A 57671-nucleotide genomic window follows, 5' to 3' on the forward strand; every position below is an offset into this window, starting at 1 on the left:
ACATCGCAATTTCTTCTGTATAGTTTTGAATGTGCAAAACATTCAAAAGAATATCTGGTGACGATAGCTGAGTGGTTCCACCTGTTCCCATACCGAACACAGTAGTTAAGCACTCATACGCCGAAAGTACTTGTCTGGAGACGGACTGGGAGGATAGGGCGTTGCCAGTTAAGCGAAAGCACCCTGTGGGGTGCTTTTTTCTTTTTTATTACTATTTTTTGAACAATGTACAGTAGTATGTTATAATAAAATTTGTTAATTATGAATAATTATTGAGGTTCCGTTTGTATGGATAATGTATATTCTCTGGTTAAACATTTTTATGAGGAAAATGACTACGCAGCGCAGATTCTGCCACGTGATGCCGTGGAGGCATATTTGCGGCGCAATGCCTGGCATGGGGCAGAAGATGAAGATTTAAAGAGAATATGGAGTATCATTTCTGTGATGATTTCAGCAGTGAATGATTTTGAATTGTACTCATTCGCCACGCTGACAGCTTATGATTATCAGGAGATATTTTACCGGTATGCCGAAGTGCGGCCGGATTTTATGTTGGCAGAACAGGATATAAATGATTTTTTGTCAACGCTGACAGATTTTTATGCTTATCTTATACGTACCCGTCATACAGAGGATTTTCAGATTGGGCTGGAGGCAGCCAGGGAGGCTCTGTACGAAGGGGGATATTTTTTTCTGCCTGACAGGCGCGATGGTGATGAGTTTTATCGTTCTTTGGAACACATGGAAGAGGTGTCGTATGACACCATGCAAAAACTCAATAACTTATTGGATTCCTTGCTGCGTCAGATAAGCATTTATTATCAAAAGCCCCACTTCAAGCGGGATATGGACCGGGCAATTCTGATGTATGCCGGGCCGGAGTACGATGGGCAAAGCAGCCTTAATGCAGAGGAGCGGCATAGTTTTTGGCTCGGGTTTTGGGATTTTTTCCTGTTTGATTATCATTTAATTGACTCTGACGCCCTGCCTCTGCGCTATTATTATGAATACGAGCGGAGCAATTTAAGCACAACGGAGCAGGATATTCTGCGTGATTTGCTGCGGTCACGGTTTACGGTCTTTACCATCGATGATGTGGGGGCGGATTTCCTGACCTGCCGCAATTTCTTCACTGACGAGGTTTTTGAACTGCCGGTGCCGGAACTCGCCATGGGTAATTACAGTACCTGTGTGATGTTTGGTCATATTCATTCACATGGGGTTATGCTGCTTAATTATATAACGTCAATTACCGCCAGTAAAAGACTGCAGACGCGTATGCGTGATGTGGTGCTGCGGCAGTATGAACTCTTTAAGCTGCAAAATTCGCAGGCGGAATTAAAGGATTTCTTTGCCCGGAATGCCGGTGTCGTGCGTCACACTTTGCAGATTATGTCCAGCTATGCGCAGCTGAATGTGATTCCTATTCGTACGGTATCGCCGGCGATTGAGGTTCCAGAGAGTGTAAGCGTGGAGTTTGCTGAAGACGAAGATATGTTAAGGCGTGTGGCTAAGCATGTGGGGTTCAGCAAGTTTGAAATAACGCTATTGGTCAAGCTGTTCGAGGATTATGTGCTGGTGGCCGGCCTGAAGACTGGCGACGATATTTTGATTACGGCTATTTTACTGAAATTTGCCCAGCTTAACGGGATTGACATATCAGGCGGTTCTGAGATATATGAACTGCTGGGGATTGACAGCGCCAGTGTCAAGGACTGTATGGAAAAGGTTCATGGCAAGCTGGGCTGTGTACCCTATGACCCCCGTTATTTGACAGAAGAGGCATTTATAAAGAGTTTATTCTTTTAAGTGAGGTGCAGGTGCATGGAACAGGATGAAGGCAAAGTAAGAGTTATGTCCCGTAGTGAACGTGATGATTATGCGGGGGCTACTATAGAAGAAGGTTCCGGTGCCGAGGAACGGGGACGGCAGGAACAACGTTATGGCTATAATAATTATGGCCGGGTGTTTACCGTAAGACGCCTGGGCTGGCGCGATTTGCTCTTTGGTCAGGGCAACTGGCTCAACCGCGCTCTCGTTGCTGTCGGCGTAATTGCCGTGTTGGGCTTTCTGCTCTTTGTGGCGCTGCCCGTGGTGCTGGTTCTGGTGGGCGTAGCTGTGGCCGTTTGGCTGGTTATGCATCTTATTATGGGGAACTAAGATAGGGGGGAAGACTGTGGAATTTTTGGGAATTGCGGATGAGGAATTCATCCGGCAGGACGTACCCATGACGAAACAGGAGATTCGTATTCTCAGTCTGGTAAAAGCACGTATCAAGCCCGATGCTGTTGTTTACGATATTGGCGCCGGTACAGGTTCACTGTCAGTAGAGGCGGCCAGATTAGCTCCTCAGGGGGAAGTTTACGCTATTGAACGTACCCCGGCAGGGATAAATCTCATTCGGGCCAATGCGGCTAATTTTGGTGTGACCAATCTTAAAGCTATACAGGCAGAGGCGCCAGAGGGACTGGCAAAGCTGCCGGCTGCAGACGCCGTGCTGATTGGTGGTACTGGCAGCAAACTGGTGGAAATTATGGATACGATTACGCCGAAACTAAAACCGGAAGGACGTATCGTATTTAACTGTATTACGATTCAGACACTGATGCAGTGTATTGACTATATGCGCAGTCATTCTGACGAGTATATATACGAGGCTATTCAGGTACAGGTTACAAGGTTGCAGCAGGTAGGGACCTACGATATGGCCAAGGCTAACAATCCTATTTATATAGTGACCTGCTGGAAAAAGTGAGGGTGAGGAATTATGGTACATATTGTGGGCGCAGGCCCGGGGGACCCGGATTTAATTACGGTTAAGGGCGCGAAATACTTAAAAGAGGCAGATGTGGTTATTTACGCGGGCTCATTGGTGAATCCGGCACTACTATCTATCTGCCGCGAGGATGCACAGATTCATAATTCGGCCTCGATGACACTTGATGATGTGGTAGAAGTGATTGTCCAGGCGGAAAAAGAGGGCAAAATGACAGTGCGCCTGCACACAGGCGACCCCTCTGTTTATGGTGCTATACAGGAACAGATGGACGCTTTTAATAAGAAGGGCATTGAGTATGACATTACGCCGGGCGTTAGTTCCTGTTTTGCCACGGCGGCAGCTCTGAAACAGGAGTATACCCTGCCGGGAATTTCGCAGACGGTTATTATCACGCGTAATGAAGGGCGGACGCCGGTGCCGGAGGCGGAAAAACTGCGCAGTCTGGCCCAGCATCAGTCTACGATGTGTATTTATCTGTCCATAGCAATGCTGGATAAGGTAGTGGCGGAATTGATGGCCGGCGGCTATCCGGCCGAAACACCGATTGCCATCGTACAGCGGGCCTCATGGCCGGATGAAAAAATTGTCCGGGGGACGCTGGCAACCATTGTCAGTGATATAGCAGACAAGGATATAGACCGTACAGCCATGATAGTCGTCAGTCATTGTCTTGGTGCGGATTATGAGTTATCCAGGCTTTATGCACCTGAATTTTCCCATATGTTCCGAAAGGCTGTGAAAGAATGAGATTAGCGTGCTTGGCTGTAACGAGAAAGGGCTTACAGATGGCGCAGACGCTACGTGAGTGTCTGGACGAGCCGATTGATGTATATATTAACAACAAAGTAGTACCCGGTGAGGCGGCTAAAAAGATATTGCACGTCAATACCTTTGACAAATTGGAAGACGCGGTAAAAGAAACTTTTTATGTCTATGACGGTCTTATCTTTGTCATGGCTACGGGAATTGTGGTACGGACGATTGCGCCGTTTTTGGAAAATAAGCTCACGGACCCAGCGGTGGTCGTCTTTGATGAGCAGGGCAGGCATGGTATCAGCCTCTTGTCCGGTCATGTGGGGGGCGCTAATGAGCTGACACGCACCTTGTGCCGGGCTTTGGGCGCTAATCCTGTAATTACCACGGCAACTGATGTAAATGAAAAACTGGCGCCGGATGTTATTTCCGAACGTCTGGGACTGCGTCCGTGGCCGAAAGTACGCATTAAAACTATCAATGCCGGCCTGCTGGAGGAACGCATTGTTCACTGGCGCATTGACCGCACGCTGCCGCATAGCAGTTTTTACCAGCAGCGGCTCGAAAAATACGGTCAGTTTGTTGATTTATGTGCACCGGGGCAGCTGTTTGAAATTGAACAGGATAAAAAGGAACAGCTGGAAATCGTGGTCACAACGGAAGCGCGGCTGCCGAACCTGGCAGACCTGCCAGCCAATATTCTGTGCATGACGCCGCGCCGTCTGATTGCCGGTGTCGGCTGCCGCAAGGGGACGCCGGCCGCTATGGTCATGATGGCTTTGGACGAGGCCTGCAAAATGATAGGCCTTGACCGGTCATTCATAGATGTGCTGGCCAGTACGATGGTGAAACGTCATGAGGCCGGAATACTTTACGCCGGTGATAGCCTGGTACGGCCGGTTAAGTTCTTCGATAACGATATTATGGCGCAGATGATTGCCAAGCATCATCTGGAAGAATCGGAGTTTGTTTTAAATCGTATCGGTATCGGTAATGTCTGCGAGGCGGCAGCTTACTGTGAGGCCGGCGAACGGGGCGGCAAGCTGGCCCTGCGCAAAACGAGTTTTGAAAGGGTAACGGTGGCGTTATTATGGGAAAAATAACCGTAGTGGGCATTGGCCCGGGGAACCTTTTGGATATGACACCCAGAGCACGGCAGGCCATTGAAGAGGCGGCGGTGATTGCCGGGTATAATACCTATATCAAGCTGATTGAGCCGCTGTTAGGCGAGCGCAAAGTTATTGGCACGGCCATGATGCAGGAAATTGACCGCTGCCGCATGGCGGTTAGTGAGGCCGCTGAGGGACGTGATACCGTAGTAGTGTCGAGTGGTGATGCCGGCGTTTACGGTATGGCCGGACTGGTGCTGGAGCTCGTACTGCAGCTGCCAGCGGAGAAACGCCCCGCATTTGGCGGTGTAATTGCCGGTGTGTCAGCAGTCAATGCGGCGGCCTCGGTACTCGGAGCACCCTTAATGCATGACTTTGCCGTCATCAGCCTGTCAGACCTGCTGACACCGTGGGAAACCATCGAAAAACGCATTGAGATGGCAGCCCAGGGGGATTTTGTAACGGCACTTTATAACCCGAAAAGCAAAAAACGGGTGGAGAATATTGAGCAGGTGCGGAAAATCATGCTCAAATACCGCAAGGCTGAAACGCCTGTCGGTATTGTGACAGCAGCCAGCCGTGACGGTGAGGGCAAAATTATTTCCACACTGGCGGATTTCACCAAGCAGGAAATCAATATGTTCTCGCTCGTCATCATCGGCAACTCCATGACGTATGTGAAAGATGGTTATATGATTACCCCGCGTGGTTACGGCAATAAGGAGCCGGGCTTATGATTTTCGTCGTGGCCGGCACACAGGACGGCCGGGAACTTGTCAAAATCCTGCTTGAAAAAGGATATGACGTGGCGGCGTCGGTGGTCAGCCGTTATGGCGGTGAACTCCTGGCGCATGCCTGCGGGCAAAAATGCCTGATAAATGACCGGCCTTTGGACCAGCAGGAACTACAGGCATATATGCAGGAGCATGCTATAAATATGCTGGTAGATGCCAGTCATCCCTATGCGGCCAATGTCAGCGCTAATGCCATCGCTGCCTGTCAGAAACTGTCTGTGCCGTATATCCGTTATGAGCGTGACCTGACCAAGCTGGACTACGCTAAGATTACCGTGGTGCACAGCTACGAGGAGGCGGCTAAAGCCGCAGCGGCGCTGGGGAAAAATATTTTTCTCACCACGGGCAGCCGCAATCTGGATAAATTCGTGCACAGTCCGTACTTACAGACGGCAGAACTGACGGCCAGAGTGCTGCCCACGGCTGACGTAATTGCAGCCTGCGAACAGCTCGGCCTTGATGCCGGACATATTGTAGCCTTGCAGGGGCCGTTTTCCAAGGATTTAAACAAGGAACTCTTTTGTAAATACGGCGCGCAGGTTATCATCACGAAAAACAGCGGTACTATCGGCGGCACAGATACAAAACTGGCTGCGGCCAAGGAGTTAGGACTGCCCATTGTGCTGATTGACCGTCCGCAGCTTGATTATCCCTGCCTTGGCCATAATTACGATGAAATACTGGCTTTTGTGCAATCAGTCAACGATAAATAATCTCTGCAATTAGCAGGGATTATTTTTTTGGCCAAAAAACTGCCGCGCAGACTTGTCTGCACGGCAGTAGAATGCCTGCCAGTAACCAATCATCAGCATACCACGGACTGTAAGTTCAGGCCATCGCCTTGCGGTGTGCTGTCCTGTGCTGTGAAGTTTTCTCTGCAGGGTGCGTAGGCAGGATAAATATGATAATATATAATATGTATGATTATGAAAATGAGGTGATTGATTATGGACTTTATCAAGCAGCCCATGGAAATAGAAAATCGCAGTATGGAAATAATTGCCCCCCATCTGGCCGGTCTTAATCTTAGTCCCGAGCAGGTGAAGGTGTATTCCCGTCTTATACATGCCGCTGGTGATGTGGAGTATGCGCCCATCATTAAAATGTCACCTGACGCTATCGAAAAAGCTATGGACGCTTTAGAAAGTGGCTGTGACATTTACACCGATGTGGAAATGGTCCGCACGGGAATCAACAAGCGCAAGCTGGCCTCCTTTGGCGGACAGGTGCATTGTCTGATTGCCGATGAGGAAGTGGCTAAAACGGCCAAAGAGCAGGGGATTACTCGTTCTATGTCTGCTATACGCAAATTTGGTGCACAGATGAACGGCGCTATCATTGCCATCGGCAACGCCCCGACGGCGCTCTTTGAAGTGCTGCGGCAGGTGGAGGAAGAAAATCTGCGGCCGGCCTGCATTGTCGGGATTCCTGTCGGCTTTGTGGGCGCGGCTGATTCCAAAGAGGAACTGGCTAAGCAAAATACGGTGCCCTTTATCACGGTGACTGGTACCAAGGGCGGCAGCCCCATTGCTGCGGCCGCGGTTAATGCGCTGATGTATCTTATCAACAACGACAGGGGCTAACGGTCATGGCAGGAAAGATAATCTTAGTGACCGGCGGTGCTCGTTCGGGGAAGTCCAGTTTTGCCGAAAAATTGGCGGCGGATATGGGCTGCTCTGTCGGCTATATTGCCACGGCGCAGATTTACGATGAGGAGATGCGCTATCGGGTAAAACTGCATCGGGAACGGCGGCCGTCAGCCTGGCAGACCTGGGAGGCACCCTTTGAGGCCGACAAGATTATTGCCGAGGCGGCCAAAGAACACAAGGTATTGCTGTTTGACTGCATTACGCTGTATTTGAGCAATCACCTGTGCAGAATCCTCTATGATGAACTGACCGATGAACGGGCCTATCAGATTGTGGAGGAGCAGATAGGCGCATTGGTGAAAGCGGCGCAGGCAGCCGCTGCGCAGGGCACGACAACGATTTTTGTTACCAATGAAGTCGGGGCTGGCATAGTGCCGGAAAATAAACTGTCCCGGCTGTATCGTGACGCCAGCGGCCTGAGCAATCAGCGCCTGGCCGCTGCGGCTGATGATGTGTACGCCGTTATGGCCGGGATTCCCGTAAATATCAAAAAACTCTATGCGGCACAGGAAAAGGACGGATACTAAATGGCAAATTCCATTATGCTGATGGGCACGAGTTCCCATGTGGGCAAAAGCATCATCACAACGGCGTTATGTCGGATTTTTCATCAGGAAGGGCGCAAGGTCGTGCCCTTTAAGGCGCAGAATATGGCGCTTAATTCCTACGTGACCAAAGACGGCCGGGAAATGGGCCGGGCGCAGGTCGCGCAGGCGGAGGCCGCCGGCCTGGAACCCATGGTGGATATGAATCCGGTGCTCTTAAAGCCGACGGGCAATTCCTGCTCGCAGGTCGTGATAAACGGCAAGGCTGTGGGCAATATGAGTGCTAGGGAATATCACAAGGGCTATTCGTTAAAAGCCTTTGGAGCGGTGACAGAGGCTCTGGCCCGCCTGCAGAAAGATTTTGACACGCTGGTTATTGAAGGCGCAGGCAGTCCGGCAGAGGTCAATCTCAAAGCCAATGATATTGTCAATATGCGTGTGGCCAAACATTTAAATGCGCCGGTGCTCTTAATTGCCGATATCGATCGGGGCGGAGCTTTGGCGTCACTGGTGGGCACATTAGAACTTTTAGACGAGGACGAGCGCGCTCTGGTCAAGGGGCTTATCATCAATAAGTTCCGCGGTGATGTGACGCTGCTTACGCCGGCTGTAGACTTTTTGGAAGAAAAGACCGGCAAGCCGGTGCTCGGCATTGTGCCTCATATTGAAAATATGGGCATTGATGATGAGGATTCCGTGTCCCTTGATGATAAGGATAATGACGCGGCAGAGCAGGCGCAGGCGGATTTGCATATCGCCGTTCTGCAGACGCCGAAGATTTCCAACTTCACGGATTTTGACAGCCTGGCGGCGGAGCCTGATGTGTCGTTGTACTACGTGCGCAAGGTGGAAGATTTAGGCAATCCCGATATGATTATCCTGCCCGGCTCGAAGAATACGACCGAGGACTTGCTGCATTTGCGTGAGTGTGGCCTGGAAGATGCTATTCGCGAACAGGTGGCTAAGGGCACGCCGTTATGGGGAATTTGCGGCGGCTATCAGATGCTGGGACAGAAAATTGCTGACCCTTTGCATACGGAATCGGCCAACGATGAAGTGACTGGTCTGGGCTATCTGCCCATGGCCACGACCTTTGCGGCGGAAAAATTGACAAGTCAGGTACAGGCTGAATGTGGTAATTTTGCTTTCCTGGGTCGGCAGATAACAGCCGAAGGCTTGTACGGGTACGAAATCCATACCGGGGAAACGCAGTTTACGGGGGAAATGACGCACCCCTTTAAGCTGACTGACAGGTCAAATCAGGCGGTGGCGATTCCCGAAGGTTTGACATGTCAGCTTGACGGTCAGGGACAAGTGACGGGTACCTATATTCATGGTATCTTTGACCATGACACGTTCCGCCGTCAGGTATTAAATGCCCTGCGCAGCCGTAAGGGACTGGCTGATTTGCCTGTCCAGCGCAGTGTGCGGCAGGAAAAGGAACGGGCGTATAATCGTCTGGCCAGTGTGGTACGGGCCAGTCTCGATATGGAAAAGCTGGCACAGATTATGGGGGAAACTTCATGCTGACAGGAATACTGGCTTTTTTAGTGGACTGCATTATCGGGGACCCCAAGAGCAAGTGGCACCCCGTGGTGCTGATGGGAAACCTGATTTCCCTGCTGGAGCGCCTGTTTTATCACCCGACGGATACGGACAGCCGGAAATTTGCCTGGGGCGCGGTGCTGGTGCTATTGGTACTGTGGCTGACCTATGCCATAGCAGACGGCATAATGCTCTTGTCCTACAGGATTCCCTGGAGCTGGGGCTCCGTTGCCGTGGGCGCAGTTATGCTGTCCTTTGCTATCTCACCTAAGAGCCTGGCTAAGGCCGGCAAGGAACTTTACGGCCTGCTGCTGGCCGGGGACATGAGCGAGGCCCGGCGCAAGGTGGGCTGGATTGTCGGCCGGGATACGGATAAACTTGACGAACCGGAAATAGCCCGGGCCACGGTGGAAACCATTGCCGAAAATACCGTCGATGGCATTATTGCGCCCCTGTTCTTTTTCGTACTGGGCGGCGTACCGCTGGCGATGGCCTATCGGGCAGCCAATACCATGGATTCCATGCTTGGTTACAAAAACGATAAATACCTTTACTTTGGCCGGGCGGCGGCGCGGCTTGATGATGTGCTGAACTATATTCCGGCCCGTATCACAGCCGTACTCTTTATCTTTGCGGCGTGGATACTGGGCTATGATTATAAATTTGCTTACCGCATGATGCTACGCGATGCGAAGAAACATCCGAGTCCTAACGGTGGCTATGCTGAGGCCACGGTGGCCGGAGCGTTGCATATTCGCCTGGGAGGTTATAACTCCTACTTTGGGCAGCCGCATTTTCGCGCCTATATGGGGGAGCCGTTAGAGGTTTTGAGCATTAAGCATATCATGGGTTCAATCCGGCTGATGTATACGGCCACGGTTATGTTTATCATTGTCTGCTACGCCATGTTTGGCTTGTGATAAGGGAAGGAAATGGAATGAAATGAAATCATTTATTACCGCCCTGCAGTTTTTAACGCGGATTCATATCTGTACGCAACAGGATTTGACGGCTGAGGATTTTGGCCGCAGTACAAAGTTTTTCCCGTTGGTCGGGGTTATTCTGGGGACTATATATATGCTGGCAGCCTGGGGGCTGATTGCCGTATTCGGCTGGGCCAATCTGGTGACTACCTTGCTGATAATCCTGCCGGTAATGCTGACTGGCGGGCTGATGCTCGACGGTTTTATGGATACTGTGGACGGTGTCTTTTCCGGCCGGGACCGGGAGCGTGTGCTGGAAATCATGAAGGACAGCCGCGTGGGCTCCTTTGGCGTAATCGCTTTGGCCTGTCTGCTGCTCATCAACTGGACGGCGCTCCGTGATGTCAAGCTCATGCTGATTATGACGGCGCTCTTTGTTATGCCCATTATCGGCCGCATGGCCATGGTCATGGCCATTGCCTGCTTTCCCTACGCGCGTAAGGAAGGCATGGGCAAAATATTTGCCGATATGGCCGATAAGAAAACCCTGCTGCTGGCAATAGCTGTGACACTGGCCTTTGTGGTTCCCTGGGGGCAGGCAGCTGTCGCCGCTTTGGTGGTGGGGCTTTGCTTTGCCTGGCTCGTGGGCCGCTGGCTGACAAGTCAACTGGGCGGCTTGACCGGTGACACTTACGGCGCCATTGAAACGCTGACGGAAACGGTGGTACTGCTGGTGTTCTGGGTGACGTCCTGGATACCGGGCGGCCTGCATATATTGTGGAAATAACAGACTCATGTCATGGAGGTGCTGGATGTGAGTAATAAAAATTGGCAGTTTTACGATATGGTCATCAACGGCCTGCCACAGCGTGTAAAATACAACGAGGATACGGTAAACTCGCTGTTTATACCTTTGCTGCAAAAATTGACGGATATACAGCAACGTGAACAGCGCCGGATAATGGCATTCCTGGCCGCACCGCCGGCCACGGGCAAATCAACATTGCTGCAGTTTCTGGAACAGCTGTCACATGAGCAGGCAGGTACGCAGGCAGTGCAGGCTTTGGGTATGGACGGTTTTCATTATCCCAATGCATATCTGGAGTCACATACGATAGAGCGTGACGGGAAAACCATAACGCTCAGGTCAATTAAAGGCGCGCCGGAAACTTTTGATGTGACAGGTTTAAGGGCAAAGATAAAAGAGGCCAAGCAGGGAAAATCCCTCTGGCCTGTTTATGACCGCAAACTGCACAATCCGATTCCTGACGCGCTTGTAGTAAACAGAAATATTTTGCTGGTGGAGGGCAACTGGCTGCTGCTCAATGAACCGCAGTGGCATGACTTGCATGAACTGGCTGATTACACACTCAGTATAAAAGTGGCACCGGAACTCCTAAAAGACCGCCTTATTCAGCGCAAAATACAGGGCGGCCTGTCCGAAAAAGACGCTGTAAATTTCTACGAAACCAGCGACCGCCTGAATGTAGAACGTATATTAAACAATCAAGTCCCAGCCGATGAACAATGGCAAATGTTCGCGGACGGGGACTTCATAAAATGCTGATAATTTGAAACCGCACACGGCAGCAGGCTGTGTGCGGTTTTTGTCGAATTATACTGATGGGAAATTTTTTACCCACTGCTCATGCTATAATGAAATCAAAGATAGGGAAAGGCTTAGCAAAAACAAGTGAGGGGTGTAAATGGAAGTGTACGCCGGGGATAACAAAAAGATGCTTAACATGTTAATATTGGAGATTCTGAAAAATTACACCGATGCCGATCACAGGCTGACTCAACAGGAAATCATCGACCTGCTTAAGCTAAACTATGGCACAGAGTGCGACAGACGTTCTATTCGCAACAATATCCGCTCCCTCAAGGACATGGGTTACGAAATAGCCACTGAGCGGGGCTGCTATCTGGCAGAGCGAGAATTTGATGATGCGGAACTTCGGATGCTTATTGATAGCGTCCTATTCTCCAAAACTTTGTCGGGAGAGCAAGCTAAACGACTCATAAAGAAACTTAAAGGCTTTGGTAACCGTTACTTTCACGCTAAAGTCGCTCACGTTTGCAATTTGCCGGAACTATTTCACTCGGATAACAAACAGGTCATGCTAGTATTAGATGCTTTGAATGATGCCATTGAAGAAAAGAAGAAGGTCAGTTTCATTTACAACCGCTACGGCACAGACTTCAAACTACACCCAAGGAGGGACGAACTGTATATCGTTAATCCTTACCAATTGGTAGCTAACAACGGGCGCTATTATCTTATCGGCAATTGTGACAAATACGATGACTTGTCCCATTACCGTATTGACCGTATCACCTCCATTAAAATTTTGTCTGAGCCAGTTAAGCCTAAAAAAGGTGTTCGGGAATTTCCCCGGGGGTGGAGTCTTCCCAAACACATGGCGGAGCATATTTATATGTATAGTGGGGACAGCGTGACGGTGAAATTTATCGCCGACACGGATTTGATGGATGAACTTATTGATTGGTTCGGCAGGGATTTTCGGATTAAAGAAGAAACTGACAACAAAATGCTTGTGACGCTCAAGTGTAATGAGCGAGCTATGAAATATTGGGCGCTACAATACGGTGAGCATATTGAAATCAAGGCACCGCAAAGTTTGCGTGAGGCCGTTAAGGCGGCTGTTTTAGATATGGCGAAGAAATACGCCGAATGATTTGGAAGGGAGCGAAAATCATGTACGGAGCGATTTTAGGTGACATTATCGGCTCGCCTTACGAATTTGACAGGGGGGCGAAAATAAAGGAGTTTCCCTTGTTCGTTGCAAAAAATCGGTTCACTGATGATACGGTGATGACGATTGCTGTGGCAGATGCCTTGCTCTATGCAGGAAAAGACGCTATGGAGGACAAAATTTGCGCTGCAGTGGTTTCCTCTATGCAGCACTGGGGCGAGAAATATCCTAAAGCAGGATATGGCGGAAGATTCCGTGAATGGCTCAAGGAAAAAGAACCTAAACCCTACGGCAGTTTCGGCAACGGCTCGGCCATGCGAGTATCTTCTGTGGGATGGCTTTACGACTCTATAGAGCGCACGAGAGATATTGCCAGGTGGACTGCGGAGGTTACACACAATCACGCCGAGGGCATCAAGGGAGCAGAATCGGTGGCAAGTGCTATCTATCTTGCACGGACGGGCGAATCCAAAGCGACTATCAAAAAGTACATCGAGGACGAGTTTGGCTATAACCTTGCCCGCACCTTGAAGGAAATTCGTCCTGCTTACCACATGGATGTGACTTGTCAAGGCTCGGTGCCAGAGGCCATTATTGCTTTCTTGGAAAGTACAGATTTTGAAGATGCTGTGCGAAACGCTGTGTCCATTGGTGGCGATACAGATACCATCGCTTGCATAGCCGGAAGTATTGCCGAGGCGTATTACGGGCTTACTCCGATGCTGGAAGAAGAGTGCTTAAAACGCATACCGAATAAAATGAAAGATGTCATAATACGTTTTGACCGTGCGAGAGGAAAGGCAGTACAAGGCGAACCAATCATCGAATCCGCTCTTCTTCGCTATCATCGGGATAGTTCCCCGGAAAATGAAACAGCGGTGCTTAATGCGATTTATATGCGTATGAAAGACAACGGTTATTTCCTTCTTCCGCCAAGCGAAGTACGCATATTTGACGAATGTGCCGCCAAGGGCGATTATGACGGCGAAATAAGCATCGAGGCCTATACTTCAGACAGGGAATTTTTCATGGGACTGGATGAGGAGGACGAAAGTGCTGTTTATACTACGGAGGTGAAAATTTACGATTTGCTCTCCTTCATTGCCAAGGCAACTGACGCAGAGTCAGGCATTGACATCAACTATGACAAAAAGATTTATCTGAGCCGCGATATGGCTCGATCGATTTTGGCGAGGGGTGGAGATATGGCTGACCGGCAAAAAAGGTATCTGCCCATGCCGGATAAAATCAATATTTTACCCAAAGACTTAACCCAAAAATTCATCTCCGGCGTCAGATTTTGTTTCATGTGCGCTTACGATGCCTATACCAACTACTGCGAACTGTATCATCGTAACGGCAAAATTTACCGTTATGATATTTTTGGCGATAACAAGCAGGTGGAAAAAATCTGCCGAGTATTCCCTGCATTCAAAAAGTATAATGAGAACGATGAACAAAACGCTAAACTAGGCGAATGGGAGTGGAACTATTGCGAAATGGGCGCTTGTGTCTTTGCTCATGCCGAGGTGATAGATGCGTATAAAATGCGTACGGGACACATGGATTATTTGACTTGGAGCCCTGATGATGCTTATATGACGATAAGGGATTTATTGGAGGAAGAAGATACGATGTTTGAGCCTATGAAGATTGATAAAGATGTTCTACATGAAATAAGTGACTATCAACACGACCGTGAGGGGATTCCTGCTGGTTGGGTTTATTTGGGCAACGATAAGGAACGGTATGTGCTTGGGTGGCCAGGAGAACGGAATATTCTCGTATTGGGCGTAAACCCCAGCACGGCAAAACCCGGAGAAGATGATCCCACCATTAAGAATGTACGCAGGATTGCAAAGAATAAGGGATTTGACGGTTGGATTATGATGAATCTTCATCCGCAGAGGGCTACTAATCCAGAAGAGATGGAAGAAAACGATGTATGGAGCGAAAATAACCCGAGAGTGTTTGAGGCCGTGATGAGATATTTTCAGGTACACGCTGTATGGTGCGCATGGGGAAACATGATAGATATGACCGGCAAGAGATTTCTGTACGGTGCGTTGGCTAATATTTATGATGTCCTTGGCGAAAACGTCAAATGGTATAGCTACGGCAAATTAACCAAGTATGGCAATCCACGTCACCCCCTTTATATGTCACTTACTCATGAATTTCAAGAGTTCGATGTGCGTGGGTATTTATTGCGGAAAGGTAAGTAATGTGTGGAAGAGAGAAATATTATGGCAGAGCAACTTATTCTTAAAGAATCTATGCTCCACGAAGAATCAGTAAAAAACATTCGTGTTAGGGAAAATTTTTTCTCCGATGGTCGCAGTTATGTATCAGAACTTTGGGCGTTGGAAGGAACAACCAATATGACTTACTATTTTGCCGCCGATGGCATGGAGGAGAATGAATCTGCTTTGGAGGAGTATTTGGTGTCCGTTGACAAATTAGTTGCGAAGGAAGAGCACCACATGGGGATAATGACTCTCTATGTTGAGGGTGTGAAGGTATACTCTGTGACGGTGACTGTTGGGCAGGAGGATACTTTGTACTGCGAGGCGAGGATGTAGAATTTAAAGGATGATGTCAGACATATCAAAGATATTTATATGTTGAAGACACAAGCAACGCAGGAAAAGTATAAAAGAAGGTGAATATAATATATAAATTGATATAAATCATTCAAGGAGGCAGCGATATGAAATTTTGTATCTTTGGTGCCGGGGGCACTGGCGGGACGCTGGCGGCTTATCTGGCTATGGCCGGTAATGATGTGACCATTGTGGCGCGTGGGGCGCATTTGGCGGCGATTCAGGCGCAGGGGCTGACGCTGCAGACCAATCACCGCGGCACAGTGCAGGTAGCCGGGATTAAAGCCTGCACGGCGGAAAATTACGATGATGTGCCTGATGTGTTATTTGTCTGCGTGAAGTATTACAATATTGAAGATGCTATCGCCTTTGCCAAGGCGAAAATGACGCCGCAAACGCTTATAGTGCCGGTGCTGAATGTCTTTGGGACGGGCGGCGTTATGCAGGCGCAGCTGCCAGAACTTACCTGCCTTGACGGCTGCATTTACGTTATGAGTGAAATCAAAGAGCCGGGAGTAATCTATCAGTCGGATAAGATGCTCCGCGTGATATACGGCTATCGTCCCCAGCAGGAGCAAAAGCTGTTGGAAACAGCTCAAAAGCTGGAGAAGGTGCTCAATGAGGCAGATATCAAGGGGCATTTTAGTGATAATATAATTCGTGACGCTCTGCAAAAATTTGCCTTTGTTTCCCCAGCCGCCGCTGCCGGCGCTTATTTGGCGGTTACCAGTGAAAAGTTTCAGCAGCCCGGGGAGGCCAGGGATTTGTTTAGCGGCCTGATAAAAGAGGTGGAATCCTTGGGCGGTGCCATGGGGGTTACCTTTAAACAGGACCTGACAGAGGTCGGCTTAAAAATCATGGACGCACTAAAGGCTGGTTCTACCATGTCCATGCAGCGCGATATTCAGAAGGGCAGGCAGTCGGAGTTTGCCGGGCTGGTGGACAGAGTGGTCAGCCTGGGGCACGAGTATGGCGTAGCTGTACCGCTGTATGAAAAAATCAGTCAGTGGGGCAAGGAGCAGCACCTTGGCTGACATTTGCGCCCCGGGGGAGCATGGATTTTGACGGTCAATTATGGTATCATATCTACAAACGTTAAAATTTGTGCGTAACTCTGGAGTCTATAAATGAAAATTGTGGTGCGTGTACCTGGTTCCTGTGGGGAACTGGTGCAGGGCTGGTCAGAGGGAAGTCCCTTTTTGGGCACCTGCCCGATAAATAAATATACGACGGTGGAGGTCAGCAGCGATTTTTCCGGCCGGTATGGCTTGGGGGAAAAATCCCTGCTGGCCTTGTCGTTGACTTTGTCGCGCCTGGGAAAAACAGATTTTCCTTATGGTATCAGGCTGACTTCAGAACTGCCCCGTGGCAAGGGCATGGCCTCTTCGAGTGCGGACATTGCCGCGGTGGTTGTGGCGGTCATGGAGATTTTAGGGCAGCCCTGGACGGAGCAGTTTATCATGGACATTGCCACGGCCATCGAACCAACTGATGGCGTGTTCTGCCCGGGGATTGTGCTGATGAATCATATAACCGGGCAGGTGCTGGCAGGGTATAGGCAGGTACCTGCCATGCAGGCGGCTGTTTTTGACCTGGGCGGAACAGTCAATACCTGTGAGCTGCACGCGCAGGTCATTGTTGACAAGTCAAAAATTGACAGTCAGGCTATGGCTGCCATGCTGGCTGTGTTTCGTGAGGCGATGACCGCGCAGGACGGGGCGGCGTTGGCGCGTGCGGCTACGCAAAGTGCTTTCTTAAATCAGGATAATCTGTATAAGCAGGAATTGACCGCGTTGTGGCAGCTCGGCAAAGCCGCCGGGGCTCTCGGCGTAAATGTGGCGCATAGCGGTACGGTAATTGGCCTGTGGTGGCCGGCGCAGGCCGGGCAGGAAGAAATCTCCCGGCAGGCGGAGGACATTGCCCGGCAGCTGGCGGTTAGTTTTCGGGGAATCGTGCAGTTACGGCCCGGCGGAGTGGAGGTTAGACGCGCATGAAAAATATACCAAGGATAGTAGTGGCGGCCACGCAATCAGGTGCCGGGAAAACGACGATTGTTACAGGCTTGCTGGCGGCCTTGCGGCAGCAGGGCCTGCAGGTGCAGTCCTTTAAGGCTGGCCCGGACTATATTGACCCCGGTTATCATGCTTTGGCCAGCGGCCGGCCGGCCCACAATCTGGACAGCTGGCTGACCGCACCGGAGATTCTGCCGGAAATTCTGGCCACAGAGGCGGCAGGGGCAGATATTGCGATTATTGAGGGCGTGATGGGGCTTTATGATGGCGGCCGTCAGGGAATCAGCTCTACGGCGGAGATTGCCAAAATCCTTAAAGCCCCGGTGCTGCTGGTTATAGACGCCAAGTCTATGGGGGCGTCAGCGGCCGCTATTGCCTTAGGCTTTCGTGAGTATGATAAGGACGTGAATCTGGCCGGGGTTATTATCAATCGTCTGGGCTCGGATACACATGAGGCCATGGTACGCGAGGCTATGGCGAAAATAAATATGCCTGTCTACGGGGCTTTGCACCGCGACGATGGTCTTAGCATGCCCGAGCGTCATTTGGGACTGGTGCCGGTGGAGGAAAATCAGGAAAGGGCCGTTGTTGCACACATGGGCGAAGTCGTGGCTAAAAGTGCAGACCTTGATAAAATAATTGCACTGGCCAGAAGTGCTGCCCCCTTGCCACAGGCAGATACCCTGCCGCTTACGGCAGGGCAGTATAATTGCCGGATTGGCGTGGCCAAGGACGAGGCGTTTTCTTTTTATTATCCGGCCAGTCTAAAGGTTCTGGAACGGCTGGGGGCAGAAATCGTCACCTTCAGTCCGCTGCATGACCATGAGGTGCCGCCGGTGGACGGACTGCTGATTGGTGGGGGCTTTCCCGAAATGTTTGCCGCGCAGCTGGCGGCCAACACCGCCATGCGGCAGGCTCTTTACGCCCTGGCACAGGACGGTATGCCGATATTGGCAGAGTGCGGCGGCTATATGTATATGAAGGAAAGTTTGCAGGATTTTGCGGGCAGCAGCCATGCTATGGTCGGCGCTTTGCCCGGGCGGACGGAAATGACTGCCAAGCTGCAAATGGTTGGTTATGTGGAGGCTGAACTGACGGCAGATTCCGTGCTTGGACGCCAAGGCGAAAAGATACGGGGGCATGAGTTCCATTTTTCCCAGGAACAGGCGCCGGCAGAAGAGACGGCCGCTTTTATCTTTAGAAAACTCCGCAATAATACAAAGTATCCGGCCGGCAGACGGTTTAAAAATGTGCTGGGCAGTTATCTGCATTTGCATTTTGCCGGCTGTCCGCAGGCGGCGGTAGCTTTTGTCAGTCAGTGTGCCGCCTACAGGCAGAAACGAGGACAGGACAATGGAAAAATTTGAGCATGGCGGCAATATATATCGTAAGGCTCCGCATGGGGGGACGTGGCTTGATTTTTCCGCTAATATAAATCCCCTGGGGCTGGCCCCTGAGGTAAGTGCGGCCATTGCCCAAAATATTGCCGGGATTGTTCATTATCCGGACCCGGAGGCACGGCAGGTAAAGCAGGCAATTGGTGAACATTATGGTATCGCTTGTGAACAGCTTATTTTGGGCAACGGCGCGGCGGAGCTCTTTTACTTATTCCTGCAGGTTATCCGGCCACAGAAAGTAGGGCTGCCGGTGCCGTCGTTCAGTGATTACCAACGGGCAGCAGAGGCCGTCGGCGCAGAAATTTTGTTTTCGCCTTTGCCGGCAGAAGCTGACTTTGCGGTGGACTTTGCCCGGCTTGAGCAGGAACTCGGCGCAGTGGACTGCATTTTTCTGGGCAATCCCAACAATCCCACCGGCCAGCTGCTAAAAAGAGAACAGCTGGCAAGATTTTTGGCGTTTACGGAAAGCCGGCAGATATGGACGGTAGTTGACGAGTCATTTTTGGATTTTCTGCCTGCTGACAATATGTATAGTGTCAGGGATTTGACTTGTCAGTATAAGCACCTGTTTGTAGTCCGCTCTTTGACGAAGTTTTACGCTATGCCGGGGCTGCGGCTGGGCTTTGCCAGTGGTCATGCGGCGCTTATTGAGCGGCTGGAACAGGCTAAGGACGTCTGGAATGTCAACAGTCTGGCACAGGTGGCAGGTGTTGCGGCTTTGGGCTTAAAGGAGTATCATAAAAGGAGCCGGGCATTTGTAACGACGGAAAAGGACTGGCTGTATGAGCAGCTGCTGGCCATCAAGGGCCTTAAGCCGCTCTTCCCCAGCGTGAATTTCATCATGGTGAATGTAGAACATACCGGCCTTACCAGCAGCGAGCTGGCCGCCAACATGCGGCAGCAGGGTGTTTTGGTGCGTGACTGTGCCAATTATACAGGGCTGGCAGGACGGCAGTATATCCGCGTGGCGGTGCGCAGCCGGGCCGAGAATGAACAAATGCTCAAAGCATTGGAGGCAGTAGTTTGACAAAGGTTATTTTTATTCGTCATGGACAGACGGAATGGAATGTGACGGGGCGCTATCAGGGGCAGTCAGATGTGCAGCTTACGGCAGAAGGCCGCAGGCAGGCTGAGCAGCTGGCGGCAGATTTCCCTGTGGATACTGTAGACGCGGTATATGCCAGTGATTTACAGCGTGCCATGGACACAGCAGAAACGATAGCGCAGAAATTTGGCCTGTCAGTGCAGGCAGAACCGGCCTTTCGGGAAGTGAGTTTCGGCAAATGGGAGGGCCTGACCTATCAGCAGATTGTGGCTGAGTGGGAAGAGGGCATGACTAATTTTTTTCAGCACCCGGATATTTTGGAAATTCCCGGTGGTGAGACTTTCCCGGCAGTGCAGAAACGGGCCACGGACAAATTGCAGGAGCTGGTAAAAAAGCATGACGGCCAGACCATCGTGGTGGTGGCCCATGGTGCTGTGCTGCGTACCATGCTGACCGCGGCGCTGCACATGCCGCTGCAGTATTTGTGGAGCATAAGGCAGTTTAATACAGCGGTCAATATCGTGCGATATGATGAAGGAGCCAATGCGACTGTGGAATTATTAAACAGTACGGCTCATTTAGGCAACTCAGTACAGAGGGGGATAATATAATGAAAGTATTAGTAACAGGCGGCGCAGGTTTTATCGGTTCGCATTTGGTACGTCAGCTTTTGGACGCCCAGCATGAAGTTACGGTGCTCGACAACGTGAGCACGGGTACCTGGCAGCACCTGCCCCAGGGCAAGGATACCTGCACCTGCTGGGAAATGGATATCCGTGACAAGGCAGCCCGGGAAAAGATTGAGCAGGCAAAGTTTGACATTATCGTACATCTGGCAGCCCAGACGATGGTTGATGTGTCCATCAAAGACCCGGAATTTGACGCGTCAGAAAATGTCATGGGCACGGTAAATATTTTGGAGGCGGCCCGTCATAGCGGTGTACAGCGGATTATCTTTGCCTCCACGGCGGCGTCCTACGGTGATGTAACTGAGGACAAGCTGCCTATTCGCGAGGAAGAAACGCTGGCCCCCATGTCCTTCTATGGTCTGACCAAGGTTGTAGCGGAAAAGTACTTAAAGCTCTATCATGACCTGTATGGGCTTGATTATGTTGCCCTGCGTTTTGCCAATGTCTATGGTGAACGGCAGGGAGACACCGGCGAGGGTGGTGTTATCAGCATCTTTGCCAAACGCATTGCCAAGGACCAGGGCATTACGGTATTTGGTGATGGCAAGCAGACGCGTGACTTTATTTATGCCGGGGATATTGCAGCCGGTATCATTGGTGCCATGACCACGGATAAAGCCAATACCGTTTACAATCTGAGCAATCAGACGGAAACGAGCCTGCTCGAGCTTATCGACCTCATGGCCAAAGCTGTCGGCAAGGCTGTAGAGCCGCAGTTCGCTGCTCCGCGCGAAGGGGATATCAACCGTTCCATGCTCTGCAACGAGGCCGCTGTACAGAACTTGAACTGGCAGCCGCAAATGGATTTGGCCGAAGGCCTGGCCCGGACGATAAATTATTTTAAGGGCTGCTAAAAAAATCTAAAAAAGTTCTTGACTTGCAGTTCGTTTTTGCGTAGAATGTTTTTATGTGATGTTACGGACATGGCATCCATTAGCCCCGGAAGCCAGTCGTGAGAATGTCATATACCGATTAAATTATTTGAACTTATTAGGGGGGAAATCGCATGAAGACAACGTTTATGGCAAACGCATCCAACGTTGAGCGTAAATGGTATGTTGTAGACGCTGAAGGGCAGACTGTCGGCCGTCTCGCAGCTGAAGTTGCTAAAGTTCTTCGCGGTAAAAATAAACCGACCTTTACTCCGCACGTAGATACGGGTGATTATGTCATCGTCATCAATGCAGAGAAGGTTAAATTTACGGGTAAGAAACTTACGGATAAGACTTACTTCCGTCATTCCGGTTACCAGGGTGGCACGACGTTCACGTCCGCTGGCCTGATGCTCGAAAAGTTCCCGGAACGCGTTATTGAGCACGCTGTAAAAGGCATGCTGCCGCATAACCGTCTCGGTGCTAAGATGTACCGCAAGCTCAGCGTTTACGCTGGCAGCGAACATCCGCATGCAGCTCAGAAGCCGGAAAAGCTCGAGCTGAACATTCGCTAATCTGGAGGAGGAACATATAAATGGCACAAGTAAGCTATTACGGCACTGGCCGCAGAAAGTCTTCCGTTGCCCGTGTTCGTCTGGTTCCAGGCGAAGGCAAGGTTACGATCAACGGTCGTACCATGGAAGAATATTTTGGTCTCAAGACTCTCGAACTCATCGTTCGTCAGCCTCTGAACCTTACGGAAACTGTTGACAAGTATGACGTTATCGCTAACGTAGCTGGTGGCGGCGTATCTGGTCAGGCAGGCGCAATTCGTCACGGTATCACCCGTGCACTCATGGAAATGGATGCTGAGCTCCGTCCGGCTCTGAAAAAAGCTGGTTTCGTTACGCGTGACCCGCGTGAGAAAGAGCGTCGTAAATACGGCCTCAAGAAAGCTCGTAAGGCTTCCCAGTTCTCCAAGCGTTAATTTTATTATCGCCATTACAGTCCGTCCTGCGGGACGGACTTTTTCTATGCGCTTTTTTAGCAAAAAAAAATCCCCCGGCCGGTACAGGCTGGGGGATTTTGGTGTAATTATTTCTTTAAGGTCTCTTTCAGGATAGCCGTCAAAGCCTTCTGGGTAACACGCATCATGTCACCGAGGAGAGCGTTGTACAAGTCACCGCCATCGCAGACACCACGACCATTTTCAGTAATGAAGAACTTCTTCGGATGTTCTTCGGACTGATAAGCCTCGTTAAGTTTATCCTGAACGAGTTTCTCGATTTCCTGTTCTGTCATCGAATATACACCTCTTTCCATAAATCCATGATAAACATAATTCTACAACTTAGGAGGAAAATCCTGCTGTCTGTAGAAATAAAATAATAAAAATTTATGGTTATACTATTTTCAACTTATTTTCAGTAAAAATTTATGTAAATTTAATAGCTGCTTAAAGCGAATATAAGAATAAGGGGGTATATTATAGCCATAGAGTTGGATATGGTCATTTATGCATGGAGGGATAAATTATGAAAAAGAAAATTTTAGCTGGTATGGTAGCAGGAGCAATTTTGGCCGGTACTGGCTTTGGCTTTTTAGGCCAGGCGCAGGCAGCTGCTGACCAGGGAACCAACCAACAGGGTAAAGTGGCCCAGCATAAACTGCGCGGGCCGCAGGACGGGCAGCCGCCGATGATGAATATGAACAGTGCCGATGTGGCCAAGCGCATTCATGACACCTTTGGTGTCAATGAGGCTGAAGTCAAGGCTGCACTCGATGCCAAACGCAATTTCCACGACGTAGGTCAGGCTGCAATGCTCGCCAAAATCAGCGGTAAATCCTTCAAGGACGTGCTGGCGATGAAGACCGATAGCAAGCATTGGAAGGACGTTGGCAAAGAACTCGGCATTACTGCTGACCAGGTTAAGAATCAGATGGATATCCTGTCGGCTGAACGCATGGCTAAACGCGGCGATATCACCAAGGAAAAGGCTCTGTCCCTGTTGAAGGCAGGTTACAGACCGCATGACGTGGGCATGGCTGCTAAACTGGCAAAACTCAGCAAGAAAGACGTACAGGCTGTGCTGGATATGAAAAAAATCAACAACACCTGGAGAGATGTCGCCAAGAAGTTGGGTGTAGATGAATCGAAACTGCGTCCGCAGTTCTCCGGCAAGAACATGCAGCGTCCCGATAAAGATGGCAGAGGTGAAATGCCCGGACCTGCGCATGATTTTGTCATGGGCGACGACAACAAATAAGTAAATAGTCTTTTTTAGGAAAACAGTCAGGTATATCCTGGCTGTTTTTGTATATTTTAGATACTATTGTGTTGACAATGCGGACAAAAGCCTGTAAAATTTGACTCATCGAGGACAGTTAACAATGTTACATTTAAATGTGGAGAAATTAGGGGATAGGAAATGATTCGAGCGAAAATATGTGGAATAACAGATTTATATGCAGCTAAAATTGCGGAAGAGGCTGGGGCAGATTTCCTTGGTTTTGTCTTTTATAAACCAAGTCCCCGTTATATAGACCCGGTAAAAGCTGCGGTTATCAGCAGTCAGATACAGAAGTCACGTTTGGTAGGAGTCTTTGTGGATGAAGACCTGGACGTGGTAAATGAAATTGCCCACCGGGTAAAACTTGACTATGTGCAGCTCCACGGAAGTGAGTCGGCGGAGTATGCGCGGCAGGTTGACTGTCCGGTTATAAAGGCATATCATTATGATGAGAATTTTTCCGTGGCGGAGGCGGAGGCATATCCGGCGGAAATGATTCTGCTTGATGCCGGCGATGCGCAAAATCCCGGCGGCACGGGGCAGAGTTTTGACTGGCAGAAGGCCGCACAGGATATTGCGCAGCTGCATAAGTCGGTAATAGTGGCCGGCGGCATAAACAGGGAAAATGCCCTGCAGGCCAATAAGGTCATGAAACCCTATGCCCTGGATGTGTCCAGCAGTCTGGAAGTCAATAAAGAAAAGTCCGTGGAAAAAATCAAGGCTTTTTTGCGGCGTGTTAAGTAAGTCGGTGCGGTAATGAAGGATTTTCCGCAGATAAGGGCGAATAAGTAGCATATAGTCCTTAAATGATTCGGAAAGGAAGGCCGCTATGATAGTTACTGACAACGCAACCGTAAATGCCGCGGAGGATTTAATCCGCAAACATAAAAACGAACGACCGGAAAAGCCGCGCAGGCCGCAGGAATTGTCTGCCCGTTATGAACAGGCAATTCGCCAGTATCAGGAGTTGATGAAGGCGGATGTGGACAATCGGGAGCAGCGTGTAATGCTGTATGCGGAAATAAAGGTGCTGGGCTGGTGCTTAGGCCGTGATGAGGCTAAGGTCGTCAGGGAAATAAATACCCCCAGAAAATGAACAGATAGCGGAAGGCTTTGCACCAGGCAGAGGCCTTCCGTTTTTCCTTATGCAGATGGGAGCAGTGTAAGAACTTATGGAAATAAAGAAAACAGCTTGTCCGTATGATTGCCCGGACTGCTGCGGCCTGCTGGTCACAGTAGAGAATGGGAAAGCCGTAAAGGTAGCCGGGGACCCGGAACACCCGTTTACCCGGGGAACGTTATGCCCGAAAATGGCGCATTACGAACGGACGGTACATTCCCCCAGGCGTCTGACCACACCGTTAAAACGTGTGGGGGCTAAGGGCAGCGGCGAATTTACCCCCATCAGCTGGGAGGAGGCCGTGGCGGCGATTGCTGCTAAATGGCAGGCGATAATCAAGGCGTATGGCGCTGAGGCTATACTGCCTTATTCCTATGCCGGAACGATGGGAACCTTACAGTACAGTGCCGGACATGCCCTGTTTTTTGCGTTAGGGGCAAGCAGCCTGGACAGGACGATTTGTGCACCGGCCAAGGCCCAGGGCTTTCGTGCGGTTATGGGAGCGACGCTGCCCACAGCACCGCAGGAGGCGCAGCATAGTGATTTTATTCTGCTCTGGAGTATCAGCATGCTGGCCACGGATATTCATTTCAAGCATGATGTGGACATAGCGCGTAAGCGGGGAGCCAGGATTGTCTGCATTGATACGTATGCCACGCGGACGGCCGCCTATGCCGATGAGTTTATCTGTGTGAAACCGGGGACTGATGGGGCGCTGGCCTTGGGGCTTATGCATATAATGGCGCGTGAGGGACTGGTGGACGAGGCGTTTATTGCCGCACATGTTCAGGGCTGGGAAGACCTTAAGGCAGAAATTCTGCCCCGGTATACGCCGGCAGTTGTCAGCCGGATAACCGGTGTGGACGGCAAGGTATTAGAAGAACTGGCGCAGAGTTTAGGAAGGGCCAGAGCGCCGTTTTTGCGGCTGGGCAGCGGCCAGTCACGCTATGGCAATGGCGCGATGACGTCCCGTCTGATTACCTGCCTGCTGGCTGTGACTGGTGCTTATGCCAGACCGGGCGGCGGTATGCTGACTTCGGCCGCCGGCAGCAATGCTTTTGATAAGGATATTATCCGCCGTCCCGATATGGAAAAGCCGGGCGTGCGGCATATCAATATGATTAAGCTGGGTGATGTGCTGACGGATAAGGACTTGCAGCCACAGGTTAAGAGCCTGTTTGTCTATTCTTCCAATCCGGCCTGCACAGCTCCTGACCAAAATAAGGTACTGGCAGGGCTGGCTCGGGAAGATTTATTTACCGTGGTGCATGAACGATTTATGACGGATACGGCGCTGTATGCTGATATCGTGCTGCCGGCAACCACGTCGCTCGAGCATGAGGATATTTATTATTCCTATGGGCAGTATGTGATTCAACGGGGGCAGGCGGTAATACCGCCGGTAGGCGAGAGTAAATCCAACTGGCAGGTCATGCAGCTGCTGGCTAAGGCCATGGGCTTAACAGATGAATTTTTTGCCAGACAGGAAAAAGATTTTATTGCGGCTTTTATGGACAGCACCAAAACGGCCTGGCCTTTGCCGGTAGACCGGGAAAGATTGGCTGCCGGAGAGCCGGTGGCTCTGCCGCTGCCGGCTGCTTATAAAATGCAGTTTAAGACGCCTTCCGGCAAAATCGAGATATTAAATCCCCGGCTGACGCCGCCGCTGCCGGATTATTTCCCGGCACACAGCGAGGGAGACGCAGGGGAGTTTGTACTGATAAACTCCCCTGATGCCCGGATTTTGGACAGCTCGTTTAATGAACGGGAGGAACTTACCCGCGGCAATATTATGACGCTGCTGTTAAATCCCGTGGACGCACAGCGGCTGGGCTTAAAGACCGGTGACCGGGTACGGGGAAAAAATGCCCGGGGGCAGGCGGAGTTTACTTTGCAGGTTACGGATAAAGCAGCCTGCGGTACAGCGGTCAGTGAAGGTGTCTGGTGGCAGGAATACACCAGAGGGGGGAACATCAACCGGCTGACTTCGCAGCGGACAACGGATAAAGGGGAAGGCAGTACCTTTTATGATGTGCGCATAGATATAGAACGAATTTAAAAAAGGTTTTTGGGAGTGTTTCACGAATATAAACTTCAGAGATATTTTTTCGCTGTTAGAGGGATTCTATACCGAAAAATAAATGGGGAAGTGCAAGTTATGACGTATTATTGCCTGATAGATTTTTTGGCATTGATGGTGCTCCTTATAACCAATAATGATATCGTGTTTAGGGATGTGCGCGTGGTACGTAATCGTGGACACAGACTTTACAGATTGTTTCTGTTTGCCGTCATTGCGTATTATATATCGGATTTTATCTGGGCCTGGCTGTATAAAATTGGCACATATCCTATGGCGCTGTATGTGGACACTGAGGTGTATTTCATCTTTATGGCCCTGGGAACTGTGCTGTGGTCGCGTTTTGTAATCAGATACCTGCGAATAAAGATGGCTTTTGCCCGTTTTCTGAACATAGCCACAGTACTGCTGTTTATGTTGGTGATAATTGCCACACCTTTAAACCGTATGTGGGATATCATGTTCTGGTTTGATATTGACGGGATATATCATGAAGGCCCGGTCAGAGATTTCATATTTATTTATCAGGTGGTATTGCTGCTGGTGCTTTCCCTGTATACGCTGTTTATAGCGTCTCATATCAGCAGCAAGCAGAGGAAACGAAATATTGCTGTAGGTATGTCCGGTATTGTTATGCTGGTGTTCACGGTGGTGCAGATATTTTTTCCCTTGTATCCGCTCTACGCCATCAGCAATATGATGGGCTGCTGTCTGCTGCGTACCTTTGTTGTTGAGCATGAACGTGACGAATATCGCGAAAACCTGAAAATTACCCTGGCAAGAGAACGTGAGCAGTTTGAGGAATATAAAAAGGTCTGGAGTCTGGCCTATAAAGATGCACTTACCGGGGTGAAAAATAAACTGGCTTATGCAGAAAAATGTGCACAGCTTGACAGTCAGATAAACGAGGGTACCCTGCAGGGAATGGCTGTAGCAGTTATGGACCTCAATGACCTGAAAGTCATAAATGACACGTTTGGTCATGATGTGGGCGATGAGTATATCAAAAACGCCTGTCATCTGATTTGTGAGATATTCAAGAAGAGCCCGGTATATCGGATAGGCGGCGATGAATTTGCGGTCATTCTCGAGGGAGATGACTACGAGCAACGGGAAATGCTGCTTAGCACATTTACTATGGAAATATATAGGAACCTGAAGAATAAAACGGTGGTTATTGCCATCGGTATGGCAGAATACAATCCCGAACAGGATGATTGTTATAAGCAGGTTTTTGAACGTGCGGACGTGAAGATGTATCAGCATAAGAAAGATTTGAAGAAAATCGCATGATGGGTGCGAGGAAAGCCTCAGGCTTAGGCCGGGGCTTTTTCTTATAACGAGGCAAGAAAATGTCCCCCACCTCAGCAGGTGGGGGCACGAATACCAAAACAGGCGGCGAGCATATCTCCCGCCTCGTTGCGAAGCGAAGCTAGTCCTTTAGGGAAACGCCAAGAGGAAGTTTTGCCTATGGCAAAACTGGAACAACGGCGTTATAAGATTGTGTATTATTTGTGCTTGCTTAATAAGCTGATAAACGGTAAAATTGCAAATAGTGAATATAAATGCACGCCGTCTTACAGGCGGCTTAATTGGAGGGGAAAATGGACCGAATCAATCAACATACAGCCCCGGTTTACGAGGCGATGCTGGAACTGCGCAAACGGCGGATTGTTCCTTTTGACGTACCTGGGCATAAGCGCGGCCGCGGCAATCCTGAACTGGTGGATTTCCTCGGGGAGAAATGCGTGGGCGTGGATGTTAATTCCATGAAAATGCTGGATAACCTCAGTCATCCTGTTTCCGTAATCAGGGAGGCGGAGGAACTGACTGCCGATGCTTTCGGGGCCAAACATGCTTTTTTCATGGTGCATGGCACGACGTCGGCGGTGCAGGCCATGGTGCTGGCCTCCGTACGGGCCGGTGAGGAAATTCTGCTGCCGCGCAATGTGCATAAGAGTGTAATTAACGCCCTGGTACTGTGCGGCGGTATTCCCGTCTATGTGCCGGTCAGGGTTAATCATAAAATCGGTATTGCCACGGGTATGGCGCTAGCTGATGTGCAGCGTGCTATCCTTGAACATCCCAAGGCCAAGGCTATTTTTGTCAACAATCCCACTTACTACGGCATTGCCTCGGACCTGCGGGGGATTGTAAAACTGGCCCATGCAGCTGGTATGAAGGTTCTCGTGGATGAGGCTCATGGTACGCATTTGTATTTTGGCGACAACCTGCCGATTTCGGGTATGGCAGCCGGGGCTGACCTGGCTGCGGTGTCCATGCATAAATCCGGCGGCAGTCTGACGCAGAGTTCCATTATGCTCTGCGGTCAGGGTGTGGACGTGGAATATGTGCAGCAGATTATAAATCTGACACAGACCACGAGTGCGTCGTATCTTTTGATTTCCAGTCTTGACTTGTCACGCCGTAATCTGGCCCTGCATGGCCGGGAGTCTTTTGAAAAGGTCAGCTCGATGGCAGAATATGCCCGGGCGGAAATCAATGAGATTGGCGGCTACTATGCCTATGGCCGGGAACTTATTGACGGGGACAGCGTCTTTGACTTTGACGTGACCAAGCTGTCTGTTTTTACACAGGGAATTGGCATGACGGGCATAGAAGTTTACGATATGCTGCGTGATGAGTATGATATTCAGATTGAGTTCGGTGATATCGGCAATATTCTGGCCTATATTTCCATCGGTGACCGTATACGCGATATCGAGCGGCTCGTGGGCGCGCTCGAAGATATTGCCGACCGTGCCGGCAAGGATAAGAAGGAACTTTACTGCGGTGAGTTCATTGCGCCGGAACTCGTGATGAGTCCCCGTGAGGCTTTTTATGCGCAGGGCGAGCGTATGCCGCTCAGTGAAACAGTGGGACGCATTGCCGGGGAAATGCTCATGTGTTATCCGCCGGGCATTCCCATTTTGACACCGGGGGAGCGCATTACGCAGGAGATTCTTGACTATATCGAATACGCCCGGGAAAAGGGCTGTTCGCTGCAGGGCACGCAGGACCTGGAATGCCGGGAAATACGCATTTTGACCGGTCAAAAGGGGGCTGAATAATGGAAATATGGTTTTCCCAAATGGATACGGAAAATGTCAAAACTTCTGTGCGTGTGGATAAACAGCTTTTTTCCAAGCAGAGTGAATACCAGCGCATTGATGTCTTTGAATCCCGGGAATTTGGCAGAATGATTGTGCTCGATGGCGAAATCATCTTTTCGGAGGCTGATGAATTCATCTATAACGAAATGGTGGTTCATGTGCCGATGGCTGTTCATCCGCAGGTAAAAAATGTGCTGATTATCGGCGGTGGTGATGGTGGTGTGGCCAAAGTCCTCACGCAGTACCCCGAGATTGAGTCCATTGATGTGGTAGAGCCTGATGAAATGTTCATCGAGGTTTCCCGGGAATTTTTCCCCGAAACCGCCAAGGGGTTTGATGATGAACGCGTGAAGATTACCAACATGGACGGCCTGCGTTTTTTGCGGCGCTGCCGGGATAAGTACGACCTTATCATCAATGATTCGACTGATCCGTTTGGCCATACAGAAGGCCTGTTTACGCGTGAGTTCTATGGCAATTGTTACCGCGCCCTGCATGATGACGGTATTATGGTCTACCAGCATGGCAGTCCGTTCTATGATGAGGACGAGGCGGCTTTCCGGGCCATGCACCGCAAGGCCTACCAGAGTTTCCCCGTGAGCCGTGTGTATCATGCCGGGATTCCGACTTGTCCGGCCGGTCTTTGGATGTTTGGCTTTGCGTCCAAGAAATATCATCCGTTAAAGGATTTTGACGCCCAGCGTTGGAATGAGCGGGGGCTCAAAACCTGGTATTATACGACACATTTACATAAGGGTGCTTTTATGCTGCCCAAATATGTTGAAGATATTCTGTCAGAGGAGGAAAAGAAATGAGCAAATTGATGATTATCGGCTGCGGCGGCGTGGCCAGTGTAGCAATCCATAAGGTATGCCAGAATGATGAGGTGTTTGACGAACTCATGATTGCCAGCCGCACGGTGAGCAAGTGTGAGGCTTTAAAAGAAAAATTACAGGGACAGACCAAGACGAAAATCACCACGGCGCAGATTGACGCTGATGATGTAGAGGCTTTGACCAAGCTGATTAAAGAATATCAGCCGGATGCCGTACTCAATGTTGCGCTGCCTTATCAGGATTTGACCATTATGGACGCCTGCCTGGCTGCTGGCGTAGATTATATCGATACGGCCAACTACGAGCCGGAAGATACGGAAGACCCGGAATGGCGCAAAATCTATGAAAAGCGCTGTAAGGAACTGGGTTTCTCCGCTTACTTTGATTACTCCTGGCAGTGGGCTTATGAGGATAAGTTCAAGAATGCCGGCCTGACGGCGCTGCTGGGCACGGGCTTTGACCCGGGCGTAACCTCCGTGTTTGCTGCTTATGCCAAGAAACATTACTTTGACACCATTGACACCATTGATATCCTCGACTGCAATGGCGGTGACCACGGCTATCCGTTTGCTACGAACTTCAACCCTGAAATCAACCTGCGTGAGGTTTCCGCACCCGGCTCCTATATGGAAAATGGCAAGTGGATTGAGATTCCGGCCATGAGCATTAAGCGCGAGTATGACTTCGAGGGCGTGGGCAAGAAGGATATGTATCTCCTGCATCATGAGGAAATCGAGGCTCTCGGCCGCAATATGCCGGAAGTCAAGCGTATCCGTTTCTTCATGACCTTTGGCCAGAGCTATCTCGACCACATGCGCTGTTTGGAAAATGTGGGCATGCTCTCCACGACGCCGATTAACTACAACGGTCAGGAAATCGTGCCGATTCAGTTCCTCAAAGCGCTGCTGCCGGACCCGGCCTCTTTGGGCCCGCGGACGAAGGGTAAGACGAATATCGGCTGTATCTTCACGGGCAAGAAGGACGGCAAGGAACGTTCCATCTACATTTACAATGTCTGCGACCATCAGGAGTGCTATAAGGAAGTAGGCTCGCAGGCTATTTCTTATACGACGGGCGTACCGGCCATGATTGGTGCCATGCTCGTGGCTACGGGCCAGTGGAAGAAACCCGGCGTATTTACCACGGACGAGTTCGACCCGGACCCGTACATGGAGGCCCTCAACAAATGGGGCCTGCCCTGGAAGGTCGAGGAAAATCCGGTACTGGTGGACTAAGGCATGACCAGGAAAATCGATAAAGTGCCAACGCCTGCTTATGTGGTGGACGAACAGGCCTTAGAGAATAACCTGCGGATTTTGCAGCAGGTCAAAGAGGCGGCCGGCTGTAAAATCCTGCTGGCGCAGAAATGCTTTTCGATGTTTGCCGAGTATCCTTTGATTGGCAAGTATCTTGACGGCGCTACGGCCAGCGGCCTTTATGAGGCGCGCCTGGGCCATGAGGAAATGGCGGGGGAGAACCATGTGTTTTCCCCGGCTTACCGCCCGGAGGAAATTGAAGAAATTGCCGCTATCTGCGACCATGTGATTTTTAATTCCTTTTCCCAGCTGCGCCGCTTTGGTGCCAAGGTGCGGGAAATTCAGCAGGCGCGCGGCATTGAGCATGGTATCGGCCTGCGTATCAATCCAGAATGCTCGACACAGGACCATGCTATTTATGACCCCTGTGCGCCCGGCTCGCGGCTTGGTGTTACGGCGGAGGATTTTGCCCGGGCGGTGGAAACCGCGCCACAGCTCTGGGAACTGCTGGACGGCCTGCACTTCCATACCCTTTGTGAGCAGAACAGCGACGCGCTGGCGGCAACTTTGCAGGCCGTAGGGCAGAAGTTTGGCTGCTGGCTGGCAAAGGATTCTATCCATTGGCTGAATATGGGCGGCGGCCATCATATCACAAGGGCCGATTATGACCGTCAGCTGCTGATTGACCTGATTAAGGGCGTCAAGGATAAGTATGACGTGGCCGTCTATCTGGAACCGGGCGAGGCCGTGGCTCTTAATGCAGGCTATCTCATTACCGAGGTACTGGACACGGTGACAAATCATGGTGTGGATATTCTGCTGCTTGACGCGTCAGCCGCCTGTCATATGCCTGATGTGCTGGAAATGCCCTACCGGCCGCCGCTTAAGGATTCCGGCGAGGCCGGGGAGAAAGCCCATACTTACCGGCTTTCGTCCTGTACCTGCCTGGCCGGGGATATCATTGGCGATTATTCTTTTGACAGGCCAGTTAAGCCGGGGGACAGACTCTATTTTGAGGATATGGCCATCTATTCCATGGTCAAGAATAATACCTTCAACGGCATGGCCCTGCCCTCTATCTGGAAGATGGACGCCAGCGGTGAATGCACGCTGGTCAGGAAGTTTGGCTATAAAGATTTTAAGGAACGATTGTCATGATGATTACAGGCAGCACACCTAAAGCAGATGGTTTTTATATGCCGGCGGAGTTTGCGCCGCATGCCGGGACATTTTTGATATGGCCTGTACGGCCCGGTTCCTGGACAAATAATGGTGCCGATGTGCAGCCGGTTTTTGTGGAGCTTATTCGCGAGATTGCGGCGGTGGAGGAACTTTACTTGCTCGTAGGTTCGCAGCACCGCGCTCAGGCTGAGGCTATGCTGAAAGACCTACCGCAGGAACATATCCACTATCTGGATATTCCCACGGACGACGCCTGGGCCAGAGATATGGGGCCTACCTATGTCGTGGACGGCCAGGGGCGCCGCCGGGGCATTAACTGGCGATTCAATGCCTGGGGCGGTGAGGTTGACGGGCTTTATCCCAACTACGCGCAGGACGATGCGGCGGCAGAGAAGATGTGCGCGGCCCTGCATGATGATATCTATGACGCCGGTGATTTTGTGCTCGAAGGCGGCTCAATTCATGTGGACGGCGAGGGAACCGTGGTCGTGACGGAAACGTGCCTGCTCTCGCAGGGGCGCAATCCTAATTTGTCCAAGGTGCAGATTGAAGAAAAACTGTGCTATTATCTGGGCGCCCAAAAAGTAATCTGGCTGCCCCGGGGCATTTATAACGATGAAACCAATGAGCATGTGGATAATGTCTTTGCCTTTGTCCGTCCCGGTGAAGTTCTGCTGGCGTGGACGGACGATGAGTCTGACCCGCAGTATGCGCTGAGCAGGGGGGATTTAGAGGTATTGGAACAGGCTGTGGACGCTAAAGGGCGCCCGTTTAAGATTCATAAACTGCCCATTCCGCAAAAGCCTGTCAGCATCACCGAGGAAGAAGCAAACAGCTTTACCTTCGAGGAAGGTGAGGACAGGCGTGAACCCGGGGAACGACTGGCGGCCAGCTATGTGAACTTTTATCTCTGCAATGGCAAGGTTATTGTGCCGCAGTTCGGTGATGAAATGGACGCCGAGGCGCGGCGTATCTTAGGGGAGTGTTTCCCGGAACGCCAGGTCGTGCCCCTGCCGGCCCGGGCGGTTATTGTCGGCGGCGGCAATTTCCACTGCCTGACACAGCAGATACCAAGTCTTTAGGGGCACAGAAAACGAGGTGACAAAATGCGCAATGTAACTGTAGCCGCCGTTCAAATGCAGATGTCGGCAAGTGTGCGTGAGAATATCGACAAGGCTGATAAATTGGTGCGCGAGGCGGCCGGACGTGGGGCACAGATTATCCTGCTGCCGGAACTCTTTGAACGGCCGTATTTCTGTCAGGAACGGCAGTATGATTTCTATGATTATGCCACGGCGGTGGCGGATAATCCGGCGGTTCGCCATTTCCAGCCTATCGCCAAAGAACTGGCCGTGGCTATGCCCATCAGTTTTTATGAGAAGGACGGCACGCGCCTTTTTAACAGCATTGCCATGCTGGACGCTGACGGCAGCGTTTTGGGCGTATACCGCAAGACACATATTCCCGATGACCATTACTATCAGGAAAAATTCTACTTCACACCGGGCAATACCGGTTTTAAGGTCTGGGATACACGCTATGGCAAGGTAGGCGTAGGTATTTGCTGGGACCAGTGGTTCCCCGAGGCGGCCCGGGCGATGGCCCTGCAGGGGGCAGAAATTCTGCTCTATCCCACGGCTATCGGCTCGGAGCCCATACTGGAAACGGACAGCATGCCGCATTGGCGGCGTTGTATGCAGGGGCATGCCGGCTCCAACCTGCTGCCGGTGGTGGCGGCTAACCGCATTGGTGTAGAAACGGTGGAACCGTGCGCGGAAAACGGCGGCCAGCAGTCAAGCCTGAACTTTTACGGCTCGTCCTTTATCACGGATAATACCGGCGCAATCATCACCGAGGCCGGCCGTACAGAGGAAGTGGTGCTGACGGCCAGCTTTGACCTTGATGGTTATGCCAAAGACCGTATGAGCTGGGGGCTGTTCCGTGACCGCCGCCCGGAAATGTACAACGAAATAGTAAGGTGAAAAGACAACAGGGCTGAGGTACGTTTACGGACGTGCGGCAGCCCTGTTATGTTTTGAGAAAAGAGGGCAAATATGGTATAGTAGATAGTATGTGTGCAGGGAAATGACGAATGAGGTGTAGAGGGTGCAGTTAAAACGGTTGGAGGCTTATGGCTTTAAGTCATTTGCTGACAAGATAACAATAGATTTTGACCAGGGGATAACGGCTATTGTCGGGCCTAACGGCAGCGGCAAGAGCAATATCACAGACGCCATTCGCTGGGTATTAGGTGAACAGAATGTCCGCAATTTGCGTGGGACGAAGGCCGAGGATATTATCTTCACCGGTTCGGCCTCCCGTAAAGCTCTGGGCGTGGCCGAAGTTACGCTGGTGTTTGCCAATGACGGCACCCTGCCGGTGGATTTCCGCGAGGTTATGGTGACGCGCCGGTTGTACCGCAGCGGCGAGAGTGAGTTTTATATCAATCGTTCGCGGTGCCGGCTGAAAGATATTTACAATCTCTTTGCCGACACGGGTATTGGGCATGATGGCATGAGTATTATCGGGCAGAACCGCATTGATGATATTCTGAACAGCCGCCCGGAAGAGCGCCGGGCGTTCTTTGAGGAAACGGCCGGTATCACCAAGTACCGCAACCGCAAACGCGAGTCCGTGCGGAAACTCACCGATACGGAGAACAACCTTGTCCGCGTGCAGGATATTATCCATGAAATCGAAAACCAGCTGGAACCCCTGGCGCGGCATGCGGAAAAAACCAGAATTTATAACGGGCTCCACGAGGAGTACCAGCGTTATAAGCTGACGAAACTGGCGCAGGATTACGCACGGGAGGCCGGACAAAAGCAGGCTAATGACGGGAAACTCACCCAGCTGCAGGACGAGGTCATTGCGGCTGAGGCGAAAGTCCAGTCTTTGGCTGCAGAAAAAGAACGCCTCAATAAAGAGATAATCGACCTGGAAAATGCCATGCAGGCACAGGCCGAAAAAAATGAGTTCCTGCGGCAGAAGATGGCGGTAGCCGACCAGGAGGCGGCCAAGCTGCAGGAACGTCAGGACCAGAGTGACGGTATCAGGGACCGCATTCTGGAACGCCGGCAGGAACTTAATCACGAAATCGCTGAGGCTATAGCGGAGATGACGCGGCTGGCCGAACAGGAAAAGCAGCAAAAGCAGGACCTGGCCTTGCTCGATGAATTTCTGACCAAGGAACAGGCCAAGCAGAAGGACTATAGTCAGCGTATTCGGACGCTGGAAGAACAGAGCCAGGCTGTCAATAAGGAAAAAGAGGCCCAATTTGCCGTCTGGACGGCTAAGCAGCAGGAACTGGCACTGGCTGAGCGCGACCTGGAAAATGGCGCTGATGGGCAGGAGGGCCGGGAAAGCGAATTGCAGCAGGCCAGGGAAAAACTGCAGCATTGGCAAAAACTGCAGGCCGAACTGCAGGAATCACTCGAGGCTGAGGCCGACAATGCCCGTAAGTGCCAGGAGCAGCTGCAGGCGGCCCAGCAGGCCAGAAAGGCAGCGGAAAACGAGCTGCGGTCTGCTCGCGACAAGGCCAGTGACCTTGCCAGCCGGCTGAAGAACACGGAAAACAAGCTGCAATTCTTAACCCGTATGCAACAGGCTTATGAAGGCTTTGGCAAGGCGGTAAAAGCCGTGCTGAAAAGCCAGGAAAAATGGCGCAGCGGCGTGGCCGGGGCGGTGGCAGAACTCATTGATGTGCCCCGTGATTATGTGACGGCTATCGAAATTGCCCTGGGCGGCAATATGCAGAATATCGTCACGGCCGATACGGACACGGCTAAGGCGGCCATTGCCTTCCTTAAACGGGAAAAGCAGGGGCGTGTTACCTTCCTGCCGTTGTCCACATTGGTGGTCCGCCAGCCACAGAATCTTAATTCCCGTCTGCCGGGGATTATCGGCTGGGCTAATACGCTTGTGAAAACCGAAACGCGGTATCAAAAGGCCGTAGATTTCCTGTTATCGCGTACGCTGGTGGTGGATAACCTCGACAATGCCCTGGCTCTGGCCAAGGAACAGGGCTACCGCCTGCGGATTGTCACCCTTTCCGGGGAATTACTTAATCCCGGCGGTTCCCTTTCCGGTGGCAGCCGGGGGCACCAGGAGGCCAGCTATCTCAACCGTAGCGGGGAAATCGCTGATTTGCAGGCCCAGCAGGTGACACTGCAGCAACAGCTGGCGGCCAGCGGGCAGGAATGTCAGGCCAGGCAGGCAGCGGTGCAGACAGCCGAGGAAGATTTGCTGTCGGCCCGGGAAAACTTGCAGCAGGCGGATATCCATCAGGCCGAGTTAAAGACAAGTCTGGCCCGTCTGGGTGAAAATCTGACAAGTCAGGAAAAGCTCGTAACTGATTTGGAAACGGCGATGGCTGCACTGCAGGCCTCGTTTGCCAAACTGCAGGAAAAGAAGGTTATGGCCAAACGGGCGGCGGCTGAGGCGGAAAAGAAATACGAGGAACTCAGCAAGGCGGCCGAGGAGGCACAGCTGAACCTGGAGGATTTAGAACAGGACGCCGATGATTTAGCGGCCTATATCCATGACCGGGAAGTCAAACGGGCAACGCTCGAGCAGGAGGCTTTAAACAGCCGTCAATTCCTGCTGCTGCGTACCAAAGCCAAGGAAAACAGTGAACAGAGCCTGCGGGAAAACGAGCGTGAGGAGCAGGAACTGGAAAAAAGCCTCGTGGACAGTACGCAGCGCCTGCAGGAACTGGCTGACCAGCAGAAAGGCCTGCAGGAAGTTTATGACGCCGGTCAGGAGGCTCATACGGCCATCTACAATGAGCGTATGGACAAGCTGACGGCCAATCAGCAAAACGATAAAGAGGCTCACAACGCCGCACAGGCCCTCAACCGCCTGCAGGCTGAGGTGCAAAAGCTGGCGGTGCTGGACAATAAACTGCAAATGCATATTGAGAGCCTGCAGGAGGATATCCTGTCAGAATACGGCCTGACGCCGGAACGGGCGGCAGAGGAGGCCATGGACGCCGAGCCGGGGGATATCAAGACGAATATGCAGCGTCTGGAGCACAAGCTGAAGGAATTGGGACCGGTCAATCCCAACGCGCTGGAAGAATATGAAGAACTTTCCCAGCGTCATGATTTTATGCAGAAACAGGCCGGCGACCTCAACAGTGCCAAGGAAGATTTGGAGCGGATTCTGGCGGAAATGGACGAGGCCATGACCAAGCAGTTCAAGGAGGCCTTTGCCCAGATTCAGGTGTACTTTGCCGATATCTTTGTGCGCCTCTTTGGCGGCGGCAAGGCCGAGCTGAAACTGCTTGATGAAGATGATGTGTTGAACACCGGCGTGGACATTCTCGTTACCCTGCCGCAGAAGAAACGGCAGAACCTGTCAGCCCTGTCCGGTGGTGAACGTGCGCTGACGGTTATCGCCCTGCTCTTTTCCTTCCTGCGCTACCGGCCGTCGCCGTTCTCGGTGCTCGACGAAATTGACGCGCCGCTCGACGAGGCCAATGTCGTGCGTTTTGGCTCCTTCCTGAAGGAATTTGCCGACAACACCCAGTTTATCGTGGTAACCCATCGTAAGGGCACGATGGAGGCGGTGGACACCTTGTATGGTGTCACCATTGAGGACGCCGGTGTATCAAAGATATTATCAGTGAAAATAGACGACGTAGAATAGGAGTTTAGCTATGGGATTTTTTGACAAATTAAAAAAGGGCCTGAATAAGACCAGGGAAAACCTGACCACGAAAATTGAAAAGCTGGTTATTGGTTATGCCGATATCGATGATGATTTTCTCGACGAGCTGGAAGAAACCCTGATTATGGCCGACGTGGGCGTGCAGACTACGGAAAAACTGATGACCGCTGTACGCAAGGGCATTAAGAAAAAGGAAATCAACAGCCCCGAAGATTTAAAACCGTTTTTGGAAAAGGAAATTGCCGCCATTCTTACGGCGGGGGAAGATAACACCCGGACGGCTGCCGAAGGCCCTACGGTACTGCTGGTAATCGGTGTCAATGGTGCCGGCAAGACCACGACGATTGGCAAGCTCGCCGCTTATTACAAGGAGCAGGGCAAGAGTGTCATGCTGGCAGCTGCCGATACCTTCCGTGCGGCGGCTATTGACCAGCTGGAAGTCTGGGCCGGCCGCAGCGGTGCTCAGCTCATCAAGCATGAAGAAGGTTCTGACCCGGCAGCTGTGGCCTATGACGCTGTTAAGGCGGCTGTGGCCCGTAACATCGACATGCTTATCATCGACACGGCCGGCCGCCTGCAAAATAAGTCCAACCTCATGCAGGAACTGGAAAAAATCAATCGTGTTATTGGCCGGGAAATCAAAGGCGCACCGCATGAAACCCTGCTGGTGCTGGACGCAACTACAGGCCAGAATGCCATCAGCCAGGCGGAACTCTTTACCAAGGCGGCACCGATTTCCGGGGTAGTGCTGACCAAATTGGACGGCACGGCCAAGGGCGGTGTGGTCATCGGTATCAAGAGCCAGCTCTCCATGCCGGTTAAATGGATTGGCGTAGGCGAGGGTGTGGAAGATTTGCGCCCCTTCGTGGCCGAGGACTTTGCCAAGGCCCTGTTCGCCAAGGAATAAAATACGCAAAGAAAAAATCCGCTGAGCATTGCGCTCAGCGGATTTTTGTCGCTATAAGGTGTTAGCAGGGATTAGTCTCTGCCCAAACGGTCGCGGAGAATTACGTCATGGGAGCCGCCTTCCACGATACTGGTTGCCGATACCAGTGTGAGTTTGGCCTTGTCGCGGAACTCGGGCAGGGACAGGGAGCCGCAGTTGCACATCGTGCTGCGAATCTTGGCCAGCGTCGTGCCCACATTGTCCTTCAGGGGGCCGGCGTACGGAACATAGGAGTCAACACCTTCTTCGAAGGAGAGTTTCTTGGAGCCGCCCAGGTCATAGCGCTGCCAGTTGCGGGCGCGGTTGGAACCTTCGCCCCAGTACTCTTTGTAGTAGGTGCCGTTGACTTTAACCTTGTCCGTCGGGCTTTCGTCAAAACGGGAGAAGTAGCGGCCGAGCATGAGGAAGTCAGCGCCCATAGCCAGTGCCAGTGTCATGTGGTAATCATGCACGATACCGCCATCGGAGCAGACAGGAATGTAAATGCCCGTTTCTTCATAATACTTATCGCGTTCGTGGCAAACGTCAATCAGAGCCGTAGCCTGACCGCGGCCGATACCTTTCGTTTCACGGGTGATACAAATGGAGCCGCCGCCGATACCGACTTTGATGAAGTCAGCGCCAGCATCAGCCAGGAAACGGAAACCTTCGCCGTCAACGACGTTGCCGGCACCGACCTTTACGTCCTCACCGAAGTTTTCATGAATGTATTTCAGGGTAATGCGCTGCCACTCGGAGAAACCTTCCGAGGAGTCAATGCAGAGAACATCTGCACCGGCTTTTAAGAGGGCCGGCACACGTTCTGCATAGTCACGGGTGTTGATACCGGCACCGACGATATAGCGCTTATTGTCATCAATGAGTTCGAGCTCATTGTCTTTGTTGGCATTGTAATCTTTACGGAACACCATGTAACGCAGGCGCTGATTCTTGTCGATGATCGGGAGCATGTTGAGCTTGTTTTCCCAGATGATATCGTTGGCCTGGCCAATGGTGGTAACTTCTTCAGCCTTGGCGTAAACCAGATTTTCAAAAGCCGTCATGAAATCGCTGGCCGGTGTGTCCATGGACATACGGGAAACGCGATAGTCACGGCTGGTCACGATACCTAAGAGCTTGCCGTTCGGCGTGCCATCTTCGGTAACTGCCATGGTGGAGTGGCCGGTTTCCTGCAACAGGTCGAGAATTTCGCCCAGAGTGGTGGAGGGCTTGATATTGGAGTCACTGCTGACAAAACCGGATTTGTAATGCTTTACGCGGGAAACCATAGCGGCCTCATCTTCAATGCTTTGGGAGCCGTAAATGAAGGACACACCGCCCTCTTTGGCCAGTGCGATTGCCATGTTATCATCGGAAACCGCCTGCATGATAGCAGAGGTCATGGGGATGTTCATGGTAATCTTCGGTTCCTCGCCCTTACGGAATTTCACCAGCGGTGTACGCAGGGATACATTCATCGGAATGCATTTTTCCGATGAGTAGCCGGGAACAAGCAGATACTCGCCAAAAGTGTGTGATGGTTCTTCAAAATAGAATGCCAACGTAACCCCTTCTTTCTTAAAATGTCAAATAACAATACTCTACACGGCGTTGTGTATATTGTCATATATCTTAATATAGATGGTGGGGGCCTGTCAATGACAAATTAAAATTTGTCTTACAAGTTTACAACTGTCAGCAAAAAATGCCAAAAAATAACAGCCTGACATATCACCTGTCAGGCTGTTAGCTCATTATCTCATATTCTATTTTCATAACTCACTTGGGTTCCAATCTTACGGGCCCATTGGACTCCCCTCCTTCACGAGCCATAACTGTCACCGGATAACAAACTCTCCTACGGCTAGCTATTACCTTTTCCGGATAGCCTGTATCCTAGCTTGGGATTATGATAACACAGAATAGACGCAAAGTCAATAATTTTCTAATAATTGTACAGTAAAATAAAAACGGCTGCGCAAATCGCAACCGTTTGTAATCATTATGGTGGAGACAAGGAGGATCGAACTCCTGACCTCTTGCATGCCATGCAAGCGCTCTCCCAGCTGAGCTATGCCCCCGTGATGTTTCGCCGTGGCGTCATCAACGAATATTAGTATACGGCAAAGCTCTATGTCTGTCAACACTTTTTTTAAAATTTTTTCTCTGAGGGAAATTATGGTATACTAATTCTGATAGAAAAAGATGAGAGGATACAATAATATGGATAAAAAAGATATACCTAATCTGCAATGGTTCCCAGGCCATATGAAAAAGGCGCAGCGGTTAATAGAAGAGAATCTGAAACTCGTTGATGTGGTGATAGAACTGCTTGACGCGCGGATTCCGTTCAGCAGTGCCAACCCCATGCTGGCGGAAATCATCAAGGGCAAACCGCGCATGATTGCCTTGAATAAATCTGACCTGGCAGACAGCGCCAGCACGAAAAAGTGGCTGGCTTATTTTAAAGAGCAAAATGTACCGGCAGTGGCCATTGACTCCATGAATGGCAAGGGTATGAAACAGCTTGTGAAGGTGGCTGAAGAACTGGCCCGGCCCAAGACGGATAAATTCGTCAGCAAGGGAGCCAAGCCTAGGGCCGCGCGCTGCATGATTCTGGGGATTCCCAATGTGGGCAAGTCATCCCTGATTAACCGCCTGGCCGGAGCAGTAAAGGCCAAGGCTGCGGATAAACCCGGTGTGACCAGAGCCAAGCAGTGGATAAAGATTGGTTCGAATCTGGATTTGCTCGATACCCCGGGCATTCTCTGGCCGAAGTTTGAGGACCAGACCGTGGGGCTTAAACTGGCGTTCACCGGCGCTATCAATGATGATATCTATGACCGGGAACAGGTGACAGCCCTGCTGCTGGGCGTAATGCGCCGTGATTATCCGGAAAGACTGGCCGAACGCTTTAAGCTGACCGGCGAAGTGCCGGAAAATGGCCTGGAGATACTCGAACTCATCGGCCGCAAGCGCGGCTGTCTGGTCAAGGGCGGCGTCGTCGACCTGGAAAAGGCGCAAAACATTGTCTTAAACGAATTCCGGGCTGGCAAATTAGGTTTGGTAACACTTGATGAAATTCCTGTAGAAAATACAGTTGAGGAGTCAAAAAGCAGTGAATGATTTGAGTAATTATACGATAAAACAAGTAGAGGCTTTGTTTGCAGAGCAGAAGATAACGGAAGAATTTCTGACGCTCTGCCGCAATGACGGCCGCAAGGCCATCGGCACGCTGGTCCGCCGTTATGAACGGCAGCAGCAGGAACGGCAGCGTGTGGCGGAACTCTACAATTATGAACGGCAGTTTTGGGCTAAGGGCTGCGAATTCGTGGCCGGGGTGGACGAGGCCGGCCGGGGGCCGCTGGCCGGGCCGGTATCGGTGGCAGCGGTTATTCTGCCGCATGATTTATACCTGCCGAAAATCAATGACTCCAAAAAGCTGTCGGCCAAAGTACGTGATGAACTGTATGATGAAATCATGGACAAGGCTCTGGCCATTAAGACAGCTTTGGTGGACGCTAAGACCATTGACCGCGTGAATATCTATCAGGCCACGATAAATGGCATGTACGAATCCATCTTTGGTCTGGCCCAGGAACCACAGGCGGTACTTATCGACGCGGTAAAACTCGATAATCTGCCGATGGTTTCCGAGTCCATTATCAAGGGTGACGCCAAGTCGGCCTCGATTGCCGCCGCCTCTATTATTGCCAAGGTCAATCGTGACCGGCTGATGGACGAATATGATAAGCAGTATCCTGAGTATGGTTTTGCCCAGCACAAGGGCTATGGTACGGCCCAGCATATTGAGGCCCTTAAAAAGTATGGCCCTTGTCCGATTCACCGTTTGTCCTTTGAACCTATCCGTTCTATGGTGGACCGGCAGACGGGCGTGCCGTTTTAAGGCAGAACTGATTTAGTATAACGAGGCAAGAAAATGTCCCCCACCTCAGCAGGTGGGGGCACGAATACCAAAACAGGCGGCGAGCATATCTCCCGCCTCGTTGAAACGCCAAGAGGAAGTTTTGCCTATGGCAAAACTGGAACAACGGCGTTATAAAAGATGTAGAAAAGGTGTGATGGAAATGCCAATGGAAACATCGATGAATGTGGGGATTCGCCCCGTTGACCGCCCCCAGGCGCCAGGCGCGGCTGAGGGGCTGGGGCGGCGCGGTGAGGGCGGCGGCTCTTCGGCGGCCTTTAGTCCCAAAACCAATGTGGCAATCCAGAACGCCGTTGATGATATGGCCGGAATTCTGGCCAGAATCGCCAGCAATCAGACGGAGGCCGTGGATAAGATGCCGGCTGATTTGCAAAAGATGATACAAAATATCATGAAACAGGCCTTTTCCCTGGAAGAAACTTTAGGGCAGGGGCTCGGCAGCAGTCTGGAAAGCCAGCGTTTTTCCATGGACCAGCTCAGCGCTTTTTCCCGTATGCTCACACAGATGGGCAAGCTGATGGACAAGGGCATGAGTCTGGAAGTCAGTGATACCATGCAGACCTTGCTGACCAATTTAAAAACAATGGTCAGCAGCGAGAATAATGCGGCTTTAGAGCCGGTCTTGCTCACAAAAGCGGCGTTTGAACTGCTCGATAACAAGAGCTTTGCCGAATTGCCTAAAGATGTGCAGCAGCTTTTACTGGCCCTGCAGCCCCAAGGTATGCCACCCGCTGCTATAGCCGGGGAGAGCAGCTCCATGAATTTCCTCAAACAGCTGGTGCAGTACTTTATGCCGCGGCCGGCTGCTGGCAGTGAGGCTGCTGCAGAAAATGCACCGCAGGGGCAGATGACGCAGGGACAGGGGACACCGGGACAGGCTGCCCCCGGACAGGCGATGGCGCAAGGTCAGCAGGCGGCCCCTGGTCAGGCCGGCCAGCAGGCTGCAACGACGCCGGGACAGACAACCCCAGGTCAGGCCGGACAATCTGGTCAGGCCGGACAATCTGGTCAGGCCGGACAACCGCCACAGCCGGGGCCTGGTGTGCCGCAGACGTCAGCCGGCCAGATGGCTGCGCAGCCCCAGACAGCAGGTCAGGGGCAAAATCTGACAAGTCAGGGACAGCCGTTGACAGGTCAAGGTCAGCAGGCAGCTGTACCCGGACAGGCACAGGCGCAGCCGGCAGCACCGGGAGCACAGCTGACAGGTCAGCAAATGACAGGTCAGTCACAAGCGCCTGGTCAGAATATGACTGGTCAGACAAACACTGCCGGACAGGCGATGACCGGTCAGACTGCCAACAATAGTCAGGGAATGCCGGCGCAGAATATGGCGCAGGGACAGCGCTTGTCAGCGCCGGTAAATAATCAGGCCGCACCATATCAGACAGACGGTCAGGGACAACAGACGGCCGCAGCTGAGGGACGGCCGCAGCAGGCTGCCATGCAGCAGGCGAAGAATCAGCTGCTCAGTCAGAATATGGAGAACACGCCGCAAATGATGAACGCCCTGCGTGATTTAGGGCAGTTATTGATGAAGGAAGGCAATCTGACACAGAAGGACGCTTTGCTTATGCAGAGTTTTGTCAACGGCAAGGAGGCACTGCTCAGTGCCAAGGAAAGCCAGCAGCTGCAGCAGCTGATTCGCTTGTGTCAGGCTAATATTCCGGCTACGGTACAGCAGGCGGCCCTGCAGCAGAATATTCCTGATCTGCCCAGATTATGGGCATTCATGCAGCTGTGTGACATGTCAATGACGCGCAATATGACGGCGCGGCAGCTCAAAAAGGCCGGCAAGGACGTGGCGATGTTTGTCCTGTCCATGCGTCATTCCATGGAAGGGGATAATTCCATTGTCCCCGGCCAGCGGTCGCTTAACTTTATGCTGCCCATGTATATGGGGGAAGAAACGACTTATCCATCATATATACATGTATATGATGAAAAGCGGCCGGATCCGGAGACGGGGGAAATGAAGAAGGAAACATGGCTGCGGCTGTGTGTGCTGACGGATAATATCGGGGCTGTAGAGCTTACCTGCCGTGTGTATCAGGAAAATCAGCTGGATATGCGGCTGTTCTTTTCCAACACGGAATCGGCCAACGAGTTCAGAAGTCAGACAGAGGCGCTCAGAAGTTCGTTAAGGGACAGCACCCTGCGGCTGAAAGAGCTGAAAATTGGGGCTGTGGGTGAGCGGCGCTTTATGTAAAATGTCCTTGACAGAAGGACTGATGAGTAATAGACTAAACATAGTGAAGGAACACAGGCAGGTGAACAGGAATGAAAAGACAGCGCCCGACATTGCACCCGGAGCCGGAAACAGATCCCAATGCCCCGCAGCAGGCGGTGGCCTTAAAATATGATGTGGAACGCGATACGGCACCAAGAGTGATAGCCAAGGGCCGTGGACATGTGGCGGAAAACATTATGTCAGCAGCGCAGCAGAACGCCATTCCTGTATATCAAAACAAGACTTTGGTCAATATGCTGATGGCCTTGGAGATAGATAGGGAGATTCCCCCGGAACTTTATCGCACGATTGCGGAGGTTATGGCCTATGTGTACCGTATTGACAAAAAAGCCAAAAAGCCTGGTGGAAAATAGTAGCTGGGAAGAAGATGTTTAGCTGATGCATAATCAGATTCTCGGAAGTCAGGGCGAACAGGCAGCGGCGGAGTTTCTCCAGCAGCACGGCTATGTTATTTGTGCGCGCAATTTTCGTGTGCCCGTGGGGGAGATTGACATAATTGCCAAGGCCGGGGAAGTGCTGGCTTTTGTCGAAGTAAAGACGCGTCATGGCAGCCGCTATGGCACGCCGGCCCAGGCGGTAAACTATCATAAACAGCAGAAAATTATACAGACAGCAAAATGGTATCTACGGCAGAATCATCTGGAGGACAGGTGTTTCTGCCGTTTTGATGTATTGGAAGTCTATGCCCTGCCGGGCAATAAATGGCAGGTTCGTCATTTACCGGGAGCTTTTGAAAGCTAGGGAAAGGGAGGGAACGGCTTGTTTGCAAGAACGTATGGAGCGACAACCTTAGGCGTAGATGGGCTGCTCATCGATGTGGAAGTGGATTCCGCGGCCGGTCTGCCAGGTTTTGAAATCGTGGGGCTGGCTGACGCCCTGGTCAAGGAGGCCAAGGAACGGGTGCGCACGGCAATCCGCAATTCCGGGATTCAGCTGCGGCAGGAGAAGGTGACCATCAATCTGGCACCGGCTGACGTGCGCAAGGACAGTGCCGGCCTGGACTTACCCATTGCGGTGGGGCTGCTGGCTGCTTATGGACTGGTGTCAGCGGTTACGCTTGCTAAATATCTCTTTGCGGCAGAATTGTCATTGGAGGGCGAGTGCCGGCCGATTAAGGGGATTTTGCCGATGACAGTGAAGGCGCGGGAATCCGGGTTTGAGGCGGTGTTTGTCGCCAAGGCCAATGCCAACGAGGCCTTGCTGGTGGACGGGATTGCTGTTTATCCGTTGGACAATCTCAGTCAGCTGGTGGGTTTTTTGACAGGTCAGGAACGGCTGGTACCAGCCAAAGCTGAACCTGTGCCGGAGCAGGATACTGAATGCCAGGACGATTTTGCTGATGTGCAGGGACAGTTTCAGGCCAAGCGGGCTTTGGAGATTGCCGCAGCCGGCGGCCATAATGTACTGATGGTCGGCTCGCCGGGAGCCGGCAAGACCATGCTGGCCCGGCGTATGAGTACGATACTGCCTGACCTGACCACAGAGGAGGCCCTAGAAGTTACGCGCATATACAGCGTGGCCGGGCTGCTCCCCAGGGAGGGCGGCCTTATCAAAAGACGCCCGTTTAGAAGTCCCCATCATACGAGTTCCATGACGGCGCTTATCGGCGGTGGCAGCGTCCCACGGCCCGGGGAGGTGACACTGGCGCATAATGGCGTGCTGTTTCTCGATGAACTGCCGGAGTTCAGCAAAAAGACTTTGGAAGTTTTGCGTGAACCTTTGGAGGACAGAAAAATCACGATATCCCGGGTACACGCTACGCTTACCTTCCCCTCGGATTTTATCCTGATAGCAGCCGCCAACCCGTGCCCCTGCGGCAATTTCCTCGATGAAGAGCAGGAGTGCACCTGCTCGGCCGGGGAGATACGGCAGTATAACCGCAAGATATCCGGGCCACTGCTGGACAGAATAGATATTCACATACAGGTGCCGCGTGTCAAATATGACGAGCTCGCCTCTAAAAAACGCGCGGAATCTTCGGCGCAGATTCGGCAAAGAGTTGTGGCCGCCCGGGAAATTCAGCTGCAGCGGTTCAGGAAATACGGCATATTCTGCAATGCCCAGATGAATCATGCCCTGCTGCAAAAGCTCTGTGTGTTGGACGAGCAGGCGCAGGCTATGCTCGCGCTGGCGTTCAAACAAAAGAATTTATCGGCCCGGGCCTATGACCGCATAGTTAAGGTAGCCCGTACCATTGCTGACCTGGCCGGGGCCAAAAATATTGAGGCGGCGCATGTCGCGGAGGCGATTCAGCTGCGCAATGACAATAACTTTTAGAAAAAAGTTGACAGCCGCCAAGGATAGATGGTATACTGCAATAGTTGCCGCGGGGTGGAGCAGTCGGTAGCTCGTCGGGCTCATAACCCGAAGGTCACAGGTTCAAGTCCTGTCCCCGCAACCAATGCTGATATAGCTCAGTCGGTAGAGCGTATCCTTGGTAAGGATAAGGTCACCAGTTCAATCCTGGTTATCAGCTCCATAAGTATATTACAGCAGCTCATAATGAGGGCGGCTGAACCATAAAGCTCGAAAGGCAGGCACCTTTCGGGCTTTTTTATTGTAAGCTGGGACAGCCTGAGTTTACTGAATAAAAATCAAATGAATCGTGAATAAAAATACAAAAATTAGTGACATTGTCCGCGTAATGGTGTACAATATGATTTGCTGAAAATTATTCATGAAAAGTGAGGAAGATTTCATGACTTGGATTAAATTTATAGCCGGGGCTCTGTTCGGCATGGGAATGTTTTTACTGCCGGTCGGCGGCGGTGAAGGTTTTTCCACACCGGTGGGGCTGCTTACGGAATGGCTCGAAAAAATCATTACTGATAATATTCCCTGGTTCTTATATGTACTGGTGACGGCCTCTGCTCTCGGGGCACTGCTCGGACGTTTTTACCTGCCGGAATGGATTAAGAAACGGCAGTGGCTGGCCGGTTTGTTTACTGTATCCTGGCCGTATCTGCTCACCCGGCTGGTGGCTTTGGTGGTTGTTGTCTGTGTCGGTGGTGAGCTGGGCCCGGCGTGGTTCAGCGGTCCCGACGTCGGCGGCAGTATGGTCGGCTTATCCCAGACACTGGTAGCGCTGGCGTTTTCCCTGAGCTTTGTGCTGCCCTTTCTGACGGATACAGGTATTATGGAGTTCACAGGCGTATTGCTGAAACCGTTGATTCGTCCCTTATTCCATGTGCCGGGACGGGCCTCGGTGGACCTTATTGCCTCCTGGCTGGCGTCCTCTAATACGGCGGTACTGATTACCGCTGGCCAGTATAACAGCGGTTACTACTCAAAACGCGAGGCCGCGACGATTATGACCAATTTTTCGCTCGTGTCTATTCCGTTTTGTATGGTAGTGGCCGGGACACTGCATATCAACAATTATTTTCCGCTGCTTTACCTTACCGTTACGCTTGTGGGCTTGCTGCTCGCCGTTATCTGTGTCCGCATTCCGCCTTTGGCGAGCGTAGAGGATACCTATCATGGTACGCCGCAGCTCCGGGAAGATGTACCGCAGGAAAAATCCCTGCTGGGCTGGGCCTTGGCCGCAGCGTTGCAGCGGGCGGAAAAATTCCGTACGGAAACGGCGATAGCCGTAGGCTTAGAGATGGCCGTCGGGATTTTGTTCGACCTGATTCCCATCGTTATTGCCTGGGGAACCGTGGGGACGCTGCTCGTAAATGAAACGCCGATATTTAAGTGGCTGGCGTACCCCATGGGGCTTTACATGTGGGCGCTGGGAATTCCCGACGCTTTCCAGCTGGCTCCGGCTACGCTCGTAGGCTTTATCGATATGTTCATTCCGGCGCTTATCACCAGCCCTGAGGCTCCCTTGCAGGTACGGTTCTTCATTTCCGCCCTGTCGCTGGTACAGATTATCTATCTGACCGAAGTCGGGAGTATCATCGTCAAGAGTAATGTCGGCATGGATGTGAAACGGCTCTTTATTGTCTTTTTGGAACGCACGCTGGTAGCGGTGCCGCTGCTCTGGATGATTACAAAAATTTTTGTCAGTTAATTATCAATAAGAAGGAAAAAGCTCCTCCGCAAAGAATAATAATCTAAAGAGGATTATGCATTACTGGGGGGAGCTATTATGATAGCTGACGCAAAGCAAAAGTTCGGCCATATAGATGACGCTTTGGCTCCGGTACTGGTGTGTCAACGGAGTGCCAAAGACTTTAAAGTCCTGCATATATCTGCAGGGCTTTGTCGTTTATTCAATGTAAAGCGGGCAGAACTGGAATCGTTCTTTTTGCGTCCAACGGAGGAAACAATTCACCCGGATGATTATGTGCGTGTAATGCGGGCGGTGCAGAAGGGATTCCGCAACCCGGAAGAATATCAGCAATTCAGCTACCGCATGCGGATTCCCAAGCAGGAAGAGTATGTTTGGCTGACTTCCTGTATATATGGCTATCGTATGCCGGACGGGTCCGTGTTGCAATACATAACTTCGCTGGATGTTACAAATGAATATGCTGAACGGCAAAATCGCGATGAGGCTTTTTTCCATACCAGCGTTCTGTTGGAAAAGATTCTGGATACCACGCAGACAGCCTTGTTCTGGAAGGACAAGAACCGGCGTTTCCTCGGGGCCAATAAGGCCTTTTTGGACTACTATGGTTTTCCCTCCGAGCAGGTCATTTTGGGGAAAAATGATGAAGATATGGGCTGGCATAAAGACGAAGAACCTTTTCATAGCGATGAAGTGATGGTTTTGACAACTGGCCGCTCCACTTACCGCGTGCATGGCAAATGTATGAGTCATGGCGAACTGCGCGACATTGTGGCCAGCAAGAGCCCTTTGGTGGAAAATGGCGAAATCGTGGGACTCGTGGGCAGTTTTGAGGATGTAACTGACGAAATACGCCGTCAGGAGCAGATTGAAAAACTGAATGAAGGTTTGAGCCAGGCCTTGGAAAAGGCGGAAAGTGCCAATGAGGCCAAAACGTCCTTTTTGTCCAATGTGAGTCATGATATGCGCACCCCCTTGAATGGTATTTTAGGGGTGGCCGACCTGGCGCTGAAATGTCAGGACCTTGATAAAATTCACGAGTATCTGCAAAAAATCATGACGGCCGGTTCGTTGCTGCGTGACTTAATCAATGATACACTGGAACTGTCGCGGATTGGCAGCGGCAAGCGGCAGATGGACTGGGAGGTCGTGGAGGCCAGCCACATGCTCGACCGGCTCGTTACGTCAATGCGTTCGGCGGCAGAGCAGAATGCGGTGAACTTTCATGTAAATCTTGACTTTGCTGACCTGGGCTATCTGCGGCTGGACCGGCTGAAATTGTCCAAAGTCCTGTTGAATCTGCTGTCCAATGCGGTGAAATTTACCCCGTTTGACGGTGATGTGTGGCTGGAAGGTTCAGTGCTTTCGTCCACGGCGGACAGCTGTACCTGCCGCTTTATTGTCAAGGATACGGGGATTGGCATGGCGCCGCATTTCCTGCCGAAGATGTTTGACCCCTTTGAACAGGAAAATTCCATGTCGGAAAAGGGCAGGATGGGAACCGGCTTAGGGCTGTCTATCGCCAAGGAACTGCTGGACCTAATGGACGGCAAAATTACCGTGGAAAGCGAACGCGGCAAAGGTACGACCTTTACGGTAGAAATACCTTTTGAACGGGTGAGCGGTGAGGAAGGCTTACCGGAGGTGCCGGTTGAGGCCGAAAGTGTCAGCCTGGATAAGCGGCTGATTCTGGTCTGTGAGGATAATGAGTTAAACCGGGAAATCGTAAAGACGATTCTGGAAATGAACGGCATGACGGTGCTGACAGCTGAAGATGGTGAGCAGGGGGTAATGACCTTCATTGAATCCGAGGAGTATAAGATTGACGCCATTCTGATGGATATACGCATGCCGGTAATGGACGGCCTGACGGCGGCGGCGCAAATCAGGCAGCTTGAAAGACCTGATGCCCATAAGGTGCCGATTATCGCCTTGTCAGCCAATGCTTTTCAGGAAGATGTGGAGCAATCTCGTCAGGCCGGTATGAATGACCATCTGACCAAGCCGGTGGAACCTGATTTGCTGCTGGCGTGCCTGTCACGCTATATAGGTGCCTATGATACCCAACGGAAGGGGTGAATGAGGATGAAACTGACATTAGCGGAAATATATAGTTTGGCGGCGTTCTTTCCGGGAAACTGCCTGGTCTATAAGCTGGACGGTCAGCAGCTGACACTGCTGGCCTCCTCAGAAGGCGGTGAGCAGATAGGACCGCGCAGCGGCAAGGAGTTTTTGCAGTATGCCGGTGATTCCTTGATGACCAAGGTTTTTAAAAATGACCGCCGATTTTTGCTGGAAACCCTTGCCAGGGCCGTAAAGGACGGCAGTGCAGAATGTGTTTACCGCTTTGGCGAGGAGTCACAGGATAGTTTTGTCTGGCTGCATACCATCGTCAAGCATATCGGCAAGCTCGATGACTCGCCGGTAGTGGCCCTGACCTTCAGAAATGCCAGTGAGCGCAATGAGGCGCAGCTCGAGCTGTTGGAGGATATGGATACCATTGTCTACGTTTGTGATGTGGAAACGCAGGAGCTCTTGTACGCCAACCGGGCGGCCATGAATAACAGTCAGCTGCGTGGCAGTTACAGCGGCCATACCTGCTATAACTACATGTTTGGCAAGAAACATGTCTGTGAGGACTGCCAGCTCAAACGCCTGCAAATGGACGGCAAGCAGGAACTCGTACGTCATGACAAGGACGGTGACCGCTATCTTAATATCGAGAAAAAGGGTATTTCCTGGTACGGTCATTTTGCCTGCGCCCATTTCATCAACGATGTGACGGAGAAAAAGCGCAATGAGCGCATGCTGGCCGTAGAGCGCGAGGCCTCGGCCAAGGCGGCGTTTGTTTCCAATGTAAGCCATGATATGCGCACGCCGCTCAACGGCATATTGGGCTTTATTGAACTGGCACTCCAAAGCAAGGGCAAAGATGAGCGTGAGGAGTATCTGGAAAAAATCCGGACAACCGGCAAGTTTATGCTGAATCTCATCAATGAGACGCTGGATTTGAGCAAAATCAGCAGCGGCAAATTGGAGATTGAACCGGAAAACAGCAATATGCAGGAACTGCTGGATACCATTATTGTATCCGCTTATGCAAATGCTGAGGTCAAGAAGGTGCAATTCATCACAAAACTTGCCGATATGCACTTTCAGGACGTGTATGTGGACGTTTTGAAACTGCAGAAGGTGATATTGAATCTCCTGTCCAATGCCATTAAATACACGCCGGCGGGCGGCAGTGTGACCATGTGTATGGAAGGACCGGCCGATTTTGGCGCCTATAACTGTCATATCGTTATCAGTGATACCGGTGTCGGGATGGATAAGTCGTTCCTGCCCAAGCTGTTTGAACCTTTCTCCCAGGAACGGACCAGTATCACCAGAAAAATCGAGGGTACAGGCTTAGGCATGTCGATTGTCAAGAGCCTTGTTGACCTGATGGGCGGTAAAATCACGGTAGACAGCGAGCGGGGCAAGGGCACGCGGTTTGACATGTGGTTTTTCCTGCCACCGGGACAGACTAGCGAGGCTGCGGAAGTTCCTGTTGATGGTGAACTTATGCAGCTGGTCAACCGCCGCATACTGCTGTGCGAGGATAATGAAATCAACCGGGAACTTATGCAAAGCCTGTTGTCCTTTAAGGGGATTGAGGTCATTGCAGCCGGCGACGGCCAGCAGGGCGTGGCCGCATTTGCTAATTCTCCCGAGGGGAGCATTGACGCTGTGCTGATGGATGTACGTATGCCCATTATGGACGGGCTGGAGGCGGCCAGGGCTATCAGAGCCATGAGCCGTGATGACGCCCGGCATGTGCCTATCTTTGCCCTGACGGGTGAAGTTGATGATGAATCGGTGCAAAAGGCAAAGGCTGCCGGCATGAATGAGTGCCTGTCCAAACCCGTGGATATTCCCGTGCTGTTGCAGCAGCTGGCGGCAGTTATGACGTGAGAAGGCTTATATTGATGGTATGCAGGAGATGAACTTACAGTAAATGATGGCGTGTTTTTATGTTTTTATCGGCGGCGGCCTGGGGGCGGTGTGCCGATATGGAATTACGACTTTGGTGGGAACCTGCGGCGGTATGTTATTTCCGATGGCCACCTTGGCGGTAAATGGGGTGAGTTGTTTTTTTATGGGGCTTATTATGGGGCTGCTTTTGCCACTGGCCAAGTCCCTGCATTTAATTCCTGAATCTCTGCGGCTGTTGCTTACCGTGGGCTTTTTGGGCGGTTTTTCCACCTTGTCTGCCGTGTCCCTGGAAACGCTGATGTTAATCAAGAACGGCAGCAGCCTGCTGGCGGCGGTAAATATTCTGAGCACGATGGTGGTGGCTATGATAACGGTCTGGGCCGGCTGGCAGCTGGCCTGGCTGTGTCAGCGCTGAGCACTGCTGCTGGCAGGGATTTAAAGAGATATATAGAAGATATTAAAGATACTACATGTTACTTTTTATAAATGGGGGATTAGATGACTCTGGATTCCAGTACGGAGGTTGTAGCGATACTTTACGATATCGAAAACGCTCCGTTTGAAATGTTGGACTACACTTTAAGCAAGGCACGGCGTTACCAGCCCTGCCGGACGATTGTCATTTCCGATTGGGAGGCACGGCCGGAACAGAAACGCTGGGAAAAACTCATGCGGCGGCCGGGCTTTACTTTCCGGCAGATAAGCCGTACTTATCAGGGAAAAAACTCGCTGGATTCGGCTTTATACGATTCGGCCAAACTCCTGTATGATGATGGTGTGCGGCGGTTCTTTATCATTACCACGGACTCGGATTTTGTCAGGATTGCGGAATATCTGAACTCCGGCACGCCATCGTATATCATCGGTGTGGGGACTAAGCAGGCCAGTGAAACCCTGCGCAATGCCTACGATGAGTTCTTGGTTTATCCGCCGGAGGAAAAAAAGCCTGCCAGCAGGAAAAAGACCACGGCGGCGCCGGAAACCGAAAGTAAACAGGCTAAAGCTGCAGAGCCGGCTCCGGCTGCGAAAAAGACCAAGACAGCCAGGACGACCAAGGCAGCGAAAACAACCAAAACAACCAAAACAACTAAAACAACTAAGACAACTAAAACGGCCAAAGCTGCGGCTGCGGTACAGGCTCCAAAGTCCGCAGGTCAGACGGCGGCTTTAACCGCTGGCACGCTGACGGTCAACCTGCCCCGTACCCTGCGTGAATCCTTGCAGGCACGGCAGGAGGCTGAGGGAGTTTCCCTGGACGAACTTGTTACTTATTTACTGATGCGCGGGATGGCCCGCTGGGTGGAGGACTGAGTTAATGAAAAGGCAGGAACAGGTATTATTCTATCAATTTCGTGATGAAGAAACACTTACAGCAGCCTGCAAGACTTTGCATAAGCTCGGGATAGCCACGAAAATTCTGCCCGCGGAGGCCTGGCGCGAGAAGGTAGGATACCTGCTGGGCGCGAAAGGTTACCAGCCGGCAAAGGTGAAGGACGATGACAACTTTGTCTTTCCGCATGAGGTCATGGTACTGCAAAATATCCGCAATAAACGGCTGGACGAAGTGCTGCAGGCCTTGCAAAACGCCGGCTTGCCGCATGTGCGGTTCAAAGCGGTCGTGACGCCGTTTAATATATTGTGGACGTTGCGGCGTTTGTGCGAAACAATGCAGAAGGAACACGGGGCCTTGACTAAGGAGTAAAAATTTACGACGCTGCTTGACAGGCTGACAGGTCAGAATATTGACCGGTCAGTCTGCTTTTGACATGTCAATATAAAAACCGTATACTATCATATAGTTGATACCTGAGCATACAATGAAAGTGGAGATTTTTAATGAAACAAGATGATTTGGATAAGACGCAGTTAATGCGCCCTGTTGATGATAGTGAACGGATTTTTGATACCAGACCTTTGCCACGGATAGAGGCAGATGATGAGCAGGCGACGGACAGACAGCGCAGAGTCCGGGAATTGCCGCCGGAAGAGCTGCCGCCGCGCCAGGAAGAACCGCGTCCGCACAAGAGCTTTTTGACTGCTGGCCGCAAACGCGGTCTGCTCCTGGGCGCAGGCTTTGCCGCTGCCCTGGCCATCGGTTTTATGATAGCCGGTTACACGCAGGAACAGTCGGCGGAGCGGCAAAATCAGCAAAAGCTGGAACAACAGATGATGAAGGACCGCGAGCAAAAGCTGGCCAGCCAGGAGGCCGATTTAAAGGCGCAGCGTGAGGTGCTGGAGAAACAAAAACAGGAGCTGCAGGCCCGGGAACGGGAACTGGAGGAAAAATCCAGCCGGGCCAAAGGCCGTAACGAGGCTATAATGGACAGCGCGCCCGGCTCAACCCTGGGTAAACTTGTGGACAAGGTAACAGGCAAAGAGGCCAAGCGTGAGGAACAGGTCAAGGAAAACAAGAGTATCAGCGCCCAGGCCGACAGCGATGTGGCCAAGTTAAAGCAGTCCATTGCTGAGGCACAGACCATGCTTGATGATGTGGACGCCAAGCTCGATACGGTGGCCGAAATGAAACAGGAGGCCGGCAAAATCAAAGCCAAGGCCGAAAGCGCTTATGCTGAGAACAAGGATATTATCGATAAGGCTGTATATTATGCCCGGACAGGTGCAGATTACCTGTCCCAATGGTTCACGCAATAAAATAAATACATGAGGGGAGTAGATAAAGGTGAAAAAATATGCACTGTTACTGATGGCCGTAGTGCTGATGGGATTGGCGGCCGGCTGCGGCCCCCAGCAGGAGGCCAAGAAGGATTTGCAGCCGCTGAACATCGGCCTGATGCCGGATACGGATTCCCTGCCGTTTATCGTAGCTCAGGAAAAGGGCTACTTTAAGGAAGAAGGGCTGGAAGTCAACATTCAGCAGTACAAGAGTGCTATGGACAGGGATTCAGCCTTGCAGAGCGGCAATCTGGACGGGGCTGTCTCGGACATGCTGGCCGTGGCTTTTGCCAAGGACGGCGGCTTTAATGTGAAGGTGACGTCGTTTACAGACGGCAGCTATAAACTGATTGCCGGTGCCCAGTCCAGTGCTACGAAGATGGCTGACCTGAAGGGGCAGGACGTGGCCGTTTCCCGTAATACGATTATCGAGTATGTTACGGACCAGATTCTGCAGAAGGAAAATCTGGGCGAGGATACCATCAATAAGGTGATTATTCCGCAGATTCCCACGCGCCTGGAAATGCTGCAGAATGGCAAGCTGGGAGCAGCTACGCTGCCGGAACCCATGGCCAGCATTGCCGTTCATAATGGCTGCAAGTATGTGACCGGCTCTGACGAGCTGGGTATCAATCCCGGTGTTATCATGTTTACGGCCAAGACTGCCAATGACCGCCGGGCCGAACTGGCTGCCATGTACCGCGCCTATAACAAGGCAGTGGATTATCTCAACAATACCCCGCGGGAAGAATATATCGACATGCTGGTGGAGAAGGCGTCTTTCCCTCCCACGGCCAAAGCAGCTCTGAAACTGCCGGAGTATCATCATGCCGCCCTGCCGAAGGAAAGCGATGTGGTGGATTGCGTGAAATGGCTGCAGAGCAAGGGGCTTATCAAGAAGAATTA

General features: G+C 51.5%; 54 protein-coding genes, 3 tRNA genes and 1 rRNA gene (1 of these 58 running past the window's edge). 55 read left to right on the forward strand and 3 right to left on the reverse strand.

All coding sequences use genetic code 11. From position 1 onward, the window contains the following. The first annotated feature begins 53 nt into the window (after positions 1-53). The 26 genes from rrf (at position 54) to rpsI (ending at position 22423) form a co-directional block, all read left to right on the forward strand. Positions 54-170, forward strand: a 5S ribosomal RNA gene (gene rrf, locus DL94_RS0100005). Positions 171-288: 118 nt separating this feature from the next. Then, positions 289-1812, forward strand: coding sequence for a hypothetical protein (locus tag DL94_RS0100010; protein WP_028128369.1), 1524 nt, complete (start codon positions 289-291; stop codon positions 1810-1812). Between the two features lie 15 nt (positions 1813-1827). Continuing rightward, a complete protein-coding gene (locus DL94_RS0100015) occupies positions 1828-2163 on the forward strand; it encodes a hypothetical protein (RefSeq protein WP_028128370.1) in 336 nt (111 codons plus the stop codon). Positions 2164-2230: 67 nt separating this feature from the next. Beyond that, on the forward strand, positions 2231-2758 hold the full coding sequence (gene cbiT, locus DL94_RS0100020; protein WP_051586249.1) for a precorrin-6Y C5,15-methyltransferase (decarboxylating) subunit CbiT: 528 nt from the start codon (positions 2231-2233) through the stop codon (positions 2756-2758). 12 nt (positions 2759-2770) lie between these two features. Continuing rightward, positions 2771-3529, forward strand: coding sequence for a precorrin-4 C(11)-methyltransferase (gene cobM, locus DL94_RS0100025; RefSeq protein WP_028128372.1), 759 nt, complete (start codon positions 2771-2773; stop codon positions 3527-3529). A gap of 11 nt (positions 3530-3540) precedes the next feature. Beyond that, complete coding sequence (locus DL94_RS0100030) at positions 3541-4638, forward strand: cobalt-precorrin 5A hydrolase (protein WP_231464411.1); 1098 nt, start codon at positions 3541-3543, stop codon at positions 4636-4638. Beyond that, positions 4626-5381, forward strand: a complete 756-nt coding sequence (gene cobJ / locus DL94_RS0100035; RefSeq protein WP_028128374.1) for a precorrin-3B C(17)-methyltransferase — start codon at positions 4626-4628, stop codon at positions 5379-5381. Before DL94_RS0100030 ends, cobJ begins: the two co-directional genes overlap by 13 nt. Further along, positions 5378-6151, forward strand: a complete 774-nt coding sequence (gene cobK, locus DL94_RS0100040; protein ID WP_028128375.1) for a precorrin-6A reductase — start codon at positions 5378-5380, stop codon at positions 6149-6151. The genes cobJ and cobK overlap by 4 nt, the downstream gene beginning before the upstream one ends. Before the next feature lie 27 nt (positions 6152-6178). Then, complete coding sequence (locus DL94_RS15925) at positions 6179-6328, forward strand: hypothetical protein (RefSeq protein ID WP_156031612.1); 150 nt, start codon at positions 6179-6181, stop codon at positions 6326-6328. A gap of 57 nt (positions 6329-6385) precedes the next feature. Next, complete coding sequence (locus DL94_RS0100050) at positions 6386-7021, forward strand: precorrin-8X methylmutase (protein WP_028128376.1); 636 nt, start codon at positions 6386-6388, stop codon at positions 7019-7021. A 5-nt stretch (positions 7022-7026) separates the two neighbouring features. Further along, entirely contained in the window at positions 7027-7614 is a 588-nt protein-coding gene (gene cobU, locus DL94_RS0100055; protein WP_028128377.1) for a bifunctional adenosylcobinamide kinase/adenosylcobinamide-phosphate guanylyltransferase, read from the forward strand. Beyond that, positions 7615-9162, forward strand: a complete 1548-nt coding sequence (locus DL94_RS0100060) for a cobyric acid synthase (protein ID WP_028128378.1) — start codon at positions 7615-7617, stop codon at positions 9160-9162. After that, positions 9156-10097: an adenosylcobinamide-phosphate synthase CbiB gene (gene cbiB / locus DL94_RS0100065; RefSeq protein WP_028128379.1), complete on the forward strand. Its 942-nt coding sequence runs from the start codon at positions 9156-9158 to the stop codon at positions 10095-10097. Before DL94_RS0100060 ends, cbiB begins: the two co-directional genes overlap by 7 nt. Before the next feature lie 22 nt (positions 10098-10119). Continuing rightward, a complete protein-coding gene (gene cobS / locus DL94_RS0100070; RefSeq protein ID WP_028128380.1) occupies positions 10120-10887 on the forward strand; it encodes an adenosylcobinamide-GDP ribazoletransferase in 768 nt (255 codons plus the stop codon). A 27-nt stretch (positions 10888-10914) separates the two neighbouring features. Next, a complete protein-coding gene (locus DL94_RS0100075; RefSeq protein WP_028128381.1) occupies positions 10915-11667 on the forward strand; it encodes a nucleoside/nucleotide kinase family protein in 753 nt (250 codons plus the stop codon). Between the two features lie 139 nt (positions 11668-11806). Then, complete coding sequence (locus DL94_RS0100080) at positions 11807-12799, forward strand: helix-turn-helix transcriptional regulator (protein WP_028128382.1); 993 nt, start codon at positions 11807-11809, stop codon at positions 12797-12799. A 20-nt stretch (positions 12800-12819) separates the two neighbouring features. Then, positions 12820-15042, forward strand: coding sequence for an ADP-ribosylglycohydrolase family protein (locus DL94_RS13760; protein WP_081798736.1), 2223 nt, complete (start codon positions 12820-12822; stop codon positions 15040-15042). 21 nt (positions 15043-15063) lie between these two features. Beyond that, positions 15064-15399 carry a hypothetical protein gene (locus DL94_RS0100090; protein ID WP_028128383.1) on the forward strand — a complete coding sequence of 112 codons (336 nt, stop codon included), beginning with the start codon at positions 15064-15066 and terminating at the stop codon, positions 15397-15399. Between the two features lie 128 nt (positions 15400-15527). Continuing rightward, positions 15528-16454, forward strand: coding sequence for a ketopantoate reductase family protein (locus tag DL94_RS0100095; protein WP_028128384.1), 927 nt, complete (start codon positions 15528-15530; stop codon positions 16452-16454). A gap of 93 nt (positions 16455-16547) precedes the next feature. After that, complete coding sequence (locus tag DL94_RS0100100) at positions 16548-17414, forward strand: GHMP family kinase ATP-binding protein (protein ID WP_028128385.1); 867 nt, start codon at positions 16548-16550, stop codon at positions 17412-17414. After that, positions 17411-18799 carry a cobyrinate a,c-diamide synthase gene (locus DL94_RS0100105; RefSeq protein ID WP_028128386.1) on the forward strand — a complete coding sequence of 463 codons (1389 nt, stop codon included), beginning with the start codon at positions 17411-17413 and terminating at the stop codon, positions 18797-18799. The genes DL94_RS0100100 and DL94_RS0100105 overlap by 4 nt, the downstream gene beginning before the upstream one ends. Continuing rightward, entirely contained in the window at positions 18786-19856 is a 1071-nt protein-coding gene (gene cobD, locus DL94_RS0100110; RefSeq protein WP_028128387.1) for a threonine-phosphate decarboxylase CobD, read from the forward strand. The genes DL94_RS0100105 and cobD overlap by 14 nt, the downstream gene beginning before the upstream one ends. Continuing rightward, entirely contained in the window at positions 19853-20485 is a 633-nt protein-coding gene (locus DL94_RS0100115; RefSeq protein ID WP_028128388.1) for a histidine phosphatase family protein, read from the forward strand. The genes cobD and DL94_RS0100115 overlap by 4 nt, the downstream gene beginning before the upstream one ends. Further along, complete coding sequence (locus tag DL94_RS0100120; RefSeq protein ID WP_028128389.1) at positions 20485-21417, forward strand: NAD-dependent epimerase/dehydratase family protein; 933 nt, start codon at positions 20485-20487, stop codon at positions 21415-21417. Before DL94_RS0100115 ends, DL94_RS0100120 begins: the two co-directional genes overlap by 1 nt. Before the next feature lie 152 nt (positions 21418-21569). Continuing rightward, positions 21570-22010 (forward strand): 50S ribosomal protein L13, encoded by a 441-nt coding sequence (gene rplM, locus DL94_RS0100125; RefSeq protein WP_026760346.1) that lies wholly within the window; start codon positions 21570-21572, stop codon positions 22008-22010. Between the two features lie 20 nt (positions 22011-22030). Further along, the gene (gene rpsI / locus DL94_RS0100130; RefSeq protein ID WP_026760347.1) at positions 22031-22423 is read left to right on the forward strand and encodes a 30S ribosomal protein S9; all 393 of its coding nucleotides are present in this window, start codon (positions 22031-22033) and stop codon (positions 22421-22423) included. Positions 22424-22530: 107 nt separating this feature from the next. On the opposite strand, the gene DL94_RS0100135 is transcribed toward rpsI, so the two are convergent. Beyond that, positions 22531-22737 carry a hypothetical protein gene (locus tag DL94_RS0100135; protein ID WP_028128390.1) on the reverse strand — a complete coding sequence of 69 codons (207 nt, stop codon included), beginning with the start codon at positions 22735-22737 and terminating at the stop codon, positions 22531-22533. Between the two features lie 233 nt (positions 22738-22970). Here DL94_RS0100135 and DL94_RS13765 point away from each other — a divergent pair, with 233 nt between their 5' ends. The 13 genes from DL94_RS13765 to ftsY all read left to right on the forward strand — a co-directional run bounded on the left by DL94_RS13765 (position 22971) and on the right by ftsY (position 39890). Next, entirely contained in the window at positions 22971-23702 is a 732-nt protein-coding gene (locus tag DL94_RS13765) for a hypothetical protein (RefSeq protein ID WP_051586214.1), read from the forward strand. A 162-nt stretch (positions 23703-23864) separates the two neighbouring features. After that, on the forward strand, positions 23865-24470 hold the full coding sequence (locus tag DL94_RS0100145) for a phosphoribosylanthranilate isomerase (RefSeq protein ID WP_231464415.1): 606 nt from the start codon (positions 23865-23867) through the stop codon (positions 24468-24470). Positions 24471-24555: 85 nt separating this feature from the next. Continuing rightward, positions 24556-24822 carry a hypothetical protein gene (locus DL94_RS0100150; protein ID WP_051586215.1) on the forward strand — a complete coding sequence of 89 codons (267 nt, stop codon included), beginning with the start codon at positions 24556-24558 and terminating at the stop codon, positions 24820-24822. Positions 24823-24898: 76 nt separating this feature from the next. After that, positions 24899-26905, forward strand: a complete 2007-nt coding sequence (locus tag DL94_RS0100155; RefSeq protein WP_028128393.1) for a molybdopterin-dependent oxidoreductase — start codon at positions 24899-24901, stop codon at positions 26903-26905. A 99-nt stretch (positions 26906-27004) separates the two neighbouring features. Continuing rightward, the gene (locus DL94_RS15065) at positions 27005-28219 is read left to right on the forward strand and encodes a sensor domain-containing diguanylate cyclase (RefSeq protein WP_028128394.1); all 1215 of its coding nucleotides are present in this window, start codon (positions 27005-27007) and stop codon (positions 28217-28219) included. Between the two features lie 311 nt (positions 28220-28530). After that, positions 28531-29997, forward strand: a complete 1467-nt coding sequence (locus DL94_RS0100165; protein ID WP_028128395.1) for an aminotransferase class I/II-fold pyridoxal phosphate-dependent enzyme — start codon at positions 28531-28533, stop codon at positions 29995-29997. Then, positions 29997-30854: a polyamine aminopropyltransferase gene (gene speE, locus DL94_RS0100170; RefSeq protein WP_028128396.1), complete on the forward strand. Its 858-nt coding sequence runs from the start codon at positions 29997-29999 to the stop codon at positions 30852-30854. The genes DL94_RS0100165 and speE overlap by 1 nt, the downstream gene beginning before the upstream one ends. Beyond that, positions 30851-32110 carry a saccharopine dehydrogenase family protein gene (locus tag DL94_RS0100175; RefSeq protein WP_028128397.1) on the forward strand — a complete coding sequence of 420 codons (1260 nt, stop codon included), beginning with the start codon at positions 30851-30853 and terminating at the stop codon, positions 32108-32110. Before speE ends, DL94_RS0100175 begins: the two co-directional genes overlap by 4 nt. A gap of 3 nt (positions 32111-32113) precedes the next feature. Then, entirely contained in the window at positions 32114-33289 is a 1176-nt protein-coding gene (nspC, locus tag DL94_RS0100180) for a carboxynorspermidine decarboxylase (protein ID WP_028128398.1), read from the forward strand. After that, the gene (gene aguA / locus DL94_RS0100185; RefSeq protein WP_028128399.1) at positions 33286-34395 is read left to right on the forward strand and encodes an agmatine deiminase; all 1110 of its coding nucleotides are present in this window, start codon (positions 33286-33288) and stop codon (positions 34393-34395) included. The genes nspC and aguA overlap by 4 nt, the downstream gene beginning before the upstream one ends. A gap of 24 nt (positions 34396-34419) precedes the next feature. Further along, positions 34420-35295 (forward strand): N-carbamoylputrescine amidase, encoded by an 876-nt coding sequence (gene aguB / locus DL94_RS0100190; RefSeq protein WP_028128400.1) that lies wholly within the window; start codon positions 34420-34422, stop codon positions 35293-35295. Positions 35296-35419: 124 nt separating this feature from the next. Further along, complete coding sequence (smc, locus tag DL94_RS0100195; RefSeq protein WP_028128401.1) at positions 35420-38962, forward strand: chromosome segregation protein SMC; 3543 nt, start codon at positions 35420-35422, stop codon at positions 38960-38962. A 10-nt stretch (positions 38963-38972) separates the two neighbouring features. Next, positions 38973-39890 (forward strand): signal recognition particle-docking protein FtsY, encoded by a 918-nt coding sequence (gene ftsY / locus DL94_RS0100200; RefSeq protein WP_028128402.1) that lies wholly within the window; start codon positions 38973-38975, stop codon positions 39888-39890. A 71-nt stretch (positions 39891-39961) separates the two neighbouring features. Here the strand turns inward: ftsY and DL94_RS0100205 are convergent, their stop codons facing one another. Beyond that, positions 39962-41470 carry an IMP dehydrogenase gene (locus DL94_RS0100205; protein WP_028128403.1) on the reverse strand — a complete coding sequence of 503 codons (1509 nt, stop codon included), beginning with the start codon at positions 41468-41470 and terminating at the stop codon, positions 39962-39964. 443 nt (positions 41471-41913) lie between these two features. Next, positions 41914-41989 (reverse strand) — tRNA-Ala (locus DL94_RS0100210). A 142-nt stretch (positions 41990-42131) separates the two neighbouring features. Between DL94_RS0100210 and ylqF the strand changes: the two genes are divergently transcribed. From ylqF to DL94_RS0100290, 16 genes are all read left to right on the forward strand, one after another. Further along, positions 42132-43034: a ribosome biogenesis GTPase YlqF gene (gene ylqF / locus DL94_RS0100215; RefSeq protein ID WP_028128404.1), complete on the forward strand. Its 903-nt coding sequence runs from the start codon at positions 42132-42134 to the stop codon at positions 43032-43034. Continuing rightward, on the forward strand, positions 43027-43815 hold the full coding sequence (locus DL94_RS0100220; protein WP_028128405.1) for a ribonuclease HII: 789 nt from the start codon (positions 43027-43029) through the stop codon (positions 43813-43815). Before ylqF ends, DL94_RS0100220 begins: the two co-directional genes overlap by 8 nt. Before the next feature lie 127 nt (positions 43816-43942). After that, positions 43943-46060 (forward strand): mediator complex subunit 15 domain-containing protein, encoded by a 2118-nt coding sequence (locus tag DL94_RS0100225; protein ID WP_051586216.1) that lies wholly within the window; start codon positions 43943-43945, stop codon positions 46058-46060. Positions 46061-46131: 71 nt separating this feature from the next. After that, positions 46132-46455 carry an EscU/YscU/HrcU family type III secretion system export apparatus switch protein gene (locus DL94_RS0100230; protein ID WP_051586217.1) on the forward strand — a complete coding sequence of 108 codons (324 nt, stop codon included), beginning with the start codon at positions 46132-46134 and terminating at the stop codon, positions 46453-46455. Between the two features lie 25 nt (positions 46456-46480). Then, positions 46481-46843 carry a YraN family protein gene (locus tag DL94_RS0100235; protein WP_028128408.1) on the forward strand — a complete coding sequence of 121 codons (363 nt, stop codon included), beginning with the start codon at positions 46481-46483 and terminating at the stop codon, positions 46841-46843. A gap of 18 nt (positions 46844-46861) precedes the next feature. Further along, on the forward strand, positions 46862-48379 hold the full coding sequence (locus DL94_RS0100240; protein WP_028128409.1) for a YifB family Mg chelatase-like AAA ATPase: 1518 nt from the start codon (positions 46862-46864) through the stop codon (positions 48377-48379). 48 nt (positions 48380-48427) lie between these two features. Then, a tRNA-Met gene (locus tag DL94_RS0100245) sits at positions 48428-48503 on the forward strand. Positions 48504-48505: 2 nt separating this feature from the next. Then, a tRNA-Thr gene (locus DL94_RS0100250) sits at positions 48506-48581 on the forward strand. A gap of 219 nt (positions 48582-48800) precedes the next feature. Then, positions 48801-50117, forward strand: coding sequence for a YjiH family protein (locus DL94_RS0100255; RefSeq protein ID WP_051586218.1), 1317 nt, complete (start codon positions 48801-48803; stop codon positions 50115-50117). Positions 50118-50195: 78 nt separating this feature from the next. Next, positions 50196-52196, forward strand: coding sequence for a PAS domain-containing hybrid sensor histidine kinase/response regulator (locus tag DL94_RS15070; RefSeq protein WP_051586219.1), 2001 nt, complete (start codon positions 50196-50198; stop codon positions 52194-52196). Positions 52197-52202: 6 nt separating this feature from the next. Beyond that, positions 52203-54071: a hybrid sensor histidine kinase/response regulator gene (locus DL94_RS15075; protein WP_051586220.1), complete on the forward strand. Its 1869-nt coding sequence runs from the start codon at positions 52203-52205 to the stop codon at positions 54069-54071. A 43-nt stretch (positions 54072-54114) separates the two neighbouring features. Continuing rightward, a complete protein-coding gene (locus DL94_RS0100270; protein WP_028128411.1) occupies positions 54115-54507 on the forward strand; it encodes a fluoride efflux transporter FluC in 393 nt (130 codons plus the stop codon). A gap of 83 nt (positions 54508-54590) precedes the next feature. Beyond that, complete coding sequence (locus tag DL94_RS0100275) at positions 54591-55403, forward strand: NYN domain-containing protein (protein ID WP_028128412.1); 813 nt, start codon at positions 54591-54593, stop codon at positions 55401-55403. Positions 55404-55407: 4 nt separating this feature from the next. Next, entirely contained in the window at positions 55408-55794 is a 387-nt protein-coding gene (locus DL94_RS0100280) for a DUF3783 domain-containing protein (protein WP_028128413.1), read from the forward strand. Positions 55795-55928: 134 nt separating this feature from the next. Beyond that, positions 55929-56744, forward strand: a complete 816-nt coding sequence (locus tag DL94_RS0100285) for a hypothetical protein (RefSeq protein WP_028128414.1) — start codon at positions 55929-55931, stop codon at positions 56742-56744. Between the two features lie 52 nt (positions 56745-56796). Beyond that, positions 56797-57671: the 5' portion of an ABC transporter substrate-binding protein gene (locus tag DL94_RS0100290; RefSeq protein WP_037371098.1), read on the forward strand. The gene runs 40 nt beyond the window's last position; only the first 875 of its 915 coding nucleotides appear in the window; the start codon lies at positions 56797-56799; the stop codon falls past the right edge of the window.

Origin of the sequence: Selenomonas sp. AE3005 (assembly GCF_000686945.1) — a bacterium.
Lineage (GTDB): Bacteria > Bacillota > Negativicutes > Selenomonadales > Selenomonadaceae > Selenomonas_A.

Coding starts and splice junctions, on each gene's coding strand:
- DL94_RS0100010 (WP_028128369.1), top strand. CDS start 289: ATGGATAATGTATATTCTCTGGTTAAACATTTTTATGAGGAAAATGAC.
- DL94_RS0100015 (WP_028128370.1), top strand. CDS start 1,828: ATGGAACAGGATGAAGGCAAAGTAAGAGTTATGTCCCGTAGTGAACGT.
- cbiT (WP_051586249.1), top strand. CDS start 2,231: ATGACGAAACAGGAGATTCGTATTCTCAGTCTGGTAAAAGCACGTATC.
- cobM (WP_028128372.1), top strand. CDS start 2,771: ATGGTACATATTGTGGGCGCAGGCCCGGGGGACCCGGATTTAATTACG.
- cobJ (WP_028128374.1), top strand. CDS start 4,626: ATGGGAAAAATAACCGTAGTGGGCATTGGCCCGGGGAACCTTTTGGAT.
- cobK (WP_028128375.1), top strand. CDS start 5,378: ATGATTTTCGTCGTGGCCGGCACACAGGACGGCCGGGAACTTGTCAAA.
- DL94_RS0100050 (WP_028128376.1), top strand. CDS start 6,386: ATGGACTTTATCAAGCAGCCCATGGAAATAGAAAATCGCAGTATGGAA.
- cobU (WP_028128377.1), top strand. CDS start 7,027: ATGGCAGGAAAGATAATCTTAGTGACCGGCGGTGCTCGTTCGGGGAAG.
- DL94_RS0100060 (WP_028128378.1), top strand. CDS start 7,615: ATGGCAAATTCCATTATGCTGATGGGCACGAGTTCCCATGTGGGCAAA.
- cbiB (WP_028128379.1), top strand. CDS start 9,156: ATGCTGACAGGAATACTGGCTTTTTTAGTGGACTGCATTATCGGGGAC.
- cobS (WP_028128380.1), top strand. CDS start 10,120: ATGAAATCATTTATTACCGCCCTGCAGTTTTTAACGCGGATTCATATC.
- DL94_RS0100080 (WP_028128382.1), top strand. CDS start 11,807: ATGGAAGTGTACGCCGGGGATAACAAAAAGATGCTTAACATGTTAATA.
- DL94_RS13760 (WP_081798736.1), top strand. CDS start 12,820: ATGTACGGAGCGATTTTAGGTGACATTATCGGCTCGCCTTACGAATTT.
- DL94_RS0100090 (WP_028128383.1), top strand. CDS start 15,064: ATGGCAGAGCAACTTATTCTTAAAGAATCTATGCTCCACGAAGAATCA.
- DL94_RS0100095 (WP_028128384.1), top strand. CDS start 15,528: ATGAAATTTTGTATCTTTGGTGCCGGGGGCACTGGCGGGACGCTGGCG.
- DL94_RS0100100 (WP_028128385.1), top strand. CDS start 16,548: ATGAAAATTGTGGTGCGTGTACCTGGTTCCTGTGGGGAACTGGTGCAG.
- DL94_RS0100105 (WP_028128386.1), top strand. CDS start 17,411: ATGAAAAATATACCAAGGATAGTAGTGGCGGCCACGCAATCAGGTGCC.
- cobD (WP_028128387.1), top strand. CDS start 18,786: ATGGAAAAATTTGAGCATGGCGGCAATATATATCGTAAGGCTCCGCAT.
- DL94_RS0100120 (WP_028128389.1), top strand. CDS start 20,485: ATGAAAGTATTAGTAACAGGCGGCGCAGGTTTTATCGGTTCGCATTTG.
- rplM (WP_026760346.1), top strand. CDS start 21,570: ATGAAGACAACGTTTATGGCAAACGCATCCAACGTTGAGCGTAAATGG.
- rpsI (WP_026760347.1), top strand. CDS start 22,031: ATGGCACAAGTAAGCTATTACGGCACTGGCCGCAGAAAGTCTTCCGTT.
- DL94_RS0100135 (WP_028128390.1), bottom strand. CDS start 22,737: ATGACAGAACAGGAAATCGAGAAACTCGTTCAGGATAAACTTAACGAG.
- DL94_RS13765 (WP_051586214.1), top strand. CDS start 22,971: ATGAAAAAGAAAATTTTAGCTGGTATGGTAGCAGGAGCAATTTTGGCC.
- DL94_RS0100145 (WP_231464415.1), top strand. CDS start 23,865: ATGATTCGAGCGAAAATATGTGGAATAACAGATTTATATGCAGCTAAA.
- DL94_RS0100150 (WP_051586215.1), top strand. CDS start 24,556: ATGATAGTTACTGACAACGCAACCGTAAATGCCGCGGAGGATTTAATC.
- DL94_RS0100155 (WP_028128393.1), top strand. CDS start 24,899: ATGGAAATAAAGAAAACAGCTTGTCCGTATGATTGCCCGGACTGCTGC.
- DL94_RS15065 (WP_028128394.1), top strand. CDS start 27,005: ATGACGTATTATTGCCTGATAGATTTTTTGGCATTGATGGTGCTCCTT.
- DL94_RS0100165 (WP_028128395.1), top strand. CDS start 28,531: ATGGACCGAATCAATCAACATACAGCCCCGGTTTACGAGGCGATGCTG.
- speE (WP_028128396.1), top strand. CDS start 29,997: ATGGAAATATGGTTTTCCCAAATGGATACGGAAAATGTCAAAACTTCT.
- DL94_RS0100175 (WP_028128397.1), top strand. CDS start 30,851: ATGAGCAAATTGATGATTATCGGCTGCGGCGGCGTGGCCAGTGTAGCA.
- nspC (WP_028128398.1), top strand. CDS start 32,114: ATGACCAGGAAAATCGATAAAGTGCCAACGCCTGCTTATGTGGTGGAC.
- aguA (WP_028128399.1), top strand. CDS start 33,286: ATGATGATTACAGGCAGCACACCTAAAGCAGATGGTTTTTATATGCCG.
- aguB (WP_028128400.1), top strand. CDS start 34,420: ATGCGCAATGTAACTGTAGCCGCCGTTCAAATGCAGATGTCGGCAAGT.
- ftsY (WP_028128402.1), top strand. CDS start 38,973: ATGGGATTTTTTGACAAATTAAAAAAGGGCCTGAATAAGACCAGGGAA.
- ylqF (WP_028128404.1), top strand. CDS start 42,132: ATGGATAAAAAAGATATACCTAATCTGCAATGGTTCCCAGGCCATATG.
- DL94_RS0100225 (WP_051586216.1), top strand. CDS start 43,943: ATGGCAAAACTGGAACAACGGCGTTATAAAAGATGTAGAAAAGGTGTG.
- DL94_RS0100230 (WP_051586217.1), top strand. CDS start 46,132: ATGAAAAGACAGCGCCCGACATTGCACCCGGAGCCGGAAACAGATCCC.
- DL94_RS0100235 (WP_028128408.1), top strand. CDS start 46,481: ATGCATAATCAGATTCTCGGAAGTCAGGGCGAACAGGCAGCGGCGGAG.
- DL94_RS0100255 (WP_051586218.1), top strand. CDS start 48,801: ATGACTTGGATTAAATTTATAGCCGGGGCTCTGTTCGGCATGGGAATG.
- DL94_RS15070 (WP_051586219.1), top strand. CDS start 50,196: ATGATAGCTGACGCAAAGCAAAAGTTCGGCCATATAGATGACGCTTTG.
- DL94_RS15075 (WP_051586220.1), top strand. CDS start 52,203: ATGAAACTGACATTAGCGGAAATATATAGTTTGGCGGCGTTCTTTCCG.
- DL94_RS0100270 (WP_028128411.1), top strand. CDS start 54,115: ATGATGGCGTGTTTTTATGTTTTTATCGGCGGCGGCCTGGGGGCGGTG.
- DL94_RS0100275 (WP_028128412.1), top strand. CDS start 54,591: ATGACTCTGGATTCCAGTACGGAGGTTGTAGCGATACTTTACGATATC.
- DL94_RS0100280 (WP_028128413.1), top strand. CDS start 55,408: ATGAAAAGGCAGGAACAGGTATTATTCTATCAATTTCGTGATGAAGAA.
- DL94_RS0100285 (WP_028128414.1), top strand. CDS start 55,929: ATGAAACAAGATGATTTGGATAAGACGCAGTTAATGCGCCCTGTTGAT.